Origin of the sequence: Flavonifractor sp. An9 (genome assembly GCF_002161245.1) — a bacterium.
In the GTDB taxonomy this organism is placed as follows: Bacteria; Bacillota; Clostridia; order Oscillospirales; family Oscillospiraceae; genus Flavonifractor; species Flavonifractor avicola.
On record NZ_NFHC01000005.1, the window covers coordinates 114,272 to 156,337 of the forward strand.

General features: G+C 55.4%; 47 protein-coding genes and 6 tRNA genes (1 of these 53 running past the window's edge). 31 read left to right on the plus strand and 22 right to left on the minus strand.

Features of this window, described 5'->3' with window-relative positions; all coding sequences use genetic code 11:
- The 3 genes from fusA to B5G40_RS05475 all read left to right on the plus strand — a co-directional run.
- Positions 1 to 921 carry the end of an elongation factor G gene (gene fusA / locus B5G40_RS05465; protein WP_087187745.1) on the plus strand. The gene continues 1,185 nt to the left of window position 1, outside the view, so 921 of the gene's 2,106 nt are visible here — the last part of the coding sequence; the start codon falls outside the window, past its left edge; the stop codon is at positions 919 to 921.
- 125 nt (positions 922 to 1,046) lie between these two features.
- Entirely contained in the window at positions 1,047 to 2,249 is a 1,203-nt protein-coding gene (gene tuf / locus B5G40_RS05470) for an elongation factor Tu (protein ID WP_087187746.1), read from the plus strand.
- 313 nt (positions 2,250 to 2,562) lie between these two features.
- On the plus strand, positions 2,563 to 3,423 hold the full coding sequence (locus B5G40_RS05475) for a mechanosensitive ion channel family protein (protein WP_087399001.1): 861 nt from the start codon (positions 2,563 to 2,565) through the stop codon (positions 3,421 to 3,423).
- Positions 3,424 to 3,538: 115 nt separating this feature from the next.
- Here the strand turns inward: B5G40_RS05475 and B5G40_RS05480 are convergent, their stop codons facing one another.
- Positions 3,539 to 4,012, minus strand: coding sequence for a DUF4830 domain-containing protein (locus B5G40_RS05480; RefSeq protein ID WP_087187748.1), 474 nt, complete (start codon positions 4,010 to 4,012; stop codon positions 3,539 to 3,541).
- Between the two features lie 99 nt (positions 4,013 to 4,111).
- Here B5G40_RS05480 and B5G40_RS05485 point away from each other — a divergent pair, with 99 nt between their 5' ends.
- The 7 genes from B5G40_RS05485 (at position 4,112) to B5G40_RS05515 (ending at position 11,584) form a co-directional block, all read left to right on the plus strand.
- On the plus strand, positions 4,112 to 4,825 hold the full coding sequence (locus B5G40_RS05485; RefSeq protein ID WP_087399002.1) for a pseudouridine synthase: 714 nt from the start codon (positions 4,112 to 4,114) through the stop codon (positions 4,823 to 4,825).
- Positions 4,826 to 5,056: 231 nt separating this feature from the next.
- Positions 5,057 to 6,148: a PucR family transcriptional regulator gene (locus B5G40_RS05490; RefSeq protein ID WP_087187750.1), complete on the plus strand. Its 1,092-nt coding sequence runs from the start codon at positions 5,057 to 5,059 to the stop codon at positions 6,146 to 6,148.
- Positions 6,149 to 6,238: 90 nt separating this feature from the next.
- Positions 6,239 to 6,931 (plus strand): cell division ATP-binding protein FtsE, encoded by a 693-nt coding sequence (gene ftsE / locus B5G40_RS05495; protein ID WP_087187751.1) that lies wholly within the window; start codon positions 6,239 to 6,241, stop codon positions 6,929 to 6,931.
- Complete coding sequence (gene ftsX, locus B5G40_RS05500; protein ID WP_087399003.1) at positions 6,915 to 7,805, plus strand: permease-like cell division protein FtsX; 891 nt, start codon at positions 6,915 to 6,917, stop codon at positions 7,803 to 7,805. Before ftsE ends, ftsX begins: the two co-directional genes overlap by 17 nt.
- Before the next feature lie 32 nt (positions 7,806 to 7,837).
- The gene (locus tag B5G40_RS05505) at positions 7,838 to 9,070 is read left to right on the plus strand and encodes a murein hydrolase activator EnvC family protein (protein WP_087399004.1); all 1,233 of its coding nucleotides are present in this window, start codon (positions 7,838 to 7,840) and stop codon (positions 9,068 to 9,070) included.
- A 39-nt stretch (positions 9,071 to 9,109) separates the two neighbouring features.
- Positions 9,110 to 10,372, plus strand: a complete 1,263-nt coding sequence (locus B5G40_RS05510; RefSeq protein ID WP_242959251.1) for a murein hydrolase activator EnvC family protein — start codon at positions 9,110 to 9,112, stop codon at positions 10,370 to 10,372.
- A gap of 81 nt (positions 10,373 to 10,453) precedes the next feature.
- Positions 10,454 to 11,584: a S41 family peptidase gene (locus tag B5G40_RS05515; protein WP_087399005.1), complete on the plus strand. Its 1,131-nt coding sequence runs from the start codon at positions 10,454 to 10,456 to the stop codon at positions 11,582 to 11,584.
- 56 nt (positions 11,585 to 11,640) lie between these two features.
- Here the strand turns inward: B5G40_RS05515 and B5G40_RS05520 are convergent, their stop codons facing one another.
- The 6 genes from B5G40_RS05520 to B5G40_RS05545 form a co-directional block, all read right to left on the minus strand.
- On the minus strand, positions 11,641 to 11,850 hold the full coding sequence (locus B5G40_RS05520; protein ID WP_087187755.1) for a DUF378 domain-containing protein: 210 nt from the start codon (positions 11,848 to 11,850) through the stop codon (positions 11,641 to 11,643).
- A gap of 87 nt (positions 11,851 to 11,937) precedes the next feature.
- Positions 11,938 to 13,098 (minus strand): DUF362 domain-containing protein, encoded by a 1,161-nt coding sequence (locus tag B5G40_RS05525; protein WP_242959253.1) that lies wholly within the window; start codon positions 13,096 to 13,098, stop codon positions 11,938 to 11,940.
- Entirely contained in the window at positions 13,098 to 13,493 is a 396-nt protein-coding gene (gene cdd, locus B5G40_RS05530; RefSeq protein ID WP_087266760.1) for a cytidine deaminase, read from the minus strand. Before cdd ends, B5G40_RS05525 begins: the two co-directional genes overlap by 1 nt.
- A gap of 86 nt (positions 13,494 to 13,579) precedes the next feature.
- Complete coding sequence (locus B5G40_RS05535; RefSeq protein ID WP_087266757.1) at positions 13,580 to 14,089, minus strand: Gx transporter family protein; 510 nt, start codon at positions 14,087 to 14,089, stop codon at positions 13,580 to 13,582.
- Between the two features lie 46 nt (positions 14,090 to 14,135).
- Positions 14,136 to 14,537: a NusG domain II-containing protein gene (locus B5G40_RS05540; RefSeq protein ID WP_087399007.1), complete on the minus strand. Its 402-nt coding sequence runs from the start codon at positions 14,535 to 14,537 to the stop codon at positions 14,136 to 14,138.
- Positions 14,518 to 15,555: an FAD:protein FMN transferase gene (locus B5G40_RS05545; RefSeq protein WP_087399008.1), complete on the minus strand. Its 1,038-nt coding sequence runs from the start codon at positions 15,553 to 15,555 to the stop codon at positions 14,518 to 14,520. Before B5G40_RS05545 ends, B5G40_RS05540 begins: the two co-directional genes overlap by 20 nt.
- A 220-nt stretch (positions 15,556 to 15,775) precedes the next feature.
- Between B5G40_RS05545 and B5G40_RS05550 the strand changes: the two genes are divergently transcribed.
- On the plus strand, positions 15,776 to 16,552 hold the full coding sequence (locus B5G40_RS05550; protein ID WP_087187761.1) for a hypothetical protein: 777 nt from the start codon (positions 15,776 to 15,778) through the stop codon (positions 16,550 to 16,552).
- A 55-nt stretch (positions 16,553 to 16,607) separates the two neighbouring features.
- Here B5G40_RS05550 and B5G40_RS05555 read toward each other — a convergent pair whose 3' ends face one another.
- Positions 16,608 to 17,270, minus strand: a complete 663-nt coding sequence (locus B5G40_RS05555) for an HD domain-containing protein (protein ID WP_087388258.1) — start codon at positions 17,268 to 17,270, stop codon at positions 16,608 to 16,610.
- Positions 17,271 to 17,440: 170 nt separating this feature from the next.
- Here B5G40_RS05555 and B5G40_RS05560 point away from each other — a divergent pair.
- From B5G40_RS05560 to B5G40_RS05580, 5 genes are all read left to right on the plus strand, one after another.
- Positions 17,441 to 17,514, plus strand: a tRNA-Gly gene (locus B5G40_RS05560).
- Between the two features lie 3 nt (positions 17,515 to 17,517).
- Positions 17,518 to 17,594: transfer RNA gene (locus B5G40_RS05565), tRNA-Arg, on the plus strand.
- Between the two features lie 25 nt (positions 17,595 to 17,619).
- Positions 17,620 to 17,695, plus strand: a tRNA-His gene (locus B5G40_RS05570).
- Positions 17,696 to 17,757: 62 nt separating this feature from the next.
- Positions 17,758 to 17,832, plus strand: a tRNA-Gln gene (locus B5G40_RS05575).
- Positions 17,833 to 17,835: 3 nt separating this feature from the next.
- Positions 17,836 to 17,911, plus strand: a tRNA-Lys gene (locus B5G40_RS05580).
- A gap of 183 nt (positions 17,912 to 18,094) precedes the next feature.
- Here the strand turns inward: B5G40_RS05580 and B5G40_RS05585 are convergent.
- From B5G40_RS05585 to B5G40_RS05610, 7 genes are all read right to left on the minus strand, one after another.
- Positions 18,095 to 18,433 (minus strand): hypothetical protein, encoded by a 339-nt coding sequence (locus B5G40_RS05585; protein ID WP_143383375.1) that lies wholly within the window; start codon positions 18,431 to 18,433, stop codon positions 18,095 to 18,097.
- A 132-nt stretch (positions 18,434 to 18,565) separates the two neighbouring features.
- Complete coding sequence (locus tag B5G40_RS05590) at positions 18,566 to 19,204, minus strand: RNA polymerase sigma factor (protein WP_158099487.1); 639 nt, start codon at positions 19,202 to 19,204, stop codon at positions 18,566 to 18,568.
- Positions 19,205 to 19,313: 109 nt separating this feature from the next.
- Positions 19,314 to 19,712, minus strand: a complete 399-nt coding sequence (locus B5G40_RS05595; protein ID WP_087399011.1) for a hypothetical protein — start codon at positions 19,710 to 19,712, stop codon at positions 19,314 to 19,316.
- On the minus strand, positions 19,713 to 20,027 hold the full coding sequence (locus B5G40_RS05600; RefSeq protein WP_087399012.1) for a hypothetical protein: 315 nt from the start codon (positions 20,025 to 20,027) through the stop codon (positions 19,713 to 19,715).
- A 121-nt stretch (positions 20,028 to 20,148) separates the two neighbouring features.
- Positions 20,149 to 20,517: a hypothetical protein gene (locus B5G40_RS16835; RefSeq protein WP_158099488.1), complete on the minus strand. Its 369-nt coding sequence runs from the start codon at positions 20,515 to 20,517 to the stop codon at positions 20,149 to 20,151.
- Positions 20,484 to 20,684, minus strand: coding sequence for a hypothetical protein (locus B5G40_RS05605; protein ID WP_087399013.1), 201 nt, complete (start codon positions 20,682 to 20,684; stop codon positions 20,484 to 20,486). The genes B5G40_RS16835 and B5G40_RS05605 overlap by 34 nt, the downstream gene beginning before the upstream one ends.
- A gap of 64 nt (positions 20,685 to 20,748) precedes the next feature.
- A complete protein-coding gene (locus tag B5G40_RS05610) occupies positions 20,749 to 21,012 on the minus strand; it encodes a hypothetical protein (RefSeq protein WP_087399014.1) in 264 nt (87 codons plus the stop codon).
- A 188-nt stretch (positions 21,013 to 21,200) separates the two neighbouring features.
- On the opposite strand from B5G40_RS05610, the gene B5G40_RS05615 reads away from it, so the two are divergent.
- The 13 genes from B5G40_RS05615 (at position 21,201) to B5G40_RS05670 (ending at position 29,488) form a co-directional block, all read left to right on the plus strand.
- Positions 21,201 to 21,413, plus strand: a complete 213-nt coding sequence (locus tag B5G40_RS05615) for a DUF1778 domain-containing protein (protein WP_087399015.1) — start codon at positions 21,201 to 21,203, stop codon at positions 21,411 to 21,413.
- Between the two features lie 221 nt (positions 21,414 to 21,634).
- A complete protein-coding gene (locus B5G40_RS05620) occupies positions 21,635 to 22,039 on the plus strand; it encodes a hypothetical protein (protein WP_087330314.1) in 405 nt (134 codons plus the stop codon).
- Positions 22,040 to 22,349: 310 nt separating this feature from the next.
- Positions 22,350 to 22,604, plus strand: a complete 255-nt coding sequence (locus B5G40_RS05625; RefSeq protein ID WP_242959255.1) for a DUF2829 domain-containing protein — start codon at positions 22,350 to 22,352, stop codon at positions 22,602 to 22,604.
- 94 nt (positions 22,605 to 22,698) lie between these two features.
- Positions 22,699 to 22,772 (plus strand) — tRNA-Val (locus tag B5G40_RS05630).
- A gap of 594 nt (positions 22,773 to 23,366) precedes the next feature.
- The gene (locus B5G40_RS05635; protein WP_087399017.1) at positions 23,367 to 24,785 is read left to right on the plus strand and encodes a phage terminase large subunit; all 1,419 of its coding nucleotides are present in this window, start codon (positions 23,367 to 23,369) and stop codon (positions 24,783 to 24,785) included.
- Between the two features lies 1 nt (position 24,786).
- A complete protein-coding gene (locus B5G40_RS05640) occupies positions 24,787 to 25,017 on the plus strand; it encodes a hypothetical protein (protein ID WP_087399018.1) in 231 nt (76 codons plus the stop codon).
- On the plus strand, positions 25,017 to 25,772 hold the full coding sequence (locus B5G40_RS17290) for a hypothetical protein (protein ID WP_242959257.1): 756 nt from the start codon (positions 25,017 to 25,019) through the stop codon (positions 25,770 to 25,772). The genes B5G40_RS05640 and B5G40_RS17290 overlap by 1 nt, the downstream gene beginning before the upstream one ends.
- Positions 25,672 to 26,403: a DNA adenine methylase gene (locus B5G40_RS05645; RefSeq protein WP_242959276.1), complete on the plus strand. Its 732-nt coding sequence runs from the start codon at positions 25,672 to 25,674 to the stop codon at positions 26,401 to 26,403. Before B5G40_RS17290 ends, B5G40_RS05645 begins: the two co-directional genes overlap by 101 nt.
- A complete protein-coding gene (locus B5G40_RS05650) occupies positions 26,400 to 27,326 on the plus strand; it encodes a helix-turn-helix domain-containing protein (protein ID WP_242959259.1) in 927 nt (308 codons plus the stop codon). The genes B5G40_RS05645 and B5G40_RS05650 overlap by 4 nt, the downstream gene beginning before the upstream one ends.
- A 209-nt stretch (positions 27,327 to 27,535) precedes the next feature.
- Positions 27,536 to 27,769, plus strand: coding sequence for an AbrB/MazE/SpoVT family DNA-binding domain-containing protein (locus B5G40_RS05655; protein WP_058964285.1), 234 nt, complete (start codon positions 27,536 to 27,538; stop codon positions 27,767 to 27,769).
- Positions 27,756 to 28,364, plus strand: a complete 609-nt coding sequence (locus tag B5G40_RS05660) for an L-2-amino-thiazoline-4-carboxylic acid hydrolase (RefSeq protein WP_087399020.1) — start codon at positions 27,756 to 27,758, stop codon at positions 28,362 to 28,364. The genes B5G40_RS05655 and B5G40_RS05660 overlap by 14 nt, the downstream gene beginning before the upstream one ends.
- A gap of 19 nt (positions 28,365 to 28,383) precedes the next feature.
- The gene (locus B5G40_RS05665; protein WP_164496942.1) at positions 28,384 to 29,004 is read left to right on the plus strand and encodes a DUF998 domain-containing protein; all 621 of its coding nucleotides are present in this window, start codon (positions 28,384 to 28,386) and stop codon (positions 29,002 to 29,004) included.
- Positions 29,005 to 29,020: 16 nt separating this feature from the next.
- Positions 29,021 to 29,488, plus strand: coding sequence for a hypothetical protein (locus B5G40_RS05670; RefSeq protein ID WP_087399021.1), 468 nt, complete (start codon positions 29,021 to 29,023; stop codon positions 29,486 to 29,488).
- 175 nt (positions 29,489 to 29,663) lie between these two features.
- Here the strand turns inward: B5G40_RS05670 and B5G40_RS05675 are convergent, their stop codons facing one another.
- Both B5G40_RS05675 and B5G40_RS05680 read right to left on the minus strand, forming a co-directional pair.
- A complete protein-coding gene (locus tag B5G40_RS05675) occupies positions 29,664 to 31,373 on the minus strand; it encodes an ABC transporter ATP-binding protein (protein WP_087399022.1) in 1,710 nt (569 codons plus the stop codon).
- Positions 31,366 to 33,129 (minus strand): ABC transporter ATP-binding protein, encoded by a 1,764-nt coding sequence (locus B5G40_RS05680; protein WP_087399023.1) that lies wholly within the window; start codon positions 33,127 to 33,129, stop codon positions 31,366 to 31,368. The genes B5G40_RS05675 and B5G40_RS05680 overlap by 8 nt, the downstream gene beginning before the upstream one ends.
- 169 nt (positions 33,130 to 33,298) lie before the next feature.
- Between B5G40_RS05680 and B5G40_RS05685 the strand changes: the two genes are divergently transcribed.
- Entirely contained in the window at positions 33,299 to 34,303 is a 1,005-nt protein-coding gene (locus B5G40_RS05685) for an AraC family transcriptional regulator (protein WP_006572705.1), read from the plus strand.
- Between the two features lie 53 nt (positions 34,304 to 34,356).
- Here B5G40_RS05685 and B5G40_RS05690 read toward each other — a convergent pair whose 3' ends face one another.
- From B5G40_RS05690 to B5G40_RS05700, 3 genes are read right to left on the minus strand one after another with little or no spacing between them, the layout of a single operon-like run.
- Entirely contained in the window at positions 34,357 to 35,877 is a 1,521-nt protein-coding gene (locus tag B5G40_RS05690; protein ID WP_087399024.1) for an ABC transporter ATP-binding protein, read from the minus strand.
- Entirely contained in the window at positions 35,874 to 36,599 is a 726-nt protein-coding gene (locus B5G40_RS05695) for an energy-coupling factor transporter transmembrane component T (protein WP_087399025.1), read from the minus strand. Before B5G40_RS05695 ends, B5G40_RS05690 begins: the two co-directional genes overlap by 4 nt.
- Entirely contained in the window at positions 36,596 to 37,207 is a 612-nt protein-coding gene (locus B5G40_RS05700) for an MptD family putative ECF transporter S component (protein WP_087399026.1), read from the minus strand. The genes B5G40_RS05695 and B5G40_RS05700 overlap by 4 nt, the downstream gene beginning before the upstream one ends.
- Positions 37,208 to 37,396: 189 nt before the next feature.
- Between B5G40_RS05700 and B5G40_RS05705 the strand changes: the two genes are divergently transcribed.
- Positions 37,397 to 38,362, plus strand: coding sequence for an AraC family transcriptional regulator (locus B5G40_RS05705; RefSeq protein ID WP_087399027.1), 966 nt, complete (start codon positions 37,397 to 37,399; stop codon positions 38,360 to 38,362).
- A gap of 74 nt (positions 38,363 to 38,436) precedes the next feature.
- Here B5G40_RS05705 and B5G40_RS05710 read toward each other — a convergent pair whose 3' ends face one another.
- Both B5G40_RS05710 and B5G40_RS05715 read right to left on the minus strand, forming a co-directional pair.
- On the minus strand, positions 38,437 to 40,182 hold the full coding sequence (locus tag B5G40_RS05710; protein WP_087399028.1) for an ABC transporter ATP-binding protein: 1,746 nt from the start codon (positions 40,180 to 40,182) through the stop codon (positions 38,437 to 38,439).
- A 2-nt stretch (positions 40,183 to 40,184) separates the two neighbouring features.
- The gene (locus B5G40_RS05715) at positions 40,185 to 41,942 is read right to left on the minus strand and encodes an ABC transporter ATP-binding protein (RefSeq protein WP_164496943.1); all 1,758 of its coding nucleotides are present in this window, start codon (positions 41,940 to 41,942) and stop codon (positions 40,185 to 40,187) included.
- Between the last annotated feature and the right edge of the window lie 124 nt (positions 41,943 to 42,066).

Genomic DNA, 42,066 nt, shown 5'->3' on the forward strand with positions numbered 1-42,066 from the left:
TGCGATGAGAAGGCTCCCATCATCCTGGAGTCCATGGAGTTCCCCGATCCCGTGATCCGCGTGGCCATCGAGCCCAAGACCAAGGCTGGTCAGGAGAAGATGGGCCTGGCGCTGGTGAAGCTGGCTGAAGAGGACCCCACCTTCCGTACCTGGACTGACGAGGAGACTGGTCAGACCATCATCGCCGGCATGGGCGAGCTCCACCTGGAGATCATCGTGGACCGTCTGCTCCGCGAGTTCAAGGTGGAGGCCAACGTTGGCGCTCCCCAGGTCGCCTACAAGGAGACCATCAAGAAGTCTGTCGAGCAGGACACCAAGTATGCCCGTCAGTCCGGCGGTAAGGGCCAGTACGGTCACGTCCGCATCACCATCGAGCCCAACGAGCCCGGCAAGGGCTATGAGTTCCTCAACGAGATCACCGGCGGCGTCATCCCCAAGGAGTATATCCCCGCGGTCGACGCCGGTATCCAGGGCGCCATGCAGGCGGGTATCCTGGCCGGTTATCCCGTGGTGGACGTGAAGGTCCACCTGACCTTCGGTTCTTACCACGAGGTCGACTCCTCTGAAATGGCGTTTAAGATCGCCGGCTCCATGGCCTTCAAGGAGGCCATGCGCAAGGCCAACCCGGTCCTGCTGGAGCCCGTGATGAAGGTCTCCGTCATCGTGCCCGACGAGTATCTGGGCAACGTCATCGGCGACCTGACCAGCCGCCGCGGCATGATCCAGGGCCAGGAGAGCCGTCCCGGCGCCACTCAGGTGGACGCTCTGGTGCCTCTGGCCAGTATGTTCGGCTACGCCACTGACCTGCGTTCCTCCACTCAGGGCCGCGGCCAGTACTCCATGGAGCCCCACAGCTATGTGGAGATTCCCAAGAGCATTGCCGACAAGATCATTGCCGAGCGGGGCCGCAAGGACGACTAATTTTCGTTCCGAGCCAATTCCCGCAACAAAGGTATTGCTTTTTATTCTGCAATGCTATACAATATTTTCGCATTTATGTGGAAATGACCCTATCCCAACTTGAGTAACTAAGGAGGACACTTAAAATGGCTAAGGCTAAATTTGAGCGTACCAAGCCCCATGTCAACATTGGCACCATCGGCCACGTTGACCACGGCAAGACCACTCTGACCGCTGCTATCACCAAGTATCTGGCTCTGAAGGGTCAGGCCCAGTACGAGGACTACTCCAGCATCGATAAGGCTCCCGAGGAGCGCGAGCGCGGCATCACCATCAACACTGCCCACGTGGAGTACGAGACCGACAAGCGTCACTATGCCCACGTTGACTGCCCGGGCCACGCCGACTATATCAAGAACATGATCACCGGCGCTGCTCAGATGGACGGTGCTATCCTGGTTATCGCCGCCACCGACGGCCCCATGGCTCAGACCCGTGAGCACATCCTGCTGGCCCGTCAGGTGGGCGTGCCCGCCATCGTGGTCTTCCTGAACAAGTGCGATCAGGTTGACGACGAGGAGCTGCTGGAGCTGGTGGAGATGGAGGTCCGCGAGGTCCTGTCCAAGTACGAGTTCCCCGGCGACGATCTGCCCATCATCAAGGGTTCCGCTCTGAACGCTCTGACCTGCGAGTCCGGCAACCCCGACGATCCCGACTTCGCCTGCATCAAGGAGCTGATGGACGCTGTCGACGATTATATCCCCACTCCCGCCCGTAACGACGACCTGCCCTTCCTGATGCCCGTCGAGGACGTGTTCACCATCACTGGCCGTGGTACCGTTGCTACCGGCCGTGTGGAGCGTGGCGTCATCAAGATGAACGAGGAAGTCGAGATCGTTGGCCTGACCGACGAGAAGAAGAAGACCGTCGTCACCGGCATCGAGATGTTCCGCAAGCTGCTGGACTACGCTGAGGCTGGCGACAACATCGGCACCCTGCTGCGCGGCGTTGCCAAGACCGACATCGAGCGTGGCCAGGTTCTGTGTAAGCCCGGCTCCATTCACCCCCACACCAAGTTCGTGGGCCAGGTGTACGTCCTGAGCAAGGACGAGGGCGGCCGTCACACCCCCTTCTTCAACAACTATCGTCCTCAGTTCTACTTCCGTACCACCGACGTGACCGGCGTCATCACTCTGCCCGAGGGCACCGAGATGTGTATGCCTGGCGATAACGTCGACATGAAGGTCGAGCTGATCACCCCCATCGCCATCGAGAAGGGCCTGCGTTTCGCTATCCGTGAGGGTGGCCGCACCGTGGGTTCCGGCGTTGTTATCGACATCGAGGAGTAATTCTCCTTTTGCAAGAAGACCTGCCGCAAGGCGGGTCTTCTGCATTTAAGAGACTGTCCGCCCGAAGGAAAAGCGCTGTTATCGACATCGAGGAGTAATTCTCCTTTTGCAAGAAGACCTGCCGCAAGGCAGGTCTTCTGCATTTTAGGAGGGTGTCCGCCCGAAGGAAAGCGTTATTGTCAACATTGAGGAGTCATTTGCTCCATTCAGAAGAGAGCCAGCGAAACGCTGACTCTTTTCTTTTGGCAATCTTTTGAGGGGCTTGTCTGTGTGGAAAAGCTATGATAGAATAGCCGCAGAAAGGAAGTATGTCATGCTAACCAATATCACAAATATTTCTCCCGAAGAAGCCGAAGAGACGATTCAGACTGTAACCGGCTTTTTCAATGACCTGAATCTGCAGAAGATCATTACCATCATTCTGCTCTTTGTGGGCTGCATGGTGGTCATGAAAGTCATCCTCCGTCTGACCGACCGGGCCTTCCTCCGTCTGGAGATGGAGAAGAGCCTCCATACCTTTATTCATGCCGCTCTGCGGGTCATTCTGTGGCTCATTACCGTGTGCATCGTGCTGGACTACATCGGCGTGCCTATGACCAGCCTGGTGGCGGTGTTGGGCGTGATCGGTTTGGCCGTATCCCTAGCCATTCAGGGGACCTTGTCCAATTTAGCGGGAGGCATTCAGGTGCTGGTGTCCAAGCCCTTCAAAGCGGGGGATTATGTGGAGGCCGGCGGCGTCAGCGGTACGGTAAAGGAAGTGGGCCTGGCCTATACCAAGCTGAGTACCATCGACAACAAGGTGATTTCGGTACCCAACGGCCAGATCTCCGCTGAAAAGATCATCAACTATACCACGGCGGAGCAGCGGAGGGTGGACTTGAAGTTTACCACCTCCTATGACGATGCGCCAGAAAAGGTGATTGCCGCCATCAAGAGAGTCATCGGCGCCCATCCTAAGGCTCTGTTTACACCGGAACCCTTTGTCCGGGTGTCGGCTTATCTGGACAGCAGCATCGAGTACAGTGTCCGGGTATGGTGCGCTACCGCAGATTATTGGGATCTGTACTACGATCTGCTGGAACAGGTCAAAGCTGCCTTTGACGCCCAGGGCATTGAAATTCCCTACAACCATTTGAATGTGCATCTGATTCGGGAGCAACAACAGGGTGAGTGACAGCGGAAGAGAGTAAGCAGCGGGTGGCTTGCTTCATCTCTATGTGCCTACAAAAAATGGCCGCGAAAGCGGCCATTTTTTGTAGGGTGCCGATGGTTTTAAGCTGCTGCCTCATCTAGCCTGGCATCTCCAGCCCATGGATAAACCCGCCCAACTGAGGAGAAAGTACATCTCCGCCGATGACGGTATTCTTGTAAATCAGCAGTCCGGCCTGGATGCCGGTTTCCCCCGTAGGGTAATTGCTGATTTCATAGGTATACCGTTTAACTCGCTTGCCGCAATATTCGGTCAGATCGAAGCCCTGGGAGGATTGGAGCTCCAGGTATTGGGTGTAGCTGTCATCGAAGGACTCCGGAATGAGTAGTTCCTCTACAGCAGAGGGCTCTTGGGAGACCTGCCACCCATAGCTCTCCAGATATGCGATCCGATCCTCATTGGATTTGACGCCGGTGGGACTGACCACGCCGGAGACCGCCGTATCCCGGCCGCCCAAACCTGCCGCAGTCAGCAGGACCCCGCAGACTACCACAGCAGCGGCGGCCACAGCCAGTATAGGCCCTTTACGGACCCTGGCGGTAATAATAAACACAGCGCAACGCCCCTTTCCCAAAGTACTGATACTCAAAGAGTATGTGCCTATGGTGCCGGTTATGACGGAAAAGGGGAAAGCTGATGAGGAGGTACGTCATTGGAACGTCTGGATAAAATTTTGGCCAATACGGGCCGGTGGTCCCGGAAGGAAGTCCGGGAACTGGTGCGGGCTGGTCGAGTAACGGTAAATGGTGTCCCGGTTCATTCTCCGGAGGAAAAATGGGATCCCGCCGCCGAATTTGCTGTGGACGGTGTTTCCGTTTCCGGGGAGCGCATGGTCTATCTCATGCTCCATAAGCCGGCTGGATTGGTGTCCGCCACCGAGGACCCCAAACAGCCCACGGTACTGGAACTGCTGCCCGACCACCTAAAACGGGTGGGGCTGTTTCCGGCAGGACGGCTGGACAAGGATACCGAGGGCCTGCTGCTGCTTACCAATGACGGTGTGCTTGCCCACCGGCTGCTGGCGCCCCGACGTCATGTGGATAAGACCTATTTTGTCCAGGTGGAAGGGCAGTTGGATGAGACGGATGTAGAGGCTTTTTCCACCGGGATGACTTTGGGAGACGGGCTGGTGTGTATGCCTGCCGGCCTGGAGGTGCTGGGGCAGCCTGATACTGCCATCGTCACTCTGCGGGAAGGAAAATATCACCAGATCAAGCGGATGCTGGCCAGCCGGGGCAAGCCGGTGCGCTACCTCAAACGCCTCACCATGGGCCCGCTGAAACTGGACCCTGCATTGAAGCGGGGAGAATTGAGACCTCTGACCGAGGAAGAGATGGCGGCATTGCGTCTGACAGCGGGAGTATGAGCGGAGGTTCTCCCCAGAGTTGGAAATTTTTTGCGTCTTTTAGTCAATATCACCAAAAAACTTTGAAAAAGCTATTGAAAAGAGCAAAAAGAACCGGTATAATAGTGACTGTTGAATGAACAGTTGCGTCAAGAACTGTCTGAAGAGGAAATAGGGCACTCAGCCCGTGTGTGTTGCGTGTAATAGACAGAGTATCCCAAAGTGGGGATTAATATAAGGAGGCATACAACCATGTCCAGCAGAATTTTCCAAAGCGTTGTCTTACAGATGAAAGACAGCACCGAACGGGCCATTGGCGTGATCGATTCTGAGGGAACGGTTGTGGCCTGCAACGAACTCAGCTGTATTGGGGAACACTGGCCTGGTGCAGTTGAGGCGGTAAACCGGGGCGAGGGAGACACCGTCCGCTTTGAGGGCCGTACCTTTAAGGCACTGGCCGGCTGGGGGTCCCAGTTTGACTATGCGGTCTTTGTCAAGGGTGAGGATGCCGAGGCTACTATGGTTTGTTCCATGGCTACGGTGGCCCTCAACGGCGCCAAGACCTATTATGAGGAGAAGCACGACAAGGCTACCTTTGTCAAGAATATTATTTCCGACAATATCCTTTTGGGTGATATCTATGTTCGGGCCAAGGAGCTGCACTTTGTCTCCGAGGCGCCTCGGGCGGTCTTCCTGATCCGTCAGGTGGAGACCACCGATCCGGCCCTCATTGACGTGGTTCACGCCCTGTTCCCCGACAAGCAGGTGGATTTCGTGCTCTCCATCAGCGAGACCGACGTGGCCCTCATCAAGCAGCTCAATGATGGGGCTGAGACCCGGGATCTGCACAAGATCGCCAAGCAGATCGAGGACAAGATCAACGAGGAACTCCATATCCGGGTGGTCATCGGTATTGGCACCATCGTGGGCCATATTCGGGAACTGGCCCGGGCCTACAAGGAGGCCGGTATTGCCATTGATGTGGGCCGGGTGTTCGACACCGAGAAGAGCATCATCAACTATGAGAACCTGGGCATTGGCCGGTTGATTTACCAGCTGCCCACCACTCTGTGTGAGATGTTCCTTCAGGAGGTCTTTAAGAAGAATCCCATCGACGCACTGGATCAGGAGACCCTGTTCACCATCAACAAGTTCTTTGAGAACAACCTGAACGTGTCTGAGACTGCCCGGAAGCTCTTCGTCCACCGGAATACCCTGGTATACCGGCTGGAGAAGATCAAGAAGCTCACCGGCCTGGACCTGCGGGAGTTTGACGATGCCATCACCTTCAAGGTGGCTCTGATGGTTAAGAAGTATCTGATTTCCCGCGGTATCGACAACTAAAAGAAACCATATCAGCCGCAGAGGACGCCGTGGCCGGCGTCTTCTGCGGCACGTGAGTTTGTCCCCAATCCTGTAAATGAGGTACACAGCGTGATACGTCTGATCGATATTCAAAAGTCCTATGACAACGGGACCAAGGCCCTGAAAGGGGTCAATCTGCGCATTGACGACGGAGAATTCGTCTTTTTGGTGGGTCCTTCCGGCTCCGGTAAATCCACCATTCTGAAGCTGATTACCGCTGAGATCGCCCCCACCGGCGGGCGGCTCATGGTCAACGGCTATAACCTGAACAACATTACGCCTCGGCAGGTGCCCTATATGCGGCGCACGCTGGGGGTTATTTTCCAGGACTTCCGCCTGATCGACAAGAAAACCGTGAAGGAAAATCTGGTCTTTGCCATGCAGGCGGTGGGTGCCTCTTCCCGGGAAATCCGCAAGCGGGTGGCCTATGTGCTGGATCTGGTGGGTCTGCTGGAGAAGGGAGATCAGCGCCCCGACCAGCTCTCCGGCGGTGAGCAGCAGCGTGTGGCCATCGCCCGGGCTCTGGTGAACAATCCCCAGATGATCATTGCCGACGAGCCCACCGGCAACCTGGACCCCATGCGCTCTCTGGAGATCATGATGCTGCTGGAGCGCATCAACGAGCTGGGCACCACCGTGCTGGTGGTCACCCACGAACGGGAACTGGTCAACCGCTTCTCCAAGCGAGTGGTGGCCATCGAAAACGGCAGGATCATCAGCGACGAGACAGGCGGGTATTACAACAATGAGACAACGATATAATTTTGGCTATCTGTTTTCCGAGGGCTTTCATAGTATTTTTACCCACGGATTTATGTCCTTTGCGGCAGTGTGCATGATTGTGTGCTGTCTGCTTATCATGGGTTCCTTCTCTTTGGTGGCGGTAAACGCCCAGCACAACTTCTCCGATCTGGAGCAGGAGAACCAGTTTACTGCGTACATCGATGAGACCCTTTCTCAGGAGGAGGCACGTGCCCTTCAGGATGATATTGAGGCTGTGTCCAATGTGGCGCGGGCTGAGTTTGTCACCAAGGAAGAGGCTCAGGAGGAATTTGAGGCTGACTACGAAGGCAACCCCCTCTTTGAGGGCCTGCCCTCCAGCGTATACCGGGACCGGTTCCACATCTATCTGGAGGACATCAGCAAGTTGTCCGAGACCGAGACGGCGGTAAAGCAGGTGACGGGTGTGGCCTCCACCAAGTCTGCCCCTGAGATCGCCGAGGGCTTTACGGTCATCCGCAATATTGCAGGCGGTGTGGCCCTGATCCTGGTGGCTATTCTGCTGCTGGTGAGCCTGTTTATCATCTCCAATACCATCAAGCTGGCCACCTTTAACCGGCGGGAGGAGATCGCCATCATGAAGATGTGCGGTGCCACCAATGCCTTTGTGCGCTGGCCCTTTGTCTTTGAAGGCATGATCCTGGGCGTCACCGGCGCGGTGGTTGGCTTCTTCCTCCAGTGGGGCGTATATACCCTGGTCAGTCGTGCCATCGGCGGTACGGACACCATCGACCTCATCAAGGTGCTGCCGTTCCAGCCCATGGCCCTGTGGGTGTTTGGGGCCTTCCTGATTACCGGCCTGCTTATCGGTGTGGTGGGCTCCATGTTGGCCATCCGCAAGTTCCTGCAGGTGTGATCCGCCTGCGTCATCCGGAATAAGGAGACCTTATGAGACGGAAACATTCCAGACTCGGGCTTTTGTGCGGGGTGCTGGTTCTGGCATTGTGTACATCGGCTGCCACCCAGGTGGGGGCGGTGACTCAGAGCGAGATCGACGCGCTGAAAAAGGAACAGCAGGAGAGTCAGGCCAAGCAAGCGGCGCTGAAAGACCAGCTGTCCGATATCAAAGAGGACCAGGCCGCCGCACAGCAGAAGCGGCAGATTCTGACCCAGCAGTTGGACGCCATCAACGCTGAGATTGCCAACATCGATGCCCAGATCTCCTACTATGACGGAGAGATCGCCCAGAAAGAAGTGGAGCGGAAAGAAGCGGAGGCTCGGGAGGCGGAGCAGTACGACCTGTTCTGCCAGCGGGTACGGATGATGGAGGAACAGGGAACGGTGTCCTACTGGTCCATCCTCTTCAACGCCGACAGCTTTTCTGATCTGCTGGATCGCATCGCTGACGTGGACGCGGTGATGGCCTATGACAACCAGATTATGGACCAGCTTGTCGCCACCCGGCAGGAGCTGGAGCGGGTCCAGGGAGAACTGGAGAGTGCCCGAGCCGAGGAGCAGGAGGCCCGTGACCAGCAGGAAGCGAAAAAGGCGGAGCAGCAGGCCAAGGTGGCAGAAGCCCAGAAGCTGCTGGATCAGATCAACGCGGATGCCGCCGAGGTCAACCGGCAGCTGGAGGCAGAGGATGCCGCCGCTGCCAGCATTCAGGCTGAGATCACCCGAAAGCAGAAACAGCTGGAGGAGGAGCGGAAACAGCAGAATGTGACCCTGCCTCCTACTGGTTCGGGATACCAGTGGCCCCTGCCCAGTAGCTGTCTGACCCTCACCTCTGCCTTTGGCTACCGCATTCATCCCATCAGCGGCCAGGCCCACAGCCATACCGGCATTGATGTGTCGGCGGCAGGAGGCACCCCCATCTATGCCACCAAGGGCGGGCAGGTCATCATGTCGGAGTATGGCTCCGGCGCCAACTGGTCCTACGGTAACTTTGTGGTCATCGACCATGGAGACGGAACCACCAGCCTGTATGCTCATATGAGTTCCCGGGCGGTGAGCGAAGGACAGTTGGTAAACCAGGGGCAGACCATTGGATATGTGGGCAATACGGGCAATTCCAAAGGCAATCACCTGCATCTGGAGGTGCGGGTTGGCGGTCGGCGAGTGGACCCGGAGGGCTGCTTCCCCGGCTTGTCCAATTCCTTTATTCGGGCCTATAATTGGTAAGCGACAGACCTACGGCACAGACAGATAAGGAGAAAAATTGTGGCAAAAAGCGGAAAGAAAACCAATCAGAAAAACTCCACAAAGAAGGTAGAACCCCGGCGCGTGGTAGTTGGCGTCCTGGCAGCGGTATTGGCGCTGCTGATGCTGCTGCCCATGGTCAGCATGATTATCAGCAGCGCAGGAGCTGTGACCCAGAGTGAGATCGATGCTCTGAAAAAGGAGCAGGAGGAGAGTCAGGCCAAACAGGATGCCCTGAAAGATCAGCTGGCTGATCTTGAGGCCGATCAGGCTGCTGCCCAGGAAAAGCGGCAGCTGCTGACCGAGCAGCTCAATGCCATCAATGCTGAGATTGCCAACATTGACGCCCAGATCTCCTACTATGACGGAGAGATCGCCCAGAAGGAAGAGGAGCGTAAGGAGGCGGAGGCTCGGGAGGCGGAACAGTACGACCTGTTCTGCCAGCGGGTGCGGATGATGGAGGAGCAGGGGACAGTGTCCTACTGGTCTATCCTCTTCAACGCCGAGAGTTTTTCCGACCTGCTGGACCGCATTGCCGATGTGGATGCGGTCATGGCATACGACAATGAGGTCATGGACCAGCTGATTGCTACCCGAGAGGAGTTGGAGCGGGTCCAGGGCGAGCTGGAGAGTGCACGGGCAGAGGAGCAGGCAGCCAAGGAACAGCAGGAGGCCAAGAAGGCCGAACAGCAGGCCAAGGTGGCTGAGGCTCAGGCCCTTGTGGATCAGATCAACGCGGATACAGCCGAGGTTAACCGCCAACTGGATGCGGAGAGCGCCGCAGCTTCTGAGATCCAGGCAGAGATCGCCCGGAAACAGAAGCAGCTGGAGGAGGAGCGGAAGCAGAACAATATCGTGATTTCCTCGGAGACTGGTTATCTGTGGCCGCTGCCCGGATATTACCGCCTGTCCTCTCAGTTTGGTTATCGTATTCATCCCATTACCGGCGTAGCCCACAGTCACACCGGAATTGATATCCCCGCGTCGGGTGGAACGCCTATTCTGGCTGCCAAGAGCGGGCAGGTGGTCACCTCTGCCTATCACTACTCCTACGGCAACTATGTGGTCATCGACCACGGCAACGGTAACTCTACCCTGTATGCCCATATGAGTTCCCGTGCGGTGAGCGAGGGCCAGATGGTAACCCAGGGGCAGGTGATCGGCTATGTGGGTACCACCGGCAGTTCTACCGGCAACCATCTCCACTTTGAGGTGCGGGACAACTATACGCGGGTGGATCCGGAGAGCAAATTCCCGTCGCTGAATTTGACTCCCCCGTGGTAAAATTGAATGGTACATGAGGGCGGAGGGGGCAACCCCTCCGCCCTTCTTTGCTTATTACGTTCAGAAAGGAAATGATACAGTATGCGAACCAAACGCTTCTCCGCCCTCCATCTGATCATCCTGCTGCCGGTCACCATGCTCCTGACGGCAGGGGTGCTGCTGGCTGTTTTCTATGGGATCTTTGGCAAGGAGGGTCTGTCCCTGTTGGAGGGCCTCTACTTGGTCAACAGCCGGTTTGTGGGAGAGTACGATGAGACGCAGGTGGTGGATTCTGCCCTGAGCGGTATGGTGGACGGTCTGGGAGACCGGTGGAGCTACTACCTCACAGAGGAGGAGTATGAGGCACAGAACCAGCGCCGCACCAACCAGTATGTGGGCATCGGTGTTACAGTGAACTATGAGTCGGAAGATGGCCTGACCATTGTAGAGGTAACAGAAGGCGGTCCTGCGGAGGCTGCCGGCCTCCAGAGCGGTGAAGTGATTACCGCGGTGGACGGCTTCTCACTGGCCGGCGAGGCCCGCTATGAGGGTGCTGAGCGTATCCAGGGCGAGGAGGGGACAACTGTTACCCTGGAGGTTCTGGGAACCGACGGGGAGACCCGTACGGTGGAGGTGACTCGGGCCAGCCTGGACAGCGATCCGGTCACAGCCAAGATGCTGGAGGGCAATGTGGGCTATGTTGCCCTGGCCAATTTCTATGACCACAGCGCTGACCGATTGAAGGAAGAGGTGACCCGTCTCCAGGAAGAGGGCGTCGAGGCGCTGGTATTTGATATGCGCAACAACGGCGGTGGTTACCTCAGTGAGCTGACCGAAATGCTGGACTTCCTGCTGCCCGAGGGACCCATCTTCATCAGCAGGGACCGGGCAGGCAATGAGGAGGTTACCCAGTCGGATGCCGCCTGTGTGGATCTGCCCATGGCAGTGCTGGTCAATGCCAATACCTACTCTGCCGCTGAGTTCTTTGCTGCCGAGCTCCAGGAGCAGGGAGTGGCGGTCATTGTGGGCGAGCCCACCAGCGGGAAGGGGTATTCTCAGCAGACCTTCGCCCTGCCCCACGGCGGCGCTATGGCCATCTCTACCGGGGCCTATTTTACCGGCAGCGGTACGTCGCTGATCGGGACCGGTTTGACTCTGGATCGGGAGGTCTATCTCACCGATGAGGGAGATGCCCAGCTGGAGGCGGCTCTGGACCTGCTGGAGCAAAACTAACAGGAAACGGGCCTTCCGCAACATGATGTTGCGGAAGGCCCGTTTTAAAATGGCGCTTAGGTGTGATCTTTGTCCCGCAGGTCCCGGAAGAGCAGAGAAATACACCAGATAGCCGCCAGACCAACCAGGGTAAAGATCACGCGGCTGAAGGTGCTGGACTGTCCTCCGAAGAGAAAGCCTACCAGGTCAAACTGAAAAATGCCGATGCTGCCCCAGTTGAGTCCGCCGATAATGGCAAGGACCAGGGCGATCTTGTCCAGGAACATAGGATATGCTGCCTCCTCCAAATTGAGATACCGCTGTTAGCATATCCTGTTTTGTGTGCAATATTCAAAAAATTTAAATGCCGCCATTTAGCTGCCTAAGAGCTTGCCCAGCCAGCTGCGTTTCAGCTTTACCGCCTTGTGGGGGCACAACTCATGACAGCAGTAGCAGCGGATACAGGAGCGGGGGTGGATCTTGGCTGTGCCGTCGGGGCCGGTCATGGTGATGGCTTTGCCGGGACAGGCGTTTTTGCAGATGGCGCACCCCACGCACACCTTGGACTGTACCCTGGGGGTCTGGGACAGCAGGCTCTTACACAGCCGCCCGGCGGCGCCGGTGAGGGGCCCCAGAAACTCCATCAGATTGCTCCGCACGTTGGCAGGAAATTTATAGTCCGGGATGCGCAAGTCATCCAGACGGGCGCCGATCAGCTCCACATCCTCCCAACGGGTGGGAGACAGCCCCCGGGCCTCCGCTGCCAGCAAAACGGGGTTGCTGTTTCGGGGCAGCCCCATGATCTCCCCGGCGATCACATCCAGCGCCAGAGGATTATCAGAGAGCAGCAGCAGGCCTACCTGTCTGGGCGTACCGGAGGAGCCGGGACCTTCCCCCTCCATGGCCAGAACGGCGTCCATGACGCTGAGGCGGGGCTTCATAAAGCCAATGAGATCCAACAGCACCTGGGCAAACTGGGCCTGATCCGGGTGAGAGCCATGGAACCCCACCTTGGTCAGGCCGGGGATGAGACCGAAGCTGTTTTTGACCGCGCCGGTCATGCCCATAAAGACATGGGTCTTCATTTTGCACAGATCAAAGATGCCGTCACAGTCCAGAGCGGGGGAGATGATTTCGGCCTGCCGGAGCACCTTTCCCTCCGGCAGCTCTACTAAACGGGCGGAGGGGTCCATGCAGACCTCGCCCCCGGACCCCTGAGCGGCCTGGGCCGCGCCGGTCTTTTCGTACAGATTGCGGAGTACCGATTCCTTTTGAAGCGCGCCGCCGGGACTGTCTGCGATGACGGCAGTGCCCCCGGCCGCCCGGATCAGCTTGGCGATAGCGCCGATCACCGCCGGGTGGGTGCAAACCGCCGCCTCCGGCGGGACGGGGCGGAGCAGATTGGCCTTCAGTAGGATGCGCTCACCCGGCTGGACAAACCGGGAAATTCCGCCCATCCGCTCCACCGTTTTCCGCAGCGCAGTCTCCGCTTTGGCGTAATCGGTGCAGGAAACGACGTAAACCTGGTTTCCCATCACGCCAGAGACTTGGGCCCGAAGCCGTGGGGGAGCAGCTCATGGAGGGGCAGGCGAACGAAGTCCCGGTCGGAGCGGCCCACCAGCACCGTCAGGTCGGGAGCAAATTCGTAGAGCATCTGACGGCAGGCACCGCAGGGCCAGCAGTAGTCGGCAGAGTTGCCCACCACAGCCAGCCGGACAAAGTCATCCCGGTGTCCCTCGCTCACCGCCTTGACCAGAGCGGTGCGCTCGGCGCAGATGGTGGAGCCGTAGGCGGCGTTTTCCACATTACAGCCGGTGAATACCGTCCCGTCGGCGCACAGCAGGGCGGCGCCCACAGGAAAATGAGAGTAGGGGACATAGGAGCGTTCCAGCATGGTAAAGGCCAGATCCACCAGTTCCCGGTCGGTCATAGCAATCCCTCCTGACAAATAAAAAGGTGGTAAAATGAGATTGGGTTCTCATTTTACCACCTTTTTTCAGGTGTGACAACTCCCATTCATACCTTTCCGGGGAAGGGGACCCGGTGAACCAGCAGAATGGAAACTCCGCCGGTGACCGCTCCGGTGACCAGAGAGCACAGAAGCAGGGGAGGCAGATAAACCAGAGGAGCGGGAGTGCCCAACACGACCATAGCAGCCAGGATCTGTCCGGTATTGTGAGCGGCAGCGCCGGCAATGGACACCCCGAACAGGGACAGGCCTGGCAGCCGCAGCAGCAGGGCCATGACACCAAGGGCCAGCAGGCCGCCGGTGAGAGAGAAGGCCAGTGCCATCAGGTTGCCTCCCAGCAGGGAACCCAGCAGACAGCGGGCAATGAGAATCAGCAGAGCCTCCCGGCCGGACAGACGGCACAGGGCGTACACGGTGACCAGATTGGCCAGGCCAAGCCGCAGGCCGGGAAGGGGGAAAAGAATGGTCAGTGGGACCAGGCCCTCCGCCACGGAGAGAGCCAGGGCCAGGGCCGTGAGGACTGCCGAGCGGGTAAGCCGTCGGAGGGAAACAGACACAGGCGAACCTCCTTCCAGGAAAAAAGAAACGCAGGTGGGGAACTTTTCAGCCTGTTACCGCGTCAAAGGGTTCAGGCTCCGTACCGGACAGAGAGATGACCAGCCGGTTGGGCAGACAGATGATCTGCTGCCCCGGGCGGCTGATCCAGCCGGTACGCACACAGTCCTGACTGGGACAGTCGCTGTGTTCAATACAGATACGGCCCTGTTCCGCCCGGATGGTGAGGGGGTAGGCTGCCCCTTCCACATCCAGCGTAACCGGCTGGGACAGCTGATCCAGGCGATACTGGGCCACTGTCTCGCCATCCAGGGTGATGACGGCGGTGACGGCGCTGCCCTCTGCAGGGCGCAGCAGGAATACCAGAAGTACCGCGAAAGCCACTACAGCCAGTACGACCAGACCGTCCCACAGGGTGGGACGGCGGTGATCAGCGGCGGGCGATCTCATAGGTATACCCCCGATCCTCACCGGCGGGGCGGTAGCCCGCCTCCAGACCTTCGGTGACGATTACCTTGTTGTCCTGCGTACACAGCACCAGCTCAAAATCATCCCTGCTGCGCCAGAAGTCCAGCGCCTCCTCCGGACCGGCTACAAACAGGGTGGTGGAGAGAGCGTCGGCCAGCATATGGTCGGAGGAAATCACCGTCACAGACAAAAGACCGCTGTCGGCGGGATAGCCGGTTTTGGGGTCGATGATGTGATGATAGGTCTGACCGTTTTCCTTAAAATAGCGCTCATACCCGCCGGAAGTGGAGGCGGTTTGATCTTCCAGAGAGAGGACGCACAGAGCCTCCGAGGTGTTTTGCGGGTCTTTGACCGCCACCTGCCAGGCGGAACCATCCAGCTTACTGCCAATGGCGGTGACGTTGCCGCCCAGATCCAGCAGAGCGGAAGTAACGCCATACTTTCGCAGCACGGCGTCCGCCCGGCCGGCGGCAAAGCCCTTAGCCACCGCGCCCAGGTCCACTTCCATGCCTGCCTGCTCAAGTCGGGCAGAGGAGGAGGCCTCATCCACAATGAGGGCTTCGCTGTTCACCAGAGACATAGCGTCGGCCAAAGCCTCAGCTGAAGGAACGTGGCGCTCCTCCTTGGTAAAGCCCCAGGCGTCCATCACAGGCGCGATGGTGATATCAAAGCAGCCGGGCAGCAGCTGAGAAACTGATTTGGCAAAGGACAGCAGATCTGCCACCTCGGCATCCAAAGAGATCAGGGTGCCGTCTCCGGCATGGCTGTTGAGAAGAGAGATCTGGCTGTCCGGATTGGTGCGGGAAAGCAGCTTGTCCAGACGTTCGACCTCCTGCCGGGCGGCCTGGATGGCATCTTCGCCGCCTTCGTTATATACACGGATGGACATGACGGTGTCCATGGAAAAGAACTGGACCTGTGCAGGTTCCGCATCGGCAGAGGGGGCGGTGCAGCCAGCCAGGAAAAGCAGGCAGCAAAGGAAAGGAAGAAAACGCTTCATGATTGACTCCATTCTGCATGGTGCCGCTCCGCCAAAGACCGATGGCGCCGCGGTTTCGGAATTTTTTGCAGACTTTATTCTAGCATAGTTTTTCACGATTGAAAAGAGAAAAGGGATTCTTGACTTGCAATATGCGGCAGATTCTGATAAACTATATGGGATTGATGATTCAGGGTTGTTCGCCATATCTGCCGAACACTTTGCCACAGGAGATGGATACATGAATAAGAAAGAACAACAGAAAGCCCAGCGCGCACGGGAAGAAGACATCGTTCTGACTAAGGTCCTCTGGTGGATTCTGGGCGCTGTGGTGCTGGAGGCTCTGCTCCTTCTGCTGAACAAGGTATATGTAAACTTTACCACTGAACAGGTCTATATTGCGGTAGCCCTTCAGGGAATGTTCAATGTATTGTCCATTGTACTGCCGATCTGCTTCGTGGTTTTGCTGATTTGGACCCTGGTATTCTGGCGTGCAGGCCGTTCTCTTTGTCTGCCGGGGGTCCTGACCGGGATTTCTCTGGTGCTGGCCGTGTGTGCGGTGGTCATTCATTACTTCTATGACAAGGGCATCAATTTCCTGTACATCGCGGTGCCTGCGGTGGCCGTGCTGGCGCTGATTTACTATCTCTATCAGCGGGAATTTTTCTTTGCTGCGGTACTCGGTGCTTTGGGTCTGCTGGGCGTTAAGGTTGCTGCTCAGGCTGCCAGCAGTCCTCTGGTGGGATATGGCTATCTGGCTGTACTGGCCGTGATCGTTGTGGTTGCCGCCGTGTGCTTCCGGATGCTCCAGGCTCACAAGGGTGTGTGGAACATCAAAGGTAAGAGCAAGGAAATCCTGCCCAAGAACGCGAACTACGCCATGCTCTATGTGACCTGCGCCCTGGTCGCCGTGGTGGTAATCGCGGCGTGCGTGCTGGGGGCCCTGGCACTGCTGTACGGCGTATTGGTAGCCTGGCTGCTGATCTTGGCGGTCTACTACACCGTGCGTCTCATGTAATTGCGTGAAAGAATAAAAAAGCCCGGTTCGGCAAACGCCGAACCGGGCTTTTTTATTACAGAAGAGCCAGACCGTTGATGACCAGCTTGAACTGGAGACTCAGGTGCTCGGCCGCCCGGCGGCACAGGAGCATCCGCTCTAAAAAGATCTCGAAGTAGTCCATAACGGCACAGAACTCTGTATTGATGGTCAGAGTCAGGGTAATGGTACCGGCATCCTTGTCCAGCGAAAGATCGGAACGCTCGGCGGCGTAGTTGACCCGATCATGGATGTCAAAGCTTTGGTGCTCCTTGTTGCGGACCCGGCTGCGGCGCACGTCGGTCTTGTCGGCAAGGATCAGGGCGGCGGCCACAGGATTGACCGGGAAGGCGGTAGAGTCGTCGTGATGGCCGATGGCGGTGATGACAGCGGCTACATCTGCCGGTTCCATTCCCATCTTATCCAAAATACGAAAGGCCATAACCGCGCCGGTTTGGGCGTGATCGTGGCGGTTGACCACGTTGCCGATGTCGTGCATAAAACCAGCAATGCGGGCCAGTTCCTGCTGATGAGCATCATAACCAAGCTGTACCAGAATGTCAGCAGCGACCTCAGCGCAGCGTGTCACATGGGCAAAGCTGTGTTCTGTAAAACCCAGTGCCGACAGCGAATGGTCGGCCTGTGTGATATAGGTGCGGATTTCTTCCGATTGGCGTACCATCTGATAACTGATTTTCATACCGGGATTTCCTCCTCTGCCAGATAGCCTGCTCTCTCATCATAACCAAGGAAGGCCTGTTTTGCAAGTTGGAGAAAAATTTTTCTGGACTGTGCAAAAAAGCGTTGACAAATAGCAAATGGTATGCTACTATATTCTGGCTGACGTACTTAACAACAGTCAGCGCCCATGCGGGTGTAGTTCAATGGTAGAATCCCAGCCTTCCAAGCTGGTCGCGTGGGTTCGATTCCCATCACCCGCTCCATACGCGCCTGTAGCTCAGGTGGATAGAGCAACTGCCTTCTAAGCAGTGGGTCAGGGGTTCGAGTCCCTTCAGGCGTGCCATTTTCCCGCTTGGTTTTTCCATATGGTGGGTGTAGTTCAGTTGGTAGAGCATCGGATTGTGGTTCCGAGTGTCGCGGGTTCGAGTCCCGTCACCCACCCCATAAACGCATGGCGGAAGGGCCGGAGCGTCCGCTCCGGCCCCTTTGCTATTGACCAGCCATGTTGGGGTGTAGCCAAGTGGTAAGGCACGGGACTTTGACTCCCGCATTCGCTGGTTCGAGCCCAGCCATCCCAGCCATATGACTCGTTAGCTCAGTCGGCAGAGCAACTGCCTTTTAAGCAGTGGGTCCGGGGTTCGAATCCCCGACGGGTCACCAAAAAGAAAACCCTGTAGCTTCAAAGGCTACAGGGTTTTTTCTTACTCTTGCAATAGAAAGCGCGATTCCGGTTTGGCGTTTTCAGTTCCTGCTTCCGTAATGAAAAACCGGGTTCAAGTGCAGAAATTGCACACGGCGTTACACACGGGTTTACCTAGATCTCAGCGATCATTTTCATAATTGTCACCCCTTAATATAACGGTAAAGTTTTTCCAGGTCGGTGCGGTCAATGGTCATGTCACCAATCAGCGGAATACTAATAGTCTGCTTTTTGCCGTTAGCAAACTGCGGAGCAACGGCCTGGTACAGCTTGTCGATATCCACGTTGCCCTCGGCGTCGATCACGTCCAGAACGGCGACCGCAGGATGCTCCCGGTACTTCTCCATCAGACCGACCACGTTGTTGGCGGCCAGCGCCGTGTAGACGCCCAGGCCCAGCTTTTTAATGCCGGTCAGATGGGGAAGAACGTCAGTATCAATGTATTTAACAAGGCCGGTTTTGACCTGCTGCATAGTAACCATAAATACCTCCTGATTTTAGAAAATTAGAAAAGGGGAAGGGCGTCAACCCTTCCCCTTTTTGCGTGTCCGGGCCTTCTTTGTGGGCGTTGGTTCCTCTGCTGTTAGGGCAAATGCCGAAACAGGAACAGCCCTTCAGGCGGCGGGCGTGGTGGTAGTGGCGGCGGCGGGAGTAATGGTTACATTACCCCAGCCGGGGCACACGCTGGTGTTGGGCACCACAGTCTTGGTGATTGCGGACAGCTGGCCCTGCATACAGGTCACAGTGCCGTTGATGGTGGCATTAAAGACCGCCTGCTGGGCAATCTGAGCCTGAAGCGCGTTGATCTGGGCGGTGTAGTCCTTCACCACGTCGGTCAGCTTCTGGTCAACATAGACCTGAGACTCCAGCAGGCCAATGCGGGCGTCCTTGGAGGCAATCTCCTGGGTCAGGTTCAGCTCGTAGCGGTTGACGGCGGTGTTTTCGGAGCAGCAGCCGCCAGCAATGCCGCTATGCAGGTTCAGCAGGCCAGCGCCCCCGTTCAGCAGGCCCAGAGCAGTACCGGCAATTCCGAGACCCAGGCCAGCACCAGCAACACCCTTGCTTGGTGATGTTTTCTCGGTGATGTTCAGCCGGTCTGCAATCTCGTTGTGGGAGAGGTCATCAAAGATTTTGAGCAGCAGCACCTGGCGTTCACGGGGCTTTAGGACTGTGCCATTGATGGCGTCCATTAAACGCTGCTGACTGGTGACGGACTCAACGCGGCGGCGCTCCTCAATGTGGCGGCTGCTCATAGGGGTTTTCCGCAGGTGGGGCAGTTCTTCCCGCCTTTTGTGCCGCCGATCACCGTCTTTCTGGTGGTCTTGTTGGTTTTCTTGGTGGTTGTCTGGGTTGCCTTTGCCATTATTCAGCACCCCCATTCACGGCATTATCGTTGTATTGCTCTCCGTCCACGTTGTTGATAGTGGCGCTGTCACCATCAACCGTCTGGGTGGTAGTTGTTTCGGTGGTGGTCGTGGTCTCCTCAATGACTACGCCCTCCTCTAGGATGCGGTGAATTGCTGCAATCTCACCGCCCTGGCGATGGATCACGGTGCCCTGATAAATGCAAACACAGAGGCACACGGCAGCCAGCACGGCGGCCAACACAGAGACCAGCCGGAGACGCCGCGCCGCTGCTGTAGCCGCCTGGACATCTTCCCGGGCACTGTCCCACATCTTTAGAACCAGCTTCAAAAGCCCCTGGCTCATCTGTAGACCTTCACGCTCGGCTTCGTCAATGATCTTCTTTGCGTCGTCCATTTAACTCATCCTCTCTAAAATCTTTTGGAGCGCTGCGTTAATAACCTGCCGGTCTTCCATGCGATTCTCCAGGTTTTCCAGCCTGTTGAAAAGGGTCTTGATTTTCTCGGAGTGGCTGGCGTGAATGCCGGCCGCAGTCTGCTGCCACTCTGCGATTTTGTCCAGCTTCCGGCTCATTTCCGTAGTGGTGTTTATAAGCTGGTCCATTTTCCCGTCCTGCTGCGGGTCCGGTTTTGTGTCGCGGCCAATGCCGTAAAAGAGGGACACGGCGGAGACTCCGACGGCAATAACCGATACAATGATGGAGTAATCCATTTAATACCCCCGATCTGCTATGTTGACTTTTAGGTTTAAAGTATTATAAAATAATAATTTTAGCTTTTCAATAGAAAAGCACAAAATAGATAAAGAAAACCGCCCCAGAAGGGGCGGTATGTCAAACAAGGGACTCATTGCTTAAATCTCCTCCAGGAAGAGCAAAATCGCCTACGCTCGTCTCAACTCTATCAAGATAAAGAAGATTGTGTTCTTTTGCGTACTCTTTGCTAATTTTATATAACCTTTTCACGTAAACAAAACCACCAGCGAATTGGTAAGCAGCCCCTTCTTCCGCGTTTTCTTTGTTGAGCGCAGGGAGGTGAGAGCAATCACCGTCTACGATAAAGTGGATTCCTTCGATGAAAAGCGTTGTTCCGTGTCCGGGAAGAAAAGCGGTTCTGCGTCCCTTCCATTTAGGGTGGGTTCTTTGAAAGTCAGAGAAAATGCCCTCTATCAGATGGCGACGATGCCGATGATCCGGGAGCAAATCAGCCCGGCGTCCTCAAAGGCCTTGCGGGCCAGAGCGGCGGACGTGGTGCGAATGGCCCAGTCAATAGAAGGACGGCCCACGGTCTCCTCGTATACTACCAGGTATTCGCGCTCCTCAACGGGAACGGCAGGCTTGCGGGTGTTGCGGCGGCGGAACAGTTTCATGGTGATTCCTCCTTGATTTTTGTTATGGGGTGCGGCGTTTCAGGCACACCGCCCAGGGCCTTGATTAGAACGCGTAAGCACACTCGATGATTGCCCAAGCCTCTACATACTCGTCGCTAGGTTCTTCGCCCTGGTAGTAGTAGGAGTAAGGAACGTGGGATACTTCGCCGTTTGCGGCCTGGTCGGCGTCGTGGATCTTGTGAAGCAACTCCATCTTAGTGCCGCTAATAACGTCGCCGCTGATTTCTTCACGGATGTTGTACACGAATTCTGGGCTGATGGACTCAAAGATATCGCACGCTTCGCGATAGCTGCTGTACATTTTCATGTGTTGACCTCCTGCCCGGTGGGGCTGTCATTTTGTGTTTCGCTTGGTGTACCTATATCATATCGCACTTATTAAGTGCCGTCAATCAGCAATGATGCACAAGGTTAAGCAAGCTGTTTTGTGCATTGTGCGCACTTGTTAAGTGTTTTGATGCATGATACACTTGAAACAAGAAAAGGGGGTTTATCATGCCTTATAATGAGAAGAAAAGAGAGAGTAACAGGCGGTGGGATAGGGCTAATCTTGATCGGCTATCTGTTGCCTTTCCGGTTGGCTCCAAGGAAGCCATTCAGGACGCCGCAGAGCGGGCCGGGAAGAGCATGAACAAGTTTATAGTGGATGTCGTTCTGGAGGCTGTGAAGCCGCTGGAAGAGACCGAAACAGAGAATGAAGAAATGTAGGATTTCGTAACTTTTTGAGCCACTTAACGAACTGTAAAGTGACATAACAGCACACGGTAAGATTCCCAAAACAAAAAATTTTCAAAGTCGCAATCTGTTGTGAGACAATGGATTGCGGCTTTACTTTAGCGTAATGACTTGTCACATAACGCGATTCACCCTCGCACCCTTATAGTAGAACGGAAGACTTACAGGTTACGGCCCGAAGGGAGGTGTCACAGATGTACAAGACGGATAAACAGAGGGAGAAAGAGGGCTTGCTTACCTACTACACGGCTCCCCAGCTGGATCAGGCTTGTGCAGACTACTTTGCAGCTTGTGACGCCGATGGGACAAGGCCCACAAAGCCCGGCTTGCTCCTGTATCTCGGGGTAACTGAGAAGGAGTGGAAAGTGTGGGAGGCGGGGGAGCCGGGATACAAGAGACACCCTCAGATCTGCCAAAAAGCCCTGCTGGAGATCCGCAATCGCCTGGAGCAGAGGACCGACGCGGCGGCGATCTTCCTCCTGAAGCAGAAACCCTATGGAGGCTATACCGACAGGCCGGAAGCGGAAGGCGCTGGGCTCCTCAAGGTCTCTGTATCGTTCGGGACACCTCCCAAGGGCCGCAAAGACAAGCGTACTTAATAAAATAGTCATTTTGTTGAGTTGGCATAAATCCTTAAAGCCTTGTGCCGCAATGGATACGGCGTTTCGGTAAACCAGGCCCAATAAGCGCCATCCCCTCCTGGCTGCTGGTTGGGCATTATAACGACACCTGCCGCCCCGTGGTGTGGTGCTGCTGCTGGACCGCTGGGGGCCAGGGGGAGGGGGCACTCCCCCTACCACCACCCCCACCCGGTAGGGGGTAGCGGAAAACGAGGGGGTAGTCGCGGAGAGAGGTATAGGGGTATCAACACACCCGCTATATAATTCAATGACACAGGAGGTAAACACTATGAGTTTTGGAGAAGCCATTACTGCGGTGAAGGAAGGAAAGCGTATTCAGCGCATCGGCTGGAACGGCAAGAACCAGTATGTCGAACTGGCAACAGCCATCAGCTATGTCAACCCTATGGGCGAGATCATCAATGTGAACCATGAAGCCGTTGGCAGCGCGGCGCTTGCGTTTGTCGGCACTTCCGGCGTACAGCTTGGTTGGCTGGCGTCCCAGGCTGATATGCTGGCGGACGACTGGGTTATCATCAGTTGATATAACACATACATACGGGCGCAGAGCCCATTACAGGCCCGTGAGCAAAGCCTCATAAACTCACAACATAGCCCCTTAGACTGGGGCTATATATGGCCTTGTAGCTCAGTGGGTAGAGCGGATCCACAATCAGGTGTCAGGTTTCCGGTTCGAGTCCGGCCAAGGCCAGTGTGCGCACGCACCTTTCGCGTGTTCATCTTTTTGTTGGCACCCCGGAAAGACGGGGAACGCCCCAAAGGCCACAGGGCTGACTGTGGAAAGACACTATACCGGAGGCTTACAGTGCTTAATTATGCACCGGAGAAGGGAAACGGCGCCCTGTTTGCAGTACAGGAAGTGTGGGTGGCTGCAACGACCCACAACAGGCGGGAAACCGCCTGTATATGCCGCCTTGCAGTTGCATGAGACGGAGGCGGCACCACCCGGTGCAGATCCCGGGCCTCCTTTTTGATAGCCCCAGGGGGTTCTTCCCCTGCCTCCTGGGGCCTTTCCCTATAGGGGGTAGAAGAAAACAGGGGGTGGGTGTTTCAATATGGAATCCCCGAAAATTTCAAAGAAAGCTGCGGTAGTTCAGGGCAGGTGGGTGTTATGCCCGCTGACCTATGCAAAGATCGGAGCGATAGAGGCTGGGGCCACCGGAAAGGGTGTAGCCCCATATTGCAGGAAGTGTGGGTGTGCACATCCTGTCAGATTAGAGCCCTAGAGGCCAGTTATCGAGCATGACTCGGTATCTGGCCTCTTTTATTTTGTCTGGAGGCTGTTATGGCAGGCAGAAAACCGAACAAGCCTACGGGCGAAATCAAACTGGATCTTGGCGAGCTGTACGAAAAGCAGTGGAAGTTTATTGACAGCCCAAAACGATACACGGCATACGGCGGTGCCCGTGGAGGAGGCAAAACCCACGTTCTGATTCGTGCGGCTATCAAGGGCGCATTGGAGTATCCCGGAATCAAGATCCTCATTCTGCGCCGAACCTACCCGGAGCTGGAACAGACCATTATCCAGCCCATGAACAAGCTGATTAACTCCGCCACTGTGGACGGCAGGCCGTGCGGTGACATGATCGCCAGCTACAACGGAACCATGCGGATGATGTTCTTTGCCAACGGGTCAGCCATTAAATTCGGCCACTTGCAGTCAGCGGCAGCCATCACGGAGTATCAGGGCCAGGAATATGACTGGATCTTCATGGACGAAGCCACCCACTTTACGGAGTATGAGTTTCGTACTATGGGCGCTACGCTGCGCGGCGTCAACAAGATTCCGAAGCACTTTTATTTGACCTGTAACCCCGGCGGCGTAGGCCACCAGTGGGTGAAGCGCCTGTTTGTAACTAGGGAATATGAGGGCATTGAGGACGGCAAAGACTACCTGTTTATCCCGGCCACCGTTGAGGACAACGAGGCCCTTTTGAAGTCTTCTCCTGAATACATTCAGATGCTGGACACCCTGCCCGAAGATATCCGGGCTGCCCACCGATATGGCGACTGGGATGCTATGGCGGGCCAGTATTTCTCCGAGTTCCGCAAGGAACTGCATACCTGTGAACCGTTCTTGATCCCTGCCGAATGGCCCAAATACCGTGCTTTTGACTACGGCCTTGATATGTTTGCCTGCTACTGGTTTGCCATCGACTTTGACGACCGTGTGTGGGTATATCGGGAGTATTGCGAATCCGGGCTGATTGTTTCGGAAGCGGCTGCTGCTATGCAGCGGCTGACGCCGCCGGAAGAGCACATTCAGTTTACCGTGGCGCCGCCGGATATGTGGACCACGCAGAAAGATACGGGCCGCACTATGGCAGAGGTCTTCATGCAGAATGGCATTGGCCTTGTTTCTGCCAGTAACCAGCGTGTGCAGGGCTGGATGATCGTCAAGGAGTTCCTGAAGGTGCGCCAGGACGGAAAGCCTGGAATGGTGATTTTTAAGGATTGCCGACGGCTGATTTTGAACCTGCCAGCGTTGCAGCACGACGAAAAGAACCCGTCAGATTGCGCCAAGGAACCCCACGACATTACCCATAGCCCTGACGCCATTCGATACGGATTGATTTACCGAACCATGGGCGCACGTCTGGAGCCTGTGAAAAATATGGACGATGACGACGACTACATGGAAGAATACGACGACTTCATGACCGGCGGGGACGCCACCGACGGCTATATGAGCTACGGAGGGTAAGATGGACGGAATGATTGAACTTGCTATTGCCGTTGGGCGGCTGGAAAACCGGGTAAGTGAACTGGAAAAGTTGATCCGGCAATCCAAACAGGTTGTTTCTCAAGACCCTCCGCCTGTTGTTACCCCTGTTTTTGGTGAGAAAGAGAAAGAAATGGCCCCAGACAAGCTGCTTCAGCAGGGAATTGACAATATTATGGGCTATCAGTGGCCCCCGGCAGAGGAGAGATCCTAATGGCAGAGAAAATGACGCCTGAAAAGGTGTGGAATGAGTTTGAGGCTGCCTGTACTTTCAAGGCCGGGTTGAATTTGTATGACAATGTGCAGGCCAACGAGAACTTTTACATTGGGAAACAGTGGGAAGGTGTGCAGGCAAACGGCCTGCCTACCCCTGTTTTCAACTTCATCAAGAGAATCATCTTGTATGTAGTGGCCTCTACTGCCACGGACAACCTGAAAATGGCCGCCTCTCCAATGTCGTCCAACGGCTCTATGGATGTGGCTCAGATTGAGCGCATTACGCAGGTCATGACGAACCAGTTTGAAGCTCTTTTTGAATACAACAAGCTGTCAAAGCAGCTCCGTGAGTTTATGCGCAACGCTGCTGTGGACGGTGACGGCTGTATTTACTCCTGGTTTGACCCGGAAGCGGAGACCGGACAGGCAGCAATTATTACGCCGGCACCGAGGATGAGCTGCGGAGGACGATCCGGCAGCTCCGAAGCAGGATCAAGAAGATCGCCCATGCGGAGCGCGGCCTCACAAAAGCGTTGGAACAATTCACCGACAGCGGCCAGATATCCCTCCCCCTGGAGGGAGGTGATACCGCTTGAAAAGCTTCATCCCCTGGGTGGGAGGCAAAAGCAAGCTGCTCTGGCTGATCCACAAGCTGTCCCCCTCGCGCTATTCCCGGTTTATCGATGTGTTCGGCGGCAGCGGGACAGTCACACTGAGCCGTCCGATCCAGCAGGGATGCATGGAGGTTTATAACGATTTCAACGGCGACCTGACCAATCTGTTCTGCTGTGTCAAAAACAGAACCATGGCGCTCCTGCTGGAGCTTGGCTTTCTGCCGCTGAACACCCGTGATGACTTCAATGTGCTGTATAAGTTTTTCTCCCGTGAGGAATTCACCGATGACTATCTGGACGAGGAGATGGAGTTGACCCAGCGGTATCTGGAACCGCCGGATGCCAAAACCATCCGAAGGATGATGCTGGAACGAGCGCCTCGCGGAGATGTGCGGCGGGCCGCTGACTATTTCAAGCTTATCCGGTACAGCTTCAGCGGCGGCGCAAAGTCCTTCGCCGGAAAATCCTGCGACATCCGCCGCTTTTTCCATCTGGTCTGGGAGTGCTCACGCAGACTGGCGGAGGTGGTCATCGAGAACAAGGACTGCGTCGACCTCATCCGCCAATATGACCGGGAAGACGCATTCTTCTACTGTGACCCGCCTTACTACGATGCGGAGGACTGCTATGCGGTGGGCTTTCCCAAGGAAGACCACCAGCGCCTCCACGATGCGCTTCTGGAGTGCCAGGGGTTTGTGATGGTTTCCTACAACTACTGCCCCTTCATCGTAGATCTGTACAAGGAGTTTTACATCTCCCAAGCAATGTGAAGGTTCGAGCCAACGGCAAGGCTACGGTGATGACCCTCTATGGTTCAGAGAACGGAAGCCTGCGACTGTTTTCTTTGTGGGAGGGCGCAATTCTTTCCTTCAACCGGATCTATACTCAGGTCTGGCCCTTGGCACAGAATGAAGCGGCCAACATTCTGCTGCTGAACTTCTGCCGGAAGGGGCGCTGTGAAGTAGCGCTGGAGGATGGACAGTTTGCCTTCCTCTCTCAAGGACACATGGCCGTAGGAACCCAGCAGGCTCAGGAGGAGTATCGCTACCCCAGCGGTCTCTATGAGGGTGTCGAGTTGTTTTTGGATCTGGATATGTTGGCCCATCGTCCTTATCCACTGTTTCAGGAGGGGGAAGTAAGCCCAGAGGGGATCATGGAGCACCTGCATACCTCCCGCCGACTCTATTTGGGACCCACGCCTGCCTGTGTACAGACATTGCTGGATGACCTGTGGCAGCTTCGAGATTCGGAGGAAGTGGGACTGCTGAAACTTCTCTCCGCCCAGCTGCTTTGGAAGGTAGAACGCCAGCCTCTTGAAACCAGTCCCACAGTCCGCTATTTTACCAGCTCCCAAGTGTCCATCGCCAGAGAGACACGGAACATCCTGTGCGCAGACCTGAGCCAGAACCACACGGCGCGGGAGTTGGCGGATCGGTTCCAGGTGGCCGAAACCAGTCTCAAGAATTACTTCCGCGGTGTGTTTGGAGAAAACCTCTCCACATTTTTGCGGGAGGTGAGGATGCGCCGGGCAGCAGAATTGCTGCAGAGCAGTGAATTACGAGTGGCGGAGATCGCAGCACAGGTAGGCTACGAAAATCAGAGCAAATTTGCCGCAGTTTTTGTTCGGCACTTCGGCTGCCCGCCGCTGGAGTATCGCCGCAGGGCACACCTTTCGATTGCTGATGACAATTAACATCCATATACTTTGCCCTTTCTGAGATACCCACAGTTCTAAAACATAAGGAACTTCGGGTATCTCTTATTTTGAAAACGGAAGGCTTGAGTTCCTGTTCCCAAAATCCAGTCACCGCACACTTCCGCCCCTTGACATTTTTCCTTGATAACGCTAAAATACATACAAGTATGTATTTCATATTTATATGTATCATGGGAGGCATACGCATGGAAACCACAAAGGGACACTATATTTTCGGAACGGTGAAGGTTGGGGAGCGTGGGCAGATCATTATCCCCAAGGAGGCTCGACAGGTCTTTGATATTAAAGCCGGAGACACTTTGATTGTGTTGGGCGACGAGAAATGGGGCATTGCCGTCACAAAGGCAGATGTGCTGGAGAAGCACGCTTATGATGTATTCAAAAAAATCTCGGAGGGACAGACGGATGCAGACCAGTGACACAGCTCTTTTCTTTTTGGAAGACGATTGCATCCGTGCCTTTGGTCAGGAAACAGGCTGTACCTTACTCCAACAGGCGGAGGAACTTTACCAGGATTTGTGCCAGCACGGGAATGACCGGGGCAATCATGTGATCGAGGAGCATATCCAGAGCAGGCTGTTTCCTTTGATGTCATATTACAAAGCGCTTTTGAAACATGGTATTCAAGAAGATCAGGCATTGTTGTTGGTACGAGAAACAGCACACAAAGCTGCCATAGATAAAAAAGCCGAAATGCAAAAATTAGGTTCGCTTCCTTTTGCTTATCTCATTTTCCGGATGGGCGTCAAACGACACATAAAAAACCACTTTCCTTCGGAGGGATGGCAAACAGAGTGGGTGCGCTGTGACTGCCAAGAGATCCATTTCAATTTGCACCGCTGCCTCTACTGGGATGTTACGAAACAATTTGGGTGCCCGGAGCTGTGCTGTGTATTCTGTGAAAGTGATGACATCTCCTTCTCCGGACTGGCTCCCAAAATAAACTTCCTGCGCAGCGGAACGCTGGGCAGCGGAGCGGACTGCTGTGACTTCCATTTCATCAAGGCGCAATGAGGAATTAGGAAAACTGCCTATGAAACATACCTTTTACTCCCTTCTGCCCTTGTTTTTACTGCTGGATCTGGTTATTCCTTTTCTGCTGGCGCCCACCTATCCGGGCTACCGCCACACCCGGCAGGTCATGAGTGTGCTGGGAAACCGAAGCGCCCCCTTCCACACGGTCTATACTCTATGGCTGCTCTTCCTGGGGACAGCCATTCTGCTGGCCTGCGCCCAGCTGTGCCCCCTCCTTTGGGGCCGGTCCGGCGGTCTCAGTCTGGCTCTGGCGGCAATCTTGATCATCTACGCTCTGGGCGGCTGCATTTTGTCAGGATTGTTTCCTGTGTCAGAAACCAAGGCGATGGAGACTTTGTCCGCAAAGATTCACGGTTTCGGGTCGGTGTTGGGTTTTCTGGCGCTGACCTTCGCTCCGCTGGTCGTTGCACTGTTTTGTTTCAAGGGCAGGCAGACCGGCCTTGCTCTGTGCGCGCTGACATGCTTTATCCTGGCGTTGGTTTTCTTCGTGCTGTTCGTTATGGCAGACAAGCCCCGGTTTGCCCACACCGTGATTGCATGGGAGGGGCTGTGGCAGCGGCTGACCCTGCTGTTTATGTATCTTCCTCTGGCACTGCTCAGTGCCAGAGGCGCACAATAAGAAAGGAGTGGTTCCGATGCCGCAGATGAACAAAGGCGGAAAATTTGTTTTTGGGAAATCCAACATTCAAGCATCCGGCAAAGTTCAGTTTCCCATCCAGGCTATGGCGGAATACCAGATCACCGCCGAAGGCAAGGTCTATCTCTTTACCGGAAGCAAGGTGACCGGTGGATTCTGCGTGACCAGAAAGGGGCTGCTCCTGCCATCCAAGCTGGGCCATATTCTGGCCGCTCTGCCCGATCTGCTGGACTATACCGCCGAAGAAGGTTCATTTCTTCCTTACAAGGGCCGCTCCTACTGCTGGCTCTCTGTGACAGCAGATGGGCTGATCCGTCTTACGAAGCCAATGATGGATTTTCTTCGCATTACCCCAGGGATGCGGCTCTTATCCATCCGCAGCAGCGACATTGCCTTCACCATGGGCGCCAGGGGGCCGCTTCTGGAAAAGGCGGATCGCTATAATGGCGTGATTCCGGAATTCTGAATTATGACAAAAAGCGGTCGTTGACAAGGATATTCTGTCAGCGGCCGCTTCTCTGTCTGCAGCCATGAACATTCTGGCAAGGGAATCAACTGGGCAGCAATTTGCAGTCCGGTTGATTCCTTTATTGGGATAGGAGGAGAAGGAATCGTTGTCAGTACTGGGGAAGCATCTCCGCTTAATTGGACAGTCTTTGCTCAGCTGCCCACATTGCGGCATATTTTCCGCCTCTGGCCAGCAGCTCCTCATGGGTGCCGGACTCCGCAATGTTCCCGCCTGCTACCACCAGGATCTGATCCGCATTTCGGACGATAGACAGGGTATGTGCAATCATGACTACTGTCTTCCGCTCTGACAAAAGCCCCAGGATCGCCCGCTTGACCGCCAGCTCGTTTTCAATGTCCAGAGAGGCAGTGGCCTCATCCAGCAGCAGGATGGGGCTGTTTTTCAAAATAGCCCGGGCGATGGACAGACGCTGACGCTCCCCGCCGGAGAGAAAGTTTCCGTTTTCCCCAATAGGGGTGTCATAGCCATGCTCCAGCTTCTGTATGAAGCCGTCGCATCCAGCCGCACGGCAGGCGGCTTCCACCTCACGGTCTGTGGCCGAGGGGCGGGCATGGCGGATATTCTCCCGAACTGTATCGTCAAAGAGGAACACCTGCTGATCCACCATGGAGATCTGCTCCAGCACCCGTTCTGCCGCCACGGTCTCAATGGACTGCCCTCCGATGGAGATCTCGCCGCTCTGTGGTTCGTAGTATTTGGCGATCAGATTGAGAATGGTGGATTTGCCGGAACCGGAGTCTCCTACAATGGCGGTGAGCTTTCCTGCCGGCGCCGTAAAGGACAGCTCCTTCAGCACCGGCTCTCCCGGCACATAGGAGAAGGAGACCGAGCGGAAGGTGATGTTCTGCTCAGCAGGATGGAAGGGCGCCATGGAACCTCTCTCCTCCGGTTCTGCCATCACCTGGAGGATATTGTTCTTGGAGACCATCAGGTGCTTCCATTCAAAGAGATCGATGGAAATGGCAGTGGTAAGCTTGGTCAGCAGAATGGGCAGCATGGAGACCATGAGATAATCCACATTGTTCAGCGTACCGGCTGCCCAGGGGCCGGCTGCCAGCGCCATGATGGCCGGCACACTGCACCAGCTGAGAATGTTATACCCGAAGCCAATAGGGATGCCCTTTGCCTCGTACAGATAACACACCCGGCTGAACCTCCGCATCGCCTCAGTAGTAGCCTGATTCTGGACGCCACCCATATGATAGGCACGGAAGGTCTGGATGCCGTCGATGTACTCCACGATGCTGCTGACCGTCTCGGCACTGACCTCATGCTTGGCCACGCCGTATTTGGCAACAACGCGGAAGGAAAGCCACAGATTGGGGATCAGCCCCGCTACCACCAAGAAAAGAATCAGCCCCGCCGGCAGATACACCTTGCATACAAAGCCTACCAGCATGGCGGCCAGCACCGCGTTTTTGGTGATGTTGCCGCTGGAGTGGGTCAGGATCTTCTCGTAGCTGCCCACATCGCTGGTCATGGTATTCACATACTCTCCCACCTGTCCCTGGGTGAAGCGGGAAAGAGGGATTTGTTTGAGTTTGTCACCCAGCCGAAGCCGCAGTCCTTTGGAAACAGCAGCTCCGCCCAGCTGAACCTGCGTGTAACCGGCGGCGTAAATGACCAGTCGAATCAGGAAGATGCCCGCAAGAAACGCAGTCAGCAGCCCGAGCCGCTGTGCGCTCAGGCTGCCCTCAGACAGCCCGGACAGAACCATATAAATGGACAAGTAGCTGCACCCGGACAGCAGCCCTTCCACTACCGTGAGGATCACACCGGAATAGAAGGCCCGATTTTTACGGAACACATTTGCCTCACGCATGCTGCACACCCCCTTCCACGGAATAGGCAATGGCACGGGCAGCCCGGTAATCCGCCCAAGCCCTGCGGTAGTATTCATTTTTCTCCAGCACCTCTTCATGGGTACCACAGCAGGTAATGGTGTTGTTCTCCACTACTGCCACCTTGTCGCACAGCTTGATGGCGCCCAGCCGGTGGGCCACGATCACAACTGTCTTGCCCCGGCACAGGTTTTCAATGGCCCGGTCGATCTCCACCTGGTTTTCCGGATCAGCCGCTGAGGTGGCTTCATCCAGGATCAGAATGGGGGCGTTTTTCAAAATAGCTCGGGCGATGGCAATCCGCTGCCGCTCCCCACCGGAGAAACGGGAGCCGAAAGTACCCACCTTGGTTTCATAGCCCTGGGGCAGCGATTGGATGAAATCATCGATCTGCGCCAGTCTGGCAGCCTCGCGCACCTGCTCCAGTGTTGCTCCCGAGTTCATGCGAATGTTTTCCAGCACGCTTCCCCGGGTCAGAAAGGTCTTCTGGAACACCAGAGAGATATGGTCCAACAGGTCCTCGTAGTCCAGCTCCCGCACATCTCTGCCGCCGATGCGGACCGTTCCCTGGGTCACATCGTAAGAGCGGGCCATCAGCTGGATCACGGTGCTTTTGCCTGCACCGGACACCCCCACCAGCGCCACCTTTTCCCCCGGCGCCACAGTGAGGGAGCAATCCCTGAGCACACCGGTCTTTCCATCGTAGGAAAAGGAGACATGATCCAGGGTAATGCCGCAGGTCTCCGGAAAGGCCGCGCTGCCGGAAAAGGTGGGCAGATCCAGGATCTCCTCCACCTTTTTCACGCCGGAAAGCGCCTGAGCAAAGGTGGTGGCCAGTTTTTGCAGGGGCAGGATCTCGGTGAGATACATCCCGCCTACATAGGCAAAAAGCAGAAATACGCTGCCGGTAACGCTTCCCCGGAGGAAAAGCAGGCCGCCTACTGGAACCATCAGCACCATTCCGCACTCCACCAGCAGCAGAAAGGCGGCATAGGGCGGAGCCGTCTTGTGTGTGACCAGGTTCCAGATCCGGTTCTCCTCCTCAATGGCATGGGAAAATTTCTGGAAGGAGCGGCTGCCCATGTTATACGCTTTGATCAGCCGCATACCGGAGATGTACTCAATCATCACGGAATTAAAGCCTACCAGGGAGCGGTTGACATCGGACAAGACCCCCTTCATTCTTCGGAAGATGACCGCCATCACAATGCCGGCCAGGGGCAGCGGGAGCAGGGAGACCAGGGCCAGAGGGGCATTGACGGAGAGCAGATACAGGAAAATCACAACCGGTCCTGTGAGATAGGCCACAAATTCCGGCAGGTTGTGGGCCAGAAACAGTTCCAACTTCTCGATGTCCTCATTGAGAACGGTCTTGACCGCGCCTGTGCTCCGCTCGTCCAAGGCTCCAAGAGACACTTTGGCAAGATGCTCCGTTACCATGCACCGCACTCGAAACAGCGCCCCATAGGCTCCCTTGTGAGACAGCACACCCGAAGTACCCAGCAGCACCAGCCTTCCCACGGTGCCCGCCGTGACCAGCAAAGCGCAGTCGGCGATAACTGCTTTGGTACAGGCGCCGGAGAGCACCGCATCCATCAGCCGGTAAATGCCAATATACGATGTGATGACCAGAATACCGCTGCCAAAGGCACACAAAACGGACAGGATCAGCCATTTCCGTTCCGGCCCGGCCCACTGCAGCAGCCGCATCACCGGTGATGGCCGTTTTTCTTTCATCGTCTGTTCCTCCTTCCCCCGGCTTGACGAGAGCGCCGGGAAGTGATATTTTAGTTAGCAGATACTAACCAGCATCCATCCTACCGGCAAAACAGCGGTATCGCAAGGCTTTGGGCGCGGTTCCGGCTGATTGGGGTGGAGATGTGGCTGATCGAGGTGGTGACAGATTATGGCGGCAAATAAAGACTTGGAGCAGCAATATGGCCGGGCGATGGAGGAACACGGGTTTCTTCCAGATCCGGAGAACCGGCGTTACGGCTCCATGGGGCTGTGCTGGCGGCACACCTCCCAGCAGGGCGGCGGTTTTTTCTGGACCTACGGGCAGCAGGATCTCTATACCATCAAGATCCATGATTTCTTTTTCCATGAGGATCAGCTGCTGGAGTTCCATTGGCCGGAGAGTCTCAGTGTCACCTGGTATGAATCCATTTCCGGTGAGGAGTTCTCCCCCTGCCGCCGTCTTGTTCCAGGCTGTGTCAAAAGTTTTATCGGAGGTCGGGAACCATACCGGGCGCTCATCCACAGGCAGATCCCCATCGTTTCCATTGGCGTGGAGATCACCCCGGCTTACTACCGGGATTATCTGCGCCGCCAGTTTCCCCAGGAGTATCAAAGCCTGCTGGAGTCTTTTCAAACGCTGGATCAGACAGAACACTTCCCGGAAATGGTGCAGCTCTTGAAACAGGTGCGCGACTACCGGGGGGAGGGGCTTCCCGCCCGTTTGTTTTATGATGGGAAGGTGGCGGAGGCGGTGGCGCTGGTGGCAGAACGGCACCTGAAGCGCAAGAACCGCCGTTCTGTCAGTGCGGAGGATATGGTACGGCTGGCCGATGTGGCAGCCTTCATCACGGCCCACTGTGCGGATGAACTGCCGCTGGAACGTCTCAGCCGTATTGGCTGCATGAGTATTTCCAAGCTGAAGGATGCCTTCCATGTCCGGTATGGCTGCACGATTACCCAGTACATTCAGGGGCAGCGCACGGAGCAGGCTGGGCGGCTGCTGCGGGAAACCGACCTGCCGGTGAGCCAGGTGGCGGCCATTGTTGGGTATCAGAATCCCAGCCGTTTCGCGGAGATCTTCCGGCGAAACACCGGACGCTCCCCTGCGGAATACCGCAGAGCATACTGCAACTACTTCACGGAAAAAACCGACATGGAAAGGAAAGATCCTTAATAGAAACCAAGAGGCCGCATGGGGAACATTCCGCCATGCGGCTTTTGCAATCGTCAGCAATCGGCAGCACAGAATCGGCTTTTCCTGTGTTCTGTCCGTCCCGGCCTGCTTTCTGAAATGGAGAACAATTCTCTCAATGTAGGGAGAGCGTCCATGGTAACAGGCACATCGTCGGGCATTTCTCCTTCATCAAAGTGGAGGATGCGGGAACAGGTACGACTGACAAATTCAAAATCATGTGTGACAATAAAGATGACTTTTCCCATATCAGACAGGCGCCGGATCAGACCTGCGACCTGTGTCATGCTGTCAAAATCCAGCCCGCTGGTCGGTTCGTCAAACACCAGCAGGTCTTTCCCACAAATCATGCTGACCGCTACCGCCACCCGCTGCTTTTGACCTCCGGACAGGGTATTGGGGTGGCGGTCTCTGAATGGGGCCAGGGCCAACTCTTCCAGTGTTGCGTCAACGAGCGTCTGTTTCGGATTGCGGATACCGAATGTACATTCTGACTCCACACTATCCGCAAAAAGCTCGTAGTTCACATCCTGCATGACCATATAGGAATGCCGCAGGCGATCTTTGTGATCCATGGACAGACCGTTCCAAAAGAATTGACCATCACAGGCCTTGTGAAGCCCGCACAAAGCACGGGAAAAGGTCGTTTTTCCGGCCCCATTGTGGCCAACGACGCCAATTACCTCTCCCTTTGCTGCTGTAAGGCTGATGTCGTGCAAAATGGTCCTCTTCTTATAGTGAAGGGCTACATTGTTAAGTTCCAAGATAGGATCTGAAACAGGCGCAAGGGAATGATTCCGCGGTGGGAGAACACGATGCAAATCGATCGCTCGAAGGCCCATTTGTTCCCGGGTATCCTCCGACAGCTGTCGAAATGCTTCCGGCGTAAAGACCTGCATGATTTTCCCGTGTTCCAAATACACAATCCGGTCCACCAGATCCATCAAATAGTATAACCTATGTTCTGCAATCAATATGGTTTTTCCCTGTGATTTGATCAGCCTGAGATGTTCTCCCAATTCTTGAATGGAACGCATATCCAAATTAGAGGACGGTTCATCCAAAAGATATATTGGAGGATTCATTGCATAGACTGAGGCAAACGCTATCTTTTGCTTTTCTCCACCGGATAACTCGAAAATGTTGCGATTACGGAGATTTTCAATGTGAAGTTCTGCCGATGTCCGATCCACGCGTTCTCTCAGCTGGCAAACTGGAAGTGCTTGATTTTCAATACCAAAAGCGATCTCGCTGTCTGTATCCACATTAAAAAACTGTGTCCTTGGGTTTTGAAACACCGATCCAACCTTTGCGGCAATCTGGTGCATAGGAAAATCACGGACTTCCTGACCATCCACCAGTACGCTGCCCGCCAGCTCTCCTGCGTAAAATTGTGGGATCAAGCCGTTTACAAGCCTCGTGATGGTGGTCTTTCCGCAGCCGCTCCGGCCACAGAACAGAACACATTCTCCGTCCTCTATGGTCAGGTTGATGTCATGCAGCCCGTCTCCTGTTTGTCCTTGATAAGTAAATGATACATGCTTTAACTCGATCATCCCAGCATCCCCTTTCCATAAAGCCCGACAGCCAGTGCGCCTGCAAAGCAAAAGACTGCCGCAATATCCATCAACCCGATATGGATCTGCACCAGACAAGTTCGAGGCTTTGGGTTTTCAATGCCGCGGGTGATAGAAGCGATGGACAGTTCATCCGCCGCTTTGGATGCCGCCATCATCAACGGAACATAGATACACTCCACCGTTATTCCGGGATGCGTCAGGAACCCCTTAAGCGAAGGCGAGACGTCCCGCATCCGCATTGCGTCCTTGATAAACCGCCAATCCTCCTGAATGGTAGGGATATAACGCAGCATGACGGCCAAGGGGATTACCAGCTTTTGGGGTGCATGGATGCGATTCATCGCCGAGAGGAATTCGCTGACCTTTGTAGTGGAAATGACAATGCCAGACAGCATCCCGCAGGGATAGACCTTATGGAATAACCCTAAAAAAGCGATAAACATGGTGCGCCAAGTTCCGGTCATGGTATCCATGATCCAGATGGTGAGCAGAACGATCAGCGCATAGAACAGTACTCCCTTCCAGGCATACTTCCACTTTCCGAAGCAAACGCCGAGTAGCCCGATCAGCACCACAAGGCCCAGTTCGTAGAGTAAGGATGGAGCCATCATGGCAGAAAAGATACACAACAGAAGCAGTAATATCTTCGTTCTGGGGTCCAGCCACAGTCCGCGCGTGGATAACGCTCCGCCAATCATGCGGTGATCCCAGCCTTTTCAAACTGCTTTTTCATCAGCTTTCCACCAATCCAACCACTGAACGCAGCAATCGCCAGCGTTCCGATAATGATGACAGCCAACAGCCAGGAGGGAGCAGACGCGCTCATTGTGTCAATATAGGACTGTTCCGTGCCGTTTTCCAGCATCGTGCTGGCCCAGCCTTGCGGATCAATAAAAAACACCACATAGGTGTAAACGCCGCCCAGCGACATCAGCATATAGGACAGCAGATTGACCGCCTTATTGCGGTAATCTCCCGCGCCAGCTACCAGATCGGCGATAATTCCCATTCCGATATAGCCTAAAGAAAAAGCCCAGTGCATTCCGGTAACGAACCAGATGATCCCCATAATGATACCAAGAATGGTGACGCTCCACCGCTTCTGCACCTTGGCGATCATCAGAAGATATACAGGGCCGCACAGCAATGCTGCACCCATCGGCATATAGAATGTCAAAACCGGGTTTGGTGCAAAGAAAATACCGCCGATCATGGTAAACACCAAGAAAATTGCGCTGAAAATGCCGGTTGTCACAAGATCCTTGATAGTGAGACTCTTTTTTGCGGGATTGATTTGATTGCTCATGTTGATCCTCCTATTTTGCAATGCGTTGACTTTATGAGATAGGTATGCTATCCTTTGGTTAGATGTGGCTAACCGTTATATATAATTACACCATGTTTAATCTGCTTTCAATCATTTGGAGTAAGGTTCGTCCTATCATTTCAAAAATTCGTCTAATCATTGCAAAACAAGGGAGGCGTATCTATTGTAATGACCGGTATCATCGAGCAATACTATGCGCCATTACTGAAAAAGCACGGTTTTGTACCGGAACCAGATAATGATCAGTATGGTCCTCTGGGGCTTTGCTGGAAGCTATCTCCGGAAGTTGGCGAAGGTTCCTATTGGACCTACGGGCAAAGGGATCTGTTCGACATCAAGATACACAACTTCTCTTTCAATAAGGATTTTATGCTGGAATTTGATCTCCCGGAATGTCTCAGTATTACCCGTTACGATTCCATCTCCGGTGAAGAGTTGTCTCCGTATCGCCGGTTGTCAGCCGGATGTATCAAGACCTATGTGGGCGGATACAAGCCATATCAAGTAATCGTCCACAAAAATATACCGGTTCGATCCATAGGCATCGAAATCACCCCCGCATATTATGAGGATTATTTGAAAAAACAGTATCCGGAAGAATATCGGAATCCCATCGAGGCTTTTCGGGAAATCGACCAAACAACAGATTTCCCGGAAATGTACCGGCTTCTATTAGAACTACAGAGCTACCGTGGAACCGGAATTGCAGCTAAACTCTATTATGAGAGCAAGGTAGCCGAGGCGCTCTCTCTGGTGGTTGAATATCAAAAAAAGCGTTCAGTTTCAGATCACAAACTGGTTTCTCAGGATTTGGAACGGATTCAAACCGTAGCGGCCTATTTGAGTGATCATTATGCTGGTGAAGTACCCATAGAACGTCTGGCACAAATCGCCTGCATGGGTACGACAAAACTCAAAAGCAGCTTCAAGAAGGTCTATGGCTGCACGATCACAGAGTATATACAGCAGCGCCGCATGAGTCAGGCAGAATATCTGCTGGCTCATACCGATCTGCAAATTGGTCAGATTGCTCAAACGATAGGATATTCTACATCCAGCCGGTTTGCGGAACTGTTTCGAAGAAGCACCGGCCTGCTCCCGCTGGAGTACAGGAAAATGGCAAAGCGAAAGTGATACAAAGCCAAAATCCAAAGAATCATTCCAAAACAGTACGAGGGGAGGCAGATATACCTCCCCTCGTACTTATTTTATATCCGCCAGCCCTCAGCCCGCTGTCGGATCTCGATAAAGTTCCGGTAAGTTCCCTCCTGGCTCATCAGCTCCTGATGGGTACCATGCTGAGCAATGCGCCCATCCTCCACCACTAAAATCCGGTCAGCATTCTGGATCGTAGCCAGACGGTGGGCGATGGTGATGATAGTCTTTCCCCGCACCAGAGCAGAGAGCGCCTCCTGGATCTCATGCTCATTCTCCGGGTCCACGCTGGCGGTGGCCTCGTCCAGAATGATGATGGGGGCGTCCTTCAGAAGACACCGGGCAATGGAAATGCGCTGCTTTTCTCCGCCGGAGAGGTTGGAGCCTCCTTCTCCCACCATGGTGTCGTACCCTTGGGGCAGCGCCATGATGAAGTCATGGCAGCGGGCCGTTTTGGCCGCGGCGATCACATCCTCCTCGGCAGCATCCGGACGGCCAAAACGGATGTTATTGCGGATGGTGTCGTGGAACAGATACACATTCTGAAATACCATAGCAATGTTGCGTAAAAGGCTGTCGCAGGTCATCTTCCGGATGTCATAGCCGCCCACGGTGATGCGTCCCTGATCCACATCATAAAACCGGGCCAGCAGTGCGCAGAGGGTGCTCTTCCCGCTGCCGGACGGCCCTACAATGGCGGTGGCGCTGTTTTGCGGCAGTTGGAAAGAAACATCGTGGATCACCTCCCGTGTTCCGTAACCGAAGGAGACATGGTCGAAGCAGATGTCGTAACGCTCCAAAGAGACGTCTTTCCCATCCTGATCCGGCAGTTCCGTTCCCTCCAGTTCTTCCAGACGGTCCAGCACCGAGTCCGTGACAGAAAGGATATGGGCGGCGTCGTTGATGGACTCCACACTGCCGAAGATCGTGAAGGAAAACATGGCAGCCATCAGGAGCACCGGCAGCTCCAAGGTTCCGTTCATAGTCTGCCAGCCGGCGGTGAACACCAGGCCAACAGCTGCGGCCTTCAGAGAAAACAGGTGCAGGCAGTTCCAGGGCACAAATCCAAACTCGTTTTTGATACGGATGTCCTTATTGGCCCGGCACGCCTCAAAAAACCGCTGGGAGGACGCCCCCTCCTGTCCGAAGGATTTGACCACCGAAAGGCCGTGGATGTACTCAATGGCTGCCCCGGACAATGCCTCTTGGGCCCGGTGTCCCACCGGAGCGGTGCGGGCACTCTGCCGCCCGATGCCGCGGAGGGCAAAGGCGGACAGCAGCACACCCACCACTGCCACCAGCGCCGCCTCGGGGCAGAAGAACGCCATGCACAAAACGATGACCAGTACCTGCAGATAGCCGTTGATGACCGCATCCACCATCTTCATGCTTTGCAGCTCCAGGGTACTGAGCTCCGTGGTCAGAGCAGCCAGAATGTCGCCCAGGTTATTCTTAGAGAAATACCCCAGGGAAACCCGTTTGAGCAGGTCACCAAGTTCCAGTCTCTGCTGCGCCGCCCGCTCTGTTCCGATACTCTCCTGGAGCCGGTTTTTCCAGTAAGCACACACGAAGCGCAGAACGATCAGCAGGATGATCCCGCCCAGGCACAGCCAGGGGAGTCTGGCGTCCAGCGCCGTCCCCTCCTGGGCACTCTCGATGACCAGCCCAAGGGCCCAGGCCGTCAGCATCACCGGCCCGGCGGCGGCCCAGGTGGCAAGAAACGAACAGAGGCTTCCGAGATACAGCCGTCTGTGGTACCCCTTTGTCCAACGCAGAATCCGATTCATACTCTGAAACATCGTCAAGCCTCCTTTCCAACCGCCCAGTTCTGGGCACCCACATGGGCCTGCCATAGCTTTTGATATAGCGGGCATCGGCTGAGCAGCTCCGGCTGTGTGCCTTTGTCCACAATACGGCCCTTCTCCAGCACCACGATCTGGTCGGCGTTCTGAATCGTGCTCAGCCGGTGGGCAATAACCAGCAGCGTTTTCCCCCGGGAGAGCGCCATCAGTGAACGCTGGATTTTGTCTTCGTTCTCCGGATCGGTAAAGGCGGTGGCCTCGTCCAAAATTACAATGGGGGCATCCTTCAGAATCGCGCGGGCGATGGCGATCCGCTGCCGCTCCCCACCGGAGAGCTGCTTGCCCGCTTCACCCGCTGGGGTATCCCATCCATGCTCCAGCCGTCCTAAAAACTCCTCACACTGAGCGGCCCGGGCAGCCGCCCAAACTTCCTCCTCCGTGGCGTCCGGCTTTCCCAATCGAATGTTTTCTTTCAGAGAGCAGTCAAAGAGGAAATTGTCCTGTGTCACGAAACTGACCTGATCCGCCAGCTGCTTCAGTGTGAGATTCCGAATATCCACACCGCCTATGGCAATGCAGCCATCCGTCACATCCCAGAACCGAGCGATAAGCCGGGCTGCCGTAGATTTGCCTCCACCTGAGGGACCCACCAGAGCGGTGAAGGTTCCAGCGGGAAGTTCCAGATCAATGTGACGCAGCACAGTGTCCTCTTCTTTCCCGCTATACGAGAAGGACACATCCCGCAAAGTGATACCGCTGCCGGAGAGGCGGGCGGGCTCGGACGCCTCGGGCAGCTCCTCCAGATCCAGCAGATGCCGAGTGTCCCGGACGGCAAATTCCATGCTCTTCATGGAATTGAGAAAGGCTGCAGCCTGCACCAGCGGGGACACGATACCCAGCACCAGCATCAAGCACAGAGCCAGCCGGGCCGGGTCCAGGACGCCGGTCTGATACAGGGCGATCCCAACTGGCAGGGTGGCCAGCAGCGTGGTAGGCAGGATAGACAGGCACAGGTTCATGGACTTCCAGGTGCAGCGGAACCACTCCAGCGTGAAGTCACGAAAACTGGTCACTGCCCGGACGAATTTCTCATAGGAGGCACCGCTCTGGTTGAAAGCCTTTACCACCTCGATGCCCTTTACATACTCCACGATGATACTGTTGACCTGAGCATTGGCTGCCATATAGGCGGCATACTTTTCGTTGTAGGTCCGCAGGCTCGCCGCCATGGGGATCAGCGCGGCCGGGATCGTAGCAAGGGAGGCAAGGCCCATCCGCCAATCCATGGCAAAGAGGGCGATCACCACCACGATAGGCAGCAGCACATTGGAACTCAATTCCGGTATCATGTGGGCCAGCGGCGGCTCAATGTCCTCGATCCGATCCACGATGGTGCTTTTGAGGGAACCGACGGGCTTCGACAGCACACTCCCCAAGGGGGCGTGCATCAGCTTATGGGCCACTTGACGGCGCAGGCCCTCCAAAATGGTGTAGGCAGACACATGAGCCAGCATAGTAGAAAAGGCGTAAAAAGCCACCTTGACCGTATATCCCGCCAGACACACTCCAGCCCATCGGAGAAGCTCCGTTCCGGAGGCCGACTGATGGATAAACAGGCGAAGGATCTCATAGACCCCCAGATACGGCACAAAGCCCCCCACCACGCTGATAATTGCGCATATAACAGACAAGACCAGCTTTCCCCGGCAGGGACCGGCAAAGGAGAGCAGGATGGCCAGCCAGCTGCGTTGTTTCACAAAACCACTCCTATTACAATAAATTTGGACAGGAAAGCCGGACAGCCAGTCCGGCTTTCCCTCCATCTCGTGCCTAAGCTACAATGAGAGGAGCAACTGGCTGACCAATCACTCCTTGGGCTTG

Excerpts from the sequence above, each read along its gene's own strand:
- B5G40_RS05695 (WP_087399025.1), bottom strand. The coding sequence starts at position 36,599 with ATGATTGGCGGAGCGTTATCCACGCGCGGACTGTGGCTGGACCCCAGA.
- B5G40_RS05655 (WP_058964285.1), top strand. The coding sequence starts at position 27,536 with ATGGAAACCACAAAGGGACACTATATTTTCGGAACGGTGAAGGTTGGG.
- B5G40_RS05525 (WP_242959253.1), bottom strand. The coding sequence starts at position 13,098 with ATGGGAAACCAGGTTTACGTCGTTTCCTGCACCGATTACGCCAAAGCG.
- B5G40_RS05685 (WP_006572705.1), top strand. The coding sequence starts at position 33,299 with ATGGCGGCAAATAAAGACTTGGAGCAGCAATATGGCCGGGCGATGGAG.
- B5G40_RS05475 (WP_087399001.1), top strand. The coding sequence starts at position 2,563 with ATGCTAACCAATATCACAAATATTTCTCCCGAAGAAGCCGAAGAGACG.
- B5G40_RS05670 (WP_087399021.1), top strand. The coding sequence starts at position 29,021 with ATGCCGCAGATGAACAAAGGCGGAAAATTTGTTTTTGGGAAATCCAAC.
- B5G40_RS05520 (WP_087187755.1), bottom strand. The coding sequence starts at position 11,850 with ATGTTCCTGGACAAGATCGCCCTGGTCCTTGCCATTATCGGCGGACTC.
- B5G40_RS05710 (WP_087399028.1), bottom strand. The coding sequence starts at position 40,182 with ATGTTTCAGAGTATGAATCGGATTCTGCGTTGGACAAAGGGGTACCAC.
- cdd (WP_087266760.1), bottom strand. The coding sequence starts at position 13,493 with ATGACCGACCGGGAACTGGTGGATCTGGCCTTTACCATGCTGGAACGC.
- B5G40_RS05595 (WP_087399011.1), bottom strand. The coding sequence starts at position 19,712 with ATGGACGACGCAAAGAAGATCATTGACGAAGCCGAGCGTGAAGGTCTA.
- B5G40_RS05540 (WP_087399007.1), bottom strand. The coding sequence starts at position 14,537 with ATGAGATCGCCCGCCGCTGATCACCGCCGTCCCACCCTGTGGGACGGT.
- B5G40_RS05605 (WP_087399013.1), bottom strand. The coding sequence starts at position 20,684 with ATGAAACTGTTCCGCCGCCGCAACACCCGCAAGCCTGCCGTTCCCGTT.
- B5G40_RS05550 (WP_087187761.1), top strand. The coding sequence starts at position 15,776 with ATGAATAAGAAAGAACAACAGAAAGCCCAGCGCGCACGGGAAGAAGAC.
- tuf (WP_087187746.1), top strand. The coding sequence starts at position 1,047 with ATGGCTAAGGCTAAATTTGAGCGTACCAAGCCCCATGTCAACATTGGC.
- B5G40_RS05675 (WP_087399022.1), bottom strand. The coding sequence starts at position 31,373 with ATGCGTGAGGCAAATGTGTTCCGTAAAAATCGGGCCTTCTATTCCGGT.
- B5G40_RS05600 (WP_087399012.1), bottom strand. The coding sequence starts at position 20,027 with ATGGATTACTCCATCATTGTATCGGTTATTGCCGTCGGAGTCTCCGCC.
- B5G40_RS05690 (WP_087399024.1), bottom strand. The coding sequence starts at position 35,877 with ATGATCGAGTTAAAGCATGTATCATTTACTTATCAAGGACAAACAGGA.
- B5G40_RS05620 (WP_087330314.1), top strand. The coding sequence starts at position 21,635 with ATGTACAAGACGGATAAACAGAGGGAGAAAGAGGGCTTGCTTACCTAC.
- B5G40_RS05610 (WP_087399014.1), bottom strand. The coding sequence starts at position 21,012 with ATGAAAATGTACAGCAGCTATCGCGAAGCGTGCGATATCTTTGAGTCC.
- B5G40_RS05640 (WP_087399018.1), top strand. The coding sequence starts at position 24,787 with ATGGACGGAATGATTGAACTTGCTATTGCCGTTGGGCGGCTGGAAAAC.
- B5G40_RS05515 (WP_087399005.1), top strand. The coding sequence starts at position 10,454 with ATGCGAACCAAACGCTTCTCCGCCCTCCATCTGATCATCCTGCTGCCG.
- B5G40_RS05555 (WP_087388258.1), bottom strand. The coding sequence starts at position 17,270 with ATGAAAATCAGTTATCAGATGGTACGCCAATCGGAAGAAATCCGCACC.
- B5G40_RS05625 (WP_242959255.1), top strand. The coding sequence starts at position 22,350 with ATGAGTTTTGGAGAAGCCATTACTGCGGTGAAGGAAGGAAAGCGTATT.
- B5G40_RS05545 (WP_087399008.1), bottom strand. The coding sequence starts at position 15,555 with ATGAAGCGTTTTCTTCCTTTCCTTTGCTGCCTGCTTTTCCTGGCTGGC.
- B5G40_RS05585 (WP_143383375.1), bottom strand. The coding sequence starts at position 18,433 with ATGGTTACTATGCAGCAGGTCAAAACCGGCCTTGTTAAATACATTGAT.
- B5G40_RS05680 (WP_087399023.1), bottom strand. The coding sequence starts at position 33,129 with ATGAAAGAAAAACGGCCATCACCGGTGATGCGGCTGCTGCAGTGGGCC.
- B5G40_RS05665 (WP_164496942.1), top strand. The coding sequence starts at position 28,384 with ATGAAACATACCTTTTACTCCCTTCTGCCCTTGTTTTTACTGCTGGAT.
- B5G40_RS05615 (WP_087399015.1), top strand. The coding sequence starts at position 21,201 with ATGCCTTATAATGAGAAGAAAAGAGAGAGTAACAGGCGGTGGGATAGG.
- B5G40_RS05590 (WP_158099487.1), bottom strand. The coding sequence starts at position 19,204 with ATGAGCAGCCGCCACATTGAGGAGCGCCGCCGCGTTGAGTCCGTCACC.
- B5G40_RS05635 (WP_087399017.1), top strand. The coding sequence starts at position 23,367 with ATGGCAGGCAGAAAACCGAACAAGCCTACGGGCGAAATCAAACTGGAT.
- B5G40_RS05490 (WP_087187750.1), top strand. The coding sequence starts at position 5,057 with ATGTCCAGCAGAATTTTCCAAAGCGTTGTCTTACAGATGAAAGACAGC.
- ftsX (WP_087399003.1), top strand. The coding sequence starts at position 6,915 with ATGAGACAACGATATAATTTTGGCTATCTGTTTTCCGAGGGCTTTCAT.
- B5G40_RS05705 (WP_087399027.1), top strand. The coding sequence starts at position 37,397 with ATGACCGGTATCATCGAGCAATACTATGCGCCATTACTGAAAAAGCAC.
- B5G40_RS05700 (WP_087399026.1), bottom strand. The coding sequence starts at position 37,207 with ATGAGCAATCAAATCAATCCCGCAAAAAAGAGTCTCACTATCAAGGAT.
- B5G40_RS05660 (WP_087399020.1), top strand. The coding sequence starts at position 27,756 with ATGCAGACCAGTGACACAGCTCTTTTCTTTTTGGAAGACGATTGCATC.
- B5G40_RS05505 (WP_087399004.1), top strand. The coding sequence starts at position 7,838 with ATGAGACGGAAACATTCCAGACTCGGGCTTTTGTGCGGGGTGCTGGTT.
- B5G40_RS17290 (WP_242959257.1), top strand. The coding sequence starts at position 25,017 with ATGGCAGAGAAAATGACGCCTGAAAAGGTGTGGAATGAGTTTGAGGCT.